At 55.3% G+C, this 57,671-nt stretch carries 46 protein-coding genes and 7 tRNA genes (2 of these 53 only partly in view); 26 read left to right on the top strand and 27 right to left on the bottom strand.

Annotated elements, in window-relative coordinates:
• On the top strand, nt 1-567 hold the end of the coding sequence (gene ubiF, locus ACOTW6_RS04590; protein ID WP_062932196.1) for a 3-demethoxyubiquinol 3-hydroxylase. Its footprint begins 609 nt before the window's first position; only the last 567 of its 1,176 coding nucleotides appear in the window; its start codon lies beyond the left edge, outside the window; it ends in the stop codon at nt 565-567.
• Nucleotides 568-675: 108 nt separating this feature from the next.
• On the opposite strand, the gene ACOTW6_RS04595 is transcribed toward ubiF, so the two are convergent.
• The 12 genes from ACOTW6_RS04595 to nagB all read right to left on the bottom strand — a co-directional run bounded on the left by ACOTW6_RS04595 (nt 676) and on the right by nagB (nt 7,541).
• A tRNA-Gln gene (locus ACOTW6_RS04595) sits at nt 676-750 on the bottom strand.
• Nucleotides 751-784: 34 nt separating this feature from the next.
• Nucleotides 785-859, bottom strand: a tRNA-Gln gene (locus tag ACOTW6_RS04600).
• A 41-nt stretch (nt 860-900) separates the two neighbouring features.
• Nucleotides 901-977: transfer RNA gene (locus tag ACOTW6_RS04605), tRNA-Met, on the bottom strand.
• Between the two features lie 17 nt (nt 978-994).
• A tRNA-Gln gene (locus ACOTW6_RS04610) sits at nt 995-1,069 on the bottom strand.
• 32 nt (nt 1,070-1,101) lie between these two features.
• Nucleotides 1,102-1,176 (bottom strand) — tRNA-Gln (locus ACOTW6_RS04615).
• Nucleotides 1,177-1,199: 23 nt separating this feature from the next.
• A tRNA-Leu gene (locus ACOTW6_RS04620) sits at nt 1,200-1,284 on the bottom strand.
• An 8-nt stretch (nt 1,285-1,292) separates the two neighbouring features.
• Nucleotides 1,293-1,369 (bottom strand) — tRNA-Met (locus ACOTW6_RS04625).
• Nucleotides 1,370-1,594: 225 nt separating this feature from the next.
• Nucleotides 1,595-3,259, bottom strand: a complete 1,665-nt coding sequence (asnB, locus tag ACOTW6_RS04630) for an asparagine synthase B (protein ID WP_015571128.1) — start codon at nt 3,257-3,259, stop codon at nt 1,595-1,597.
• 250 nt (nt 3,260-3,509) lie between these two features.
• A complete protein-coding gene (gene nagD / locus ACOTW6_RS04635; RefSeq protein WP_003858667.1) occupies nt 3,510-4,262 on the bottom strand; it encodes a ribonucleotide monophosphatase NagD in 753 nt (250 codons plus the stop codon).
• 45 nt (nt 4,263-4,307) lie between these two features.
• A complete protein-coding gene (nagC, locus tag ACOTW6_RS04640) occupies nt 4,308-5,528 on the bottom strand; it encodes a DNA-binding transcriptional regulator NagC (RefSeq protein ID WP_121479195.1) in 1,221 nt (406 codons plus the stop codon).
• A gap of 8 nt (nt 5,529-5,536) precedes the next feature.
• Nucleotides 5,537-6,685: an N-acetylglucosamine-6-phosphate deacetylase gene (gene nagA / locus ACOTW6_RS04645; RefSeq protein ID WP_121479194.1), complete on the bottom strand. Its 1,149-nt coding sequence runs from the start codon at nt 6,683-6,685 to the stop codon at nt 5,537-5,539.
• A 55-nt stretch (nt 6,686-6,740) separates the two neighbouring features.
• Nucleotides 6,741-7,541: a glucosamine-6-phosphate deaminase gene (gene nagB, locus ACOTW6_RS04650; protein ID WP_003858663.1), complete on the bottom strand. Its 801-nt coding sequence runs from the start codon at nt 7,539-7,541 to the stop codon at nt 6,741-6,743.
• Between the two features lie 325 nt (nt 7,542-7,866).
• On the opposite strand from nagB, the gene nagE reads away from it, so the two are divergent.
• From nagE to chiQ, 4 genes are all read left to right on the top strand, one after another.
• The gene (gene nagE / locus ACOTW6_RS04655) at nt 7,867-9,816 is read left to right on the top strand and encodes a PTS N-acetyl glucosamine transporter subunit IIABC (RefSeq protein WP_062932194.1); all 1,950 of its coding nucleotides are present in this window, start codon (nt 7,867-7,869) and stop codon (nt 9,814-9,816) included.
• Between the two features lie 169 nt (nt 9,817-9,985).
• A complete protein-coding gene (gene glnS / locus ACOTW6_RS04660) occupies nt 9,986-11,653 on the top strand; it encodes a glutamine--tRNA ligase (protein ID WP_045335806.1) in 1,668 nt (555 codons plus the stop codon).
• 446 nt (nt 11,654-12,099) lie between these two features.
• Nucleotides 12,100-13,497, top strand: coding sequence for a chitoporin ChiP (chiP, locus tag ACOTW6_RS04665; RefSeq protein ID WP_017694280.1), 1,398 nt, complete (start codon nt 12,100-12,102; stop codon nt 13,495-13,497).
• 47 nt (nt 13,498-13,544) lie between these two features.
• Nucleotides 13,545-13,871 (top strand): ChiQ/YbfN family lipoprotein, encoded by a 327-nt coding sequence (gene chiQ, locus ACOTW6_RS04670; RefSeq protein ID WP_062932311.1) that lies wholly within the window; start codon nt 13,545-13,547, stop codon nt 13,869-13,871.
• A gap of 92 nt (nt 13,872-13,963) precedes the next feature.
• Here chiQ and fur read toward each other — a convergent pair whose 3' ends face one another.
• The 4 genes from fur to ybfF form a co-directional block, all read right to left on the bottom strand.
• Entirely contained in the window at nt 13,964-14,410 is a 447-nt protein-coding gene (gene fur, locus ACOTW6_RS04675; RefSeq protein ID WP_003858655.1) for a ferric iron uptake transcriptional regulator, read from the bottom strand.
• A gap of 291 nt (nt 14,411-14,701) precedes the next feature.
• Nucleotides 14,702-15,232, bottom strand: coding sequence for a flavodoxin FldA (fldA, locus tag ACOTW6_RS04680; RefSeq protein WP_003858653.1), 531 nt, complete (start codon nt 15,230-15,232; stop codon nt 14,702-14,704).
• 155 nt (nt 15,233-15,387) lie between these two features.
• Nucleotides 15,388-15,675 (bottom strand): LexA regulated protein, encoded by a 288-nt coding sequence (ybfE, locus tag ACOTW6_RS04685; protein WP_003858652.1) that lies wholly within the window; start codon nt 15,673-15,675, stop codon nt 15,388-15,390.
• A gap of 128 nt (nt 15,676-15,803) precedes the next feature.
• Nucleotides 15,804-16,577 (bottom strand): esterase, encoded by a 774-nt coding sequence (gene ybfF, locus ACOTW6_RS04690; protein WP_032670343.1) that lies wholly within the window; start codon nt 16,575-16,577, stop codon nt 15,804-15,806.
• Nucleotides 16,578-16,760: 183 nt separating this feature from the next.
• Here ybfF and seqA point away from each other — a divergent pair, with 183 nt between their 5' ends.
• Both seqA and pgm read left to right on the top strand, forming a co-directional pair.
• A complete protein-coding gene (gene seqA / locus ACOTW6_RS04695) occupies nt 16,761-17,306 on the top strand; it encodes a replication initiation negative regulator SeqA (protein ID WP_003858650.1) in 546 nt (181 codons plus the stop codon).
• Between the two features lie 24 nt (nt 17,307-17,330).
• Nucleotides 17,331-18,971, top strand: a complete 1,641-nt coding sequence (gene pgm, locus ACOTW6_RS04700) for a phosphoglucomutase (alpha-D-glucose-1,6-bisphosphate-dependent) (RefSeq protein WP_003858649.1) — start codon at nt 17,331-17,333, stop codon at nt 18,969-18,971.
• 143 nt (nt 18,972-19,114) lie between these two features.
• Here pgm and potE read toward each other — a convergent pair whose 3' ends face one another.
• The 9 genes from potE to kdpF form a co-directional block, all read right to left on the bottom strand.
• Nucleotides 19,115-20,428: a putrescine-ornithine antiporter gene (potE, locus tag ACOTW6_RS04705; protein WP_047053010.1), complete on the bottom strand. Its 1,314-nt coding sequence runs from the start codon at nt 20,426-20,428 to the stop codon at nt 19,115-19,117.
• Nucleotides 20,425-22,623, bottom strand: coding sequence for an ornithine decarboxylase SpeF (gene speF / locus ACOTW6_RS04710; RefSeq protein ID WP_213788907.1), 2,199 nt, complete (start codon nt 22,621-22,623; stop codon nt 20,425-20,427). Before speF ends, potE begins: the two co-directional genes overlap by 4 nt.
• Nucleotides 22,624-22,878: 255 nt before the next feature.
• Nucleotides 22,879-22,983 carry a leader peptide SpeFL gene (gene speFL / locus ACOTW6_RS04715; protein ID WP_003858645.1) on the bottom strand — a complete coding sequence of 35 codons (105 nt, stop codon included), beginning with the start codon at nt 22,981-22,983 and terminating at the stop codon, nt 22,879-22,881.
• 278 nt (nt 22,984-23,261) lie between these two features.
• Complete coding sequence (gene kdpE, locus ACOTW6_RS04720) at nt 23,262-23,939, bottom strand: two-component system response regulator KdpE (protein WP_003858643.1); 678 nt, start codon at nt 23,937-23,939, stop codon at nt 23,262-23,264.
• Nucleotides 23,936-26,623 carry a two-component system sensor histidine kinase KdpD gene (gene kdpD, locus ACOTW6_RS04725; protein WP_193136145.1) on the bottom strand — a complete coding sequence of 896 codons (2,688 nt, stop codon included), beginning with the start codon at nt 26,621-26,623 and terminating at the stop codon, nt 23,936-23,938. Before kdpD ends, kdpE begins: the two co-directional genes overlap by 4 nt.
• Entirely contained in the window at nt 26,624-27,199 is a 576-nt protein-coding gene (kdpC, locus tag ACOTW6_RS04730) for a potassium-transporting ATPase subunit KdpC (RefSeq protein ID WP_213788906.1), read from the bottom strand.
• A gap of 12 nt (nt 27,200-27,211) precedes the next feature.
• Nucleotides 27,212-29,260: a potassium-transporting ATPase subunit KdpB gene (gene kdpB, locus ACOTW6_RS04735; protein ID WP_213788905.1), complete on the bottom strand. Its 2,049-nt coding sequence runs from the start codon at nt 29,258-29,260 to the stop codon at nt 27,212-27,214.
• An 18-nt stretch (nt 29,261-29,278) separates the two neighbouring features.
• Nucleotides 29,279-30,958 (bottom strand): potassium-transporting ATPase subunit KdpA, encoded by a 1,680-nt coding sequence (gene kdpA / locus ACOTW6_RS04740; RefSeq protein ID WP_213788904.1) that lies wholly within the window; start codon nt 30,956-30,958, stop codon nt 29,279-29,281.
• Nucleotides 30,958-31,047: a K(+)-transporting ATPase subunit F gene (gene kdpF, locus ACOTW6_RS04745; protein WP_003858638.1), complete on the bottom strand. Its 90-nt coding sequence runs from the start codon at nt 31,045-31,047 to the stop codon at nt 30,958-30,960. The genes kdpA and kdpF overlap by 1 nt, the downstream gene beginning before the upstream one ends.
• A 311-nt stretch (nt 31,048-31,358) precedes the next feature.
• Between kdpF and ACOTW6_RS04750 the strand changes: the two genes are divergently transcribed.
• From ACOTW6_RS04750 to nei, 7 genes are all read left to right on the top strand, one after another.
• Nucleotides 31,359-31,565 carry a YbfA family protein gene (locus ACOTW6_RS04750; RefSeq protein WP_003858637.1) on the top strand — a complete coding sequence of 69 codons (207 nt, stop codon included), beginning with the start codon at nt 31,359-31,361 and terminating at the stop codon, nt 31,563-31,565.
• A 598-nt stretch (nt 31,566-32,163) separates the two neighbouring features.
• A complete protein-coding gene (gene phrB / locus ACOTW6_RS04755; RefSeq protein ID WP_062932187.1) occupies nt 32,164-33,576 on the top strand; it encodes a deoxyribodipyrimidine photo-lyase in 1,413 nt (470 codons plus the stop codon).
• Nucleotides 33,577-33,586: 10 nt separating this feature from the next.
• Nucleotides 33,587-34,330, top strand: coding sequence for a type 2 GTP cyclohydrolase I (locus ACOTW6_RS04760; protein WP_003858635.1), 744 nt, complete (start codon nt 33,587-33,589; stop codon nt 34,328-34,330).
• Nucleotides 34,331-34,344: 14 nt separating this feature from the next.
• Nucleotides 34,345-35,001 carry a 5-oxoprolinase subunit PxpB gene (pxpB, locus tag ACOTW6_RS04765; protein WP_022647457.1) on the top strand — a complete coding sequence of 219 codons (657 nt, stop codon included), beginning with the start codon at nt 34,345-34,347 and terminating at the stop codon, nt 34,999-35,001.
• Nucleotides 34,995-35,927 (top strand): 5-oxoprolinase subunit PxpC, encoded by a 933-nt coding sequence (gene pxpC / locus ACOTW6_RS04770; RefSeq protein ID WP_023315643.1) that lies wholly within the window; start codon nt 34,995-34,997, stop codon nt 35,925-35,927. Before pxpB ends, pxpC begins: the two co-directional genes overlap by 7 nt.
• The gene (pxpA, locus tag ACOTW6_RS04775; protein WP_062932186.1) at nt 35,914-36,654 is read left to right on the top strand and encodes a 5-oxoprolinase subunit PxpA; all 741 of its coding nucleotides are present in this window, start codon (nt 35,914-35,916) and stop codon (nt 36,652-36,654) included. The genes pxpC and pxpA overlap by 14 nt, the downstream gene beginning before the upstream one ends.
• 18 nt (nt 36,655-36,672) lie before the next feature.
• Complete coding sequence (nei, locus tag ACOTW6_RS04780; protein WP_062932185.1) at nt 36,673-37,464, top strand: endonuclease VIII; 792 nt, start codon at nt 36,673-36,675, stop codon at nt 37,462-37,464.
• A 119-nt stretch (nt 37,465-37,583) separates the two neighbouring features.
• Here the strand turns inward: nei and ACOTW6_RS04785 are convergent, their stop codons facing one another.
• The gene (locus tag ACOTW6_RS04785; RefSeq protein ID WP_003858624.1) at nt 37,584-38,867 is read right to left on the bottom strand and encodes a citrate synthase; all 1,284 of its coding nucleotides are present in this window, start codon (nt 38,865-38,867) and stop codon (nt 37,584-37,586) included.
• A gap of 639 nt (nt 38,868-39,506) precedes the next feature.
• On the opposite strand from ACOTW6_RS04785, the gene sdhC reads away from it, so the two are divergent.
• From sdhC to sucD, 8 genes are all read left to right on the top strand, one after another.
• A complete protein-coding gene (sdhC, locus tag ACOTW6_RS04790; protein WP_026080740.1) occupies nt 39,507-39,911 on the top strand; it encodes a succinate dehydrogenase cytochrome b556 subunit in 405 nt (134 codons plus the stop codon).
• The gene (gene sdhD / locus ACOTW6_RS04795; protein WP_003858621.1) at nt 39,905-40,252 is read left to right on the top strand and encodes a succinate dehydrogenase membrane anchor subunit; all 348 of its coding nucleotides are present in this window, start codon (nt 39,905-39,907) and stop codon (nt 40,250-40,252) included. Before sdhC ends, sdhD begins: the two co-directional genes overlap by 7 nt.
• Complete coding sequence (gene sdhA, locus ACOTW6_RS04800) at nt 40,252-42,018, top strand: succinate dehydrogenase flavoprotein subunit (protein WP_040117383.1); 1,767 nt, start codon at nt 40,252-40,254, stop codon at nt 42,016-42,018. Before sdhD ends, sdhA begins: the two co-directional genes overlap by 1 nt.
• A 15-nt stretch (nt 42,019-42,033) precedes the next feature.
• Nucleotides 42,034-42,750 carry a succinate dehydrogenase iron-sulfur subunit SdhB gene (gene sdhB, locus ACOTW6_RS04805; RefSeq protein ID WP_017384969.1) on the top strand — a complete coding sequence of 239 codons (717 nt, stop codon included), beginning with the start codon at nt 42,034-42,036 and terminating at the stop codon, nt 42,748-42,750.
• Nucleotides 42,751-43,109: 359 nt separating this feature from the next.
• A complete protein-coding gene (gene sucA / locus ACOTW6_RS04810; RefSeq protein WP_003858615.1) occupies nt 43,110-45,917 on the top strand; it encodes a 2-oxoglutarate dehydrogenase E1 component in 2,808 nt (935 codons plus the stop codon).
• A gap of 14 nt (nt 45,918-45,931) precedes the next feature.
• Complete coding sequence (odhB, locus tag ACOTW6_RS04815; protein WP_121479192.1) at nt 45,932-47,146, top strand: 2-oxoglutarate dehydrogenase complex dihydrolipoyllysine-residue succinyltransferase; 1,215 nt, start codon at nt 45,932-45,934, stop codon at nt 47,144-47,146.
• 84 nt (nt 47,147-47,230) lie between these two features.
• Entirely contained in the window at nt 47,231-48,397 is a 1,167-nt protein-coding gene (gene sucC / locus ACOTW6_RS04820) for an ADP-forming succinate--CoA ligase subunit beta (protein ID WP_017384968.1), read from the top strand.
• Nucleotides 48,397-49,266 (top strand): succinate--CoA ligase subunit alpha, encoded by an 870-nt coding sequence (gene sucD, locus ACOTW6_RS04825; protein ID WP_006809578.1) that lies wholly within the window; start codon nt 48,397-48,399, stop codon nt 49,264-49,266. The genes sucC and sucD overlap by 1 nt, the downstream gene beginning before the upstream one ends.
• Nucleotides 49,267-49,351: 85 nt before the next feature.
• Here sucD and ACOTW6_RS04830 read toward each other — a convergent pair whose 3' ends face one another.
• Complete coding sequence (locus ACOTW6_RS04830; protein ID WP_017384967.1) at nt 49,352-50,068, bottom strand: GntR family transcriptional regulator; 717 nt, start codon at nt 50,066-50,068, stop codon at nt 49,352-49,354.
• A 171-nt stretch (nt 50,069-50,239) separates the two neighbouring features.
• Here ACOTW6_RS04830 and mngA point away from each other — a divergent pair, with 171 nt between their 5' ends.
• The 4 genes from mngA to cydB form a co-directional block, all read left to right on the top strand.
• Nucleotides 50,240-52,156 (top strand): PTS 2-O-a-mannosyl-D-glycerate transporter subunit IIABC, encoded by a 1,917-nt coding sequence (gene mngA, locus ACOTW6_RS04835; protein WP_062932181.1) that lies wholly within the window; start codon nt 50,240-50,242, stop codon nt 52,154-52,156.
• 23 nt (nt 52,157-52,179) lie between these two features.
• Complete coding sequence (mngB, locus tag ACOTW6_RS04840) at nt 52,180-54,816, top strand: mannosylglycerate hydrolase (RefSeq protein ID WP_213788903.1); 2,637 nt, start codon at nt 52,180-52,182, stop codon at nt 54,814-54,816.
• 679 nt (nt 54,817-55,495) lie between these two features.
• Entirely contained in the window at nt 55,496-57,064 is a 1,569-nt protein-coding gene (gene cydA, locus ACOTW6_RS04845; protein WP_003858601.1) for a cytochrome ubiquinol oxidase subunit I, read from the top strand.
• A gap of 15 nt (nt 57,065-57,079) precedes the next feature.
• Nucleotides 57,080-57,671, top strand: the 5' portion of a protein-coding gene (cydB, locus tag ACOTW6_RS04850) for a cytochrome d ubiquinol oxidase subunit II (RefSeq protein WP_023303309.1). Its footprint extends 548 nt past the window's final position; 592 of the gene's 1,140 nt are visible here — the first part of the coding sequence; the start codon lies at nt 57,080-57,082; the stop codon falls past the right edge of the window.

A 57,671-nucleotide genomic window follows, 5' to 3' on the forward strand; every position in this document is an offset into this window, starting at 1 on the left:
TGGCAGCATTTTACGCCGAACGGCCCGCATGCATTCTTACCGCTGTTTGATAACTGGGCTTCGCTGGTGTGGTACGACAAACCGGCGCGCATTCGACAGTTGCAGGGTCTGTCCATGGATCAGTTGCAGCGCGAAATTCGCCAGCACTTCCCGAGCCGTCTGGGCAACGTGACCCCGGTTGCCGCCGGCGCATTCCCGCTGATGCGACGCCATGCGTTGCAGTATGCCCGTGAAGGACTGGTGCTGGTGGGGGACGCGGCGCACACCATTCATCCGCTGGCGGGGCAGGGGGTGAATCTGGGATACCGTGACGTCGATGCGTTACTGGATGTGCTGGGGAACGCTCGCGCCCATGCGGAAGCCTGGGCCAGCCTTCAGGTACTGAAGCGCTACCAGACGCGCCGCATGGCGGATAACTTCATTATGCAGTCGGGGATGGATCTGTTCTATGCCGGGTTTAGCAATGATGTTGGTCCGGTGCGTATAGTGCGCAATATTGGGTTGATGGCAGCGGAACGTGCCGGTGGTCTGAAGCGTCAGGCACTGAAATATGCCCTCGGACTCTAATCTTTATTCCCTCTCCCCGTGGGAGAGGGTTAGGGTGAGGGCATCAGGCCGCACTATTCTGAGCAACAAAAACAAAAAAGCCCGCAGAGCGGGCTTGTTTGTTTTAAGTGGCTGGGGTGCAGGGATTCGAACCCCGGAATGCTGGTATCAGAAACCAGAGCCTTACCGCTTGGCGACACCCCAATTGCGTTAAACAAACTGCTTAACGACTTTAAAGTGGCTGGGGTACGAGGATTCGAACCTCGGAATGCCGGAATCAGAATCCGGTGCCTTACCGCTTGGCGATACCCCAACAATGTTCAGTTTACCGAATCGTATTCGATAACATAAATATGGTGGCTACGACGGGATTCGAACCTGTGACCCCATCATTATGAGTGATGTGCTCTAACCAACTGAGCTACGTAGCCAGTACTGCAATCTTCGATGGCTGGGGTACCTGGATTCGAACCAGGGAATGCCGGTATCAAAAACCGGTGCCTTACCGCTTGGCGATACCCCAATACCGCGGAGAACCGCATGATCGAAGAAATATGGCTGGGGTACCTGGATTCGAACCAGGGAATGCCGGTATCAAAAACCGGTGCCTTACCGCTTGGCGATACCCCATCCGTGCAACGCTTACCTGGGAATGGTGCGGGAGGCGAGACTTGAACTCGCACACCTTGCGGCGCCAGAACCTAAATCTGGTGCGTCTACCAATTTCGCCACTCCCGCAAAAAAGATGGTGGCTACGACGGGATTCGAACCTGTGACCCCATCATTATGAGTGATGTGCTCTAACCAACTGAGCTACGTAGCCATCTTTTTTTCGCGTTACCTTATCGGCGTTGCGGGGCGCATTATGCGTATAGACCCTTGCAGCGTCAACACCTTTTTCAATGAAAATAGCCGGAATGTGACTGTTTGGTTAGGTTGCGAACAGCGAGGCCGAATATTCGACAATTATTGGTTATTAATCGATTTTATGCGGAGAAAAGAGAGGCAAAAAAATCAGGCCCCGGAGGGCCTGATGATACTCTGAACATTATTTATAAGCAGACTGGTGAACGCCCACCGCACGTCCTGACGGATCGTTCATCGCTTTGAAGGATTCATCCCATTCAATGGCTTTAGCAGAAGAGCAGGCGACCGAAGGACCACCCGGTACGCACTCGGCTGCGCTTGGAACCGGGAACAGCTCCTCAAAGATCTCACGATACAAATACGCTTCTTTCGAGGCTGGCGTGTTGTACGGGAAACGGAAGCTCGCAGTTTCCAGTTGTTGATCAGAAACCTGTTTCGCCGCCACCTCTTTCAGGGTGTCGATCCAGCTGTAACCCACGCCATCCGAGAACTGCTCTTTCTGACGCCACGCCACGCTCGCCGGCAGGTAGGATTCAAAACATTCACGCAGGATATGTTTCTCCATTTTGCCGTTGCCGCACATTTTGTCCTGCGGGTTGATGCGCATCGCCACATCAAGGAATTTCTTATCGAGGAACGGCACGCGGGCTTCCACACCCCAGGCGGACATCGCTTTGTTGGCGCGCGCGCAGTCAAACATGTGCAGCGCCTGTAGCTTACGCACCGTTTCTTCATGCAGCTCTTTGGCGTTTGGCGCTTTGTGGAAATAGAGGTAACCGCCAAACACTTCGTCAGAACCCTCGCCGGAGAGCACCATCTTGATGCCCATTGCTTTGATCTTCCGCGACATCAAATACATCGGCGTGGAGGCGCGAATGGTGGTCACATCATAGGTTTCAATGTGATAGATCACGTCGCGGATCGCATCCAGACCTTCCTGTACGGTGAAGTGAATTTCATGGTGCACCGTGCCGAGATGATTCGCCACTTCCTGGGCGGCTTTCAGGTCAGGTGCCCCTTCCAGACCCACGGCAAAGGAGTGCAGCTGCGGCCACCAGGCTTCAGAGCGCTCCTGATCTTCCACGCGACGTGCGGCGAATTTCTTGGTGATCGCGGAGATCACGGAGGAGTCCAGACCGCCGGAGAGCAGTACGCCGTAGGGGACATCTGACATCAGGTGGCTTTTCACTGACTCTTCCAGGGCCTGACGCAGTTCGGCTTTGTCCGTCACGTTGTCTTTCACCGCCTCATAATCAAACCAGTCGCGCTGGTAGTACGGGCGGATCTCGCCGTCTTTACTCCACAGGTAGCTACCTGCCGGGAACTCTTTGATGGTGCGGCACACCGGTACCAGGGCTTTCATTTCTGAGGCAACGTAGAAGTTGCCGTGCTCATCGTGTCCCATGTACAGCGGGATAATACCGATATGGTCGCGGCCAATCAGGTAAGCGTCTTTTTCGCTGTCGTACAGGGCGAAGGCGAACATCCCTTGCAGGTCGTCGAGGAACTCCGGGCCTTTCTCCTGATACAGCGCCAGGATCACTTCGCAGTCTGAGCCGGTCTGAAACGCGTAGCGATCGCCGTACTCGGCGCGCAGCGCCTGATGGTTGTAAATTTCACCGTTAACAGCCAGCGCGTGCGTTTTTTTCTCGTTATACAGCGGCTGTGCGCCAGCGTTGACATCAACAATGGAGAGACGTTCGTGAGCCAGAATCGCTTTATCGCTGGCGTAAACGCCTGACCAGTCCGGACCGCGATGGCGCATCAGGCGGGACAATTCGAGTGCTTTTTTACGCAGTTCGCCCGCGTCAGTTTTAATATCCAGTACGCCAAAAATAGAACACATAACCTTCTCCGTTAACCCTGTTGCGTTGTGATGTTGCTTGCTTATGAAAATGCCGCAAAAGGGGGAGGGGGCGCAAGCGTTTTACCGATGAAAACGTAAAAAGTGCAATGGCAATTGCCGAATCTTAAAAAAAGAGTATGTCTTAAGCGATTCTGTTGATGATTTCTCAATGAATGGCTGGTTTCGTTAGATGAAGTGATGTTTTCAGTCGGCAGAAATGAAAAACCACGCCCTGGGGCGTGGTTCTGAATCAAATAACGTCGATTTCGTCGACAGAGGGGTAAATCCAGCTTGGCCGGAACGGCATCGTATCAATGTCATCAAGCTGTGAAACGCCAGAAAGCACCAGGATGGTTTCAAGCCCCGCCTGGAAGCCAGCCAGAATATCGGTACGCAGGTTGTCGCCCACAATGACGGTTTCTTCTGAGTGTGCCTGCATCGTATTCAGTGCGGCGCGGATGATCCACGGGCTCGGTTTACCGACAACAAACGGCTTACGACCCGAGATTTTTTCGATACCGGCGCAAAGCGCACCGCAGGCGGGATAAAAACCACGACCGTGCGTGTCCGGGTTGGTGGCGATAAAACGCGCACCGTTGGCGACAAAGTAGGCTGCCTTATGCATCATCTCCCAGTTAAAGGAGCGCGTTTCGCCCACGATGACAAAGTCCGGGTTCACGTCGGTGATGGTGAAGCCCGCTTTATACAGCTCGTGGATCAGCGCACCTTCGCCAACCACATAGGCTTTTTTGCCTTCCTGACGCTTCAGGAAATCCGCGGTCGCCATCGCAGAGGTATAAAACACGCTGTCCGGGACGTTGACGCCTGCGGTAGCAAAGCGGTTTGCCAGATCCTGACCAGTCTGTGAAGGGTAGTTCGTGAGAAGAACCAGTGGCATTCCTTTGTCGATGATGCGGTGAAGAAACTCCGCAGCACCCGGCACGGCAACGTTGTCGTGCATCAACACGCCGTCGATATCACAAATTACATTCTTAATGGTCATGGACAATCCGACATCTAAAAAAGAAGGCGTTACTATAAGGTCCGATCAGGATTCCAGCAAATGTTGCAGCAGGATCCCGTTCAGCATGGCGCGTTTTACCAGGGCGAATGCGCCAATTGCCGAGCGGTGATCGAGCGTAGATCGCACCACCGGCAAATTCTGGCGAAATGCCTTCAGCGCCTGGGTATTGATGCAGCCTTCAATGGCGGGCAGTAACACTTTTTCGGCTTCAACGATCTCGCCGGCAATCACCACTTTTTGCGGATTAAACAGGTTGATGGCAATGGCGATGGTCTTACCCAGGTGGCGTCCTACCTGTTCGATCACTTCGCAGGCCAGCGCATCGCCTTTGTTTGCCGCTTTGCAGATGGCGCCGATCTTACACTCGTCCAGCGTGACGCGGCTCTGGTAACCCTGCTCCAGCAGATGGCGAACGCGATGTTCAATGGCGGCATTGGCGGCAACGGTTTCAAGACAGCCAAAGTTACCGCAGTGGCAACGCTCGCCAAGCGGTTCCACCTGGATATGACCAATCTCGCCTACGTTACCGTTACGACCAATAAAAATGCGGCCATTCGAGATGATGCCCGCACCTGTACCACGGTGAACGCGCACCAGAATAGAGTCTTCGCAGTCCTGGCTCGCACCAAAGTAGTGCTCCGCCAGCGCCAGCGAGCGAATATCGTGACCAACAAAGCAGGTCAGCTTGAAGCGCTTTTCCAGCGCCTCAACCAGCCCCCAGTTCTCTACCTTAATATGTGGCATGTAGCGAATAACGCCGCTTTCCGGGTCAACCAGGCCGGGCAAAATCACCGAGATGGCGATGAGTTCACGGATCTTGCGCTGACAGCTTTCGATAAAATGCGCAATGGTATTCAGCAACGCGTGTTCAAGCGTCTCCTGCGTGCGCTCAGGAAGGGGGTAGTGTTCTTCGGCAATGGCCTTGCTGCTCAGATCGTAGAGCGTAAGCGTGGTGTCATGACGTCCTAAGCGAACGCCAATGGCTTGAAAATTGCGGGTTTCCGTGACGATGGAAATCGCGCGGCGGCCACCGGTGGAGGCCTGCTGATCAACTTCTTTGATCAGGCCGCGCTCAATAAGCTGACGTGTAATTTTTGTCACGCTGGCGGGAGCAAGCTGGCTTTGTTCGGCTATCTGAATGCGTGAGATTGGCCCGTGCTGGTCAATCAGGCGATAAACTGCCGCGCTGTTAAGTTGTTTAACGAGATCGACATTACCGATTTGAGCTTGTCCGCCTGGTGTCATACTTTTACTTACTCAGTGACGACCTCGTTACCATTAACGATGGTCTTAATAATTTTATAATCGTGTGTGAACGCCGTCAGGTTTGCAACCATACCTGGCGCAATACCGCCGAGCTGTTTATCAACGCCAATGGCGCGCGCCGGATAAAGCGTGGCCATGCGCAGCACTTCCTCAAGCGCGATGCCGCAATGTTCAACGAGGTTACGTACCCCTTCGATCATCGTCAGAGAAGAACCGCTCAGCGTGCCGTTCTCATCCACACACAGTCCATTCCGGTAGTATATTGTTTTACCAGCAAAAATGAACTGGTCAATATTCGCCCCTGCCGGAGCGGTAGCATCCGTGACCAGGCAGAGCTTTTCGCCTTTCAGGCGTTTGGCGTTGCGGATGTTGGTGTAATCGACATGCAAACCGTCGGCGATAATGCCGCAGTAGACGTCTGGTTCATCCAGAATTGCGCCAACCAGTCCCGGTTCGCGGCCAGTAATATAGGGCATCGCGTTATAAAGGTGTGTGGCAAACGTAATCCCTGCGCGGAAACCGGCCTTCGCCTCTTTCAGCGTCGCGTTCGAATGGCCCGCAGACACCACAATCCCGGCGGCGGCCAGTTTGCTGATAACGTCCGTGCCGGTCATTTCCGGTGCCAGCGTGACTTTGGTGATCACATCGGCATTGGCGCACATGTAATCCACCAGCTCGGCATCCGGTTTACGCACGTAGTTTGGGTTATGGGTGCCTTTCTTGACCATGTTCAGCCAGGGTCCTTCCAGGTGCAGGCCCAGCGCCTGATTCGGATGTTTTGCCAGGTATTCGCGCATGACGCGGATACCCTGTTTCATCAGGTCATCGCTGCTGGTGATCAGCGTTGGCAGATAGCTGGTGCAGCCCGATTTCTCGTTGGCTTTTTGCATGATTTCCAGCGTTTCAACCGATACCGCCTCTGCGGTATCGTTAAACTGGACACCGCCGCAGCCGTTGAGCTGTACGTCGATGAAACCGGGGGAGATTACTGCTCCATTGAGGGAACGCTGTTCGATCTCCGGCGGCAGTTCCGCCAGCGGGCAAACACGTTCAATCAGGCCATTAGCGATTACAATCGCATGGTCATCCAGAATTTCATGGCCGGTATAAATCCGACCGTGGGTTAAAGCGTACATATCGACCCCCGGTTAAAAAAAGCGACCGCCCCGGATAAAAGAGGCGGTTATTCAATTACAGACCTTTGATGTTCTCAGCTTCCAGCTCGTTGAAGTATTTCAGCGTTTTCACTTTCAGCTCCATAGTGGACGGTTCGTCACACACGACAACCGCTTTTGGATGCAGCTGTAAGCAGCTGATCGTCCACATATGGTTCACGTTGCCTTCAACGGCAGCCTGAAGCGCTTGCGCTTTCACCGCGCCCAGCACCAGAATCATCACCTCTTCGGCATCCAGCAGCGTGCCCACGCCCACGGTCAGCGCGTATTTAGGCACCTGATTGACGTCGCCGTCAAAGAAGCGGGAGTTAGCCACGCGCGTATCATGGGTCAGCGTTTTAATACGGGTACGGGAAGCCAGTGAAGATGCCGGTTCGTTGAACGCGATATGACCATCGTTGCCTACGCCGCCCATAAACAGGTGGATTTTACCGTAGGAACGGATTTTTTCTTCATACTGACGGCATTCTGCGTCAATATCAGGCGCGTTTCCATTCAGCAGGTTAATGTTTTCAGCCGGAATATCAACGTGATCGAAGAAATTACGGTGCATAAAGCTGTGGTAACTTTCCGGATGTTCCTTCGGCAGGCCGACATATTCGTCCATGTTGAAGGTCACAACGTGTTTAAAGCTAACCTGGCCCGCTTTGTGCATTTCAACCAGAGCTTTATACGCGGTCAGGGGCGTGCCGCCGGTTGGAAGACCGAGAACGAAAGGACGATCGGCTGTGGGTTTGAACGCGTTGATGCGGTTAACGATATGACGAGCAGCCCATTTTCCGACTTGTTCAGCTGTTGCCAGGGGAATCAGTCTCATTATTCACCTCTAAAGTTTAAGTAAAAGTGGGCGGATGATTAGTGCAACCTGAACTAAGCGTAACCTGGAACCTTTCAGGCCGGATCAATCCGTCTTGATTTTTTGAATGATAAAATAAGTTTTCGTCGTTAGCCAGTGAAAGGGAGGGTTTAATACGATATTTGGTGACAATAATCACAAAAAATAGGTGTTTAATTTGCGATACGAATTAATTTTTCACACACTCACACTGCCAGTGAATCATCAACTGTATCTATCGTTCGTGACACAATAAAAACATAGTTTATGCGCGAGTCTTAACAAAGGGTCTCGTAGGGGGAATAGGATGAATATTTTAGGTTTTTTCCAGCGCCTCGGTAGGGCTTTGCAGCTCCCTATCGCCGTGCTACCGGTTGCAGCGTTGCTGCTGCGATTCGGGCAACCCGATCTTCTTAACGTGCCGTTTATTGCCCAGGCAGGCGGCGCAATTTTTGACAACCTGGCGCTGATTTTCGCCATCGGTGTGGCGTCAAGCTGGTCAAAAGACAGCGCTGGTGCCGCGGCACTGGCAGGGGCTGTCGGTTACTTCATCCTCACGAAAGCGATGGTAACCATCAACCCTGAAATCAACATGGGTGTGCTGGCAGGTATCATTACCGGCCTGGTCGGTGGCGCCGTGTACAACCGTTGGGCAGGTATCAAACTTCCTGACTTCCTGAGCTTCTTCGGCGGTAAACGTTTTGTGCCGATTGCGACGGGCTTTTTCTGTCTGATCCTCGCCGCCATCTTTGGCTACGTTTGGCCACCGGTGCAGCATGCTATCCATGCGGGTGGCGAGTGGATCGTGTCTGCGGGCGCAATGGGCGCGGGCATCTTCGGTTTCATTAACCGTCTGCTGATCCCAACCGGTCTGCATCAGGTACTGAACACCATCGCCTGGTTCCAGATTGGTGAGTTCACCAACGCGGCTGGCGCGGTATTCCACGGTGATATCAACCGCTTCTACGCAGGCGACGGCACCGCGGGCATGTTCATGTCTGGCTTCTTCCCAATCATGATGTTTGGTCTGCCTGGCGCGGCGCTGGCAATGTACCTGGCTGCGCCGAAAGCGCGTCGCCCAATGGTTGGCGGGATGCTGCTGTCCGTTGCGATCACCGCCTTCCTGACCGGCGTGACCGAGCCACTGGAATTCCTGTTCATGTTCCTGGCTCCGCTGCTGTATCTGATGCACGCGATCCTGACCGGTATCAGCCTGTTCGTCGCAACCCTTCTGGGTATCCATGCTGGCTTCTCCTTCTCCGCAGGCGCCATCGACTATGTGTTGATGTACAACCTGCCGGCGGCAAGCAGCAACGTCTGGATGCTGATGGTGATGGGTCTGATCTTCTTCGTTATCTACTTCGTTCTGTTCAGCGCGGTTATTCGTATGTTTAACCTGAAGACGCCGGGCCGCGAAGATACGAAAGATGATGTTGTGACCAGTGAAGCCAACAGCAATACCGAAGAAGGTTTAACCCAGCTGGCAACCAGCTATATTGCCGCTGTGGGTGGCACCGACAACCTGAAAGCGATCGATGCCTGTATTACCCGTCTGCGTCTGACCGTAGGTGACTCCGCGCGCGTGAGCGATGCAATGTGCAAACGCCTGGGTGCGTCTGGTGTGGTGAAACTGAACAAACAAACCATCCAGGTAATCGTGGGTGCGAAAGCCGAATCTATCGGCGATGAAATGAAAAAAGTGGTTGCCCGTGGGCCGGTCGCTGCCGCCTCAACGGATAACGCGCCAGTGGCTGACGCGCCGGTTGCAAAACCGCAGGCTGTGCCAAACGCGGTGACCATCGCTGCGCTGGTTTCTCCGGTGACAGGTGACGTTGTTGCGCTTGAGCAGGTGCCTGACGAAGCGTTCGCCAGCAAAGCGGTCGGTGACGGCGTGGCGGTGAAACCTACGGACAAAACCGTGGTCTCTCCGGCAGCCGGTACTATCGTGAAAATCTTCAACACCAACCACGCGTTCTGCCTGGAAACGGAAAAAGGCGCGGAGATCGTAGTCCATATGGGTATCGATACCGTTGCGCTGAACGGTCAGGGCTTTACTCGCCTGGTGGAAGAGGGCGCAGAAGTGGCGGCAGGCCAGCCGATTCTGGAAATGGATCTGGACTTCCTGAATGCCAACGCGCGCTCCATGATAAGCCCGGTAGTGTGCAGCAACATCGACGACTTCAGCGGTCTGGTGATCCAGGCGCAGGGGCAGGTAGTTGCAGGCCAGACGCCACTGTATGAGATTAAAGGCAAGTAATCGCTCCTGAGTAGAGTTATGCCTTTAGCGGCGGGGGATATCCTCCGCCGCTTTTTTTTGCAGCAATTGCCCCCATTATTTTCTTCCGGGACGTTTTAAGGGTTGTCACTACGTCCGGCTTATAAGATCATATGCCGTTATACGTTGTTTACGCTTTGAGGAATCCACGATGAGTGAGGCAGAAGCCCGCCCGAGTAACTTTATTCGTCAGATCATCGATGAAGATCTGGCCAGTGGTAAGCACACCACAGTCCACACGCGTTTCCCGCCGGAGCCAAATGGCTACCTGCACATTGGTCACGCCAAATCGATCTGCCTGAACTTTGGTATTGCGCAAGATTACCAGGGGCAGTGCAACCTGCGTTTCGATGACACCAACCCAGTAAAAGAAGACATCGAATACGTTGAGTCGATTAAAAACGACGTGCAATGGCTGGGCTTCAACTGGTCTGGCGATATCTGCTACTCCTCAGACTATTTCGATCAGCTGTATGCCTATGCGGTTGAACTGATCAACAAAGGCCTGGCATACGTCGACGAGCTGTCTGCTGACGAAATCCGTGAATACCGCGGTACGCTGACTCAGCCTGGCAAAAACAGCCCGTTCCGCGATCGTAGCGTGGAAGAGAACCTGGCGCTGTTTGAAAAAATGCGTGCCGGGGGCTTCGAAGAAGGTAAAGCGTGTCTGCGTGCCAAAATCGATATGGCGTCTCCGTTCATCGTGATGCGCGATCCGGTGCTGTACCGCATTAAGTTCGCTGAACACCACCAGACCGGTAACAAGTGGTGCATCTACCCGATGTACGACTTCACCCACTGCATCAGCGATGCGCTGGAAGGCATTACGCACTCTCTGTGCACGCTGGAATTCCAGGACAACCGTCGCCTGTACGACTGGGTGCTGGATAACATCACCATTCCTGTGCATCCGCGTCAGTACGAATTCTCTCGTCTGAACCTGGAATACACCGTGATGTCCAAGCGTAAGCTGAACCTGCTGGTCACCGACAAGCACGTTGAAGGCTGGGACGACCCGCGTATGCCGACCATCTCTGGCCTGCGTCGTCGTGGCTACACCTCGGCGTCCATTCGTGAGTTCTGCAAACGCATCGGCGTTACCAAGCAGGACAACACCATCGAAATGGCGTCTCTGGAATCCTGCATTCGCGAAGACCTGAACGAAAACGCGCCGCGCGCGATGGCAGTGATCGATCCCGTGAAACTGGTTATCGAAAACTATCCGCAGGGCGGAAGCGAACGGGTCTCGATGCCTAACCATCCTAACAAACCGGAAATGGGCACCCGCGACGTGCCGTTCAGCGGTGAAATCTGGATCGATCGTGCCGACTTCCGCGAAGAAGCGAACAAGCAGTACAAGCGTCTGGTGCTGGGCAAAGAAGTGCGTCTGCGTAACGCCTATGTGATCAAAGCCGAGCGCGTAGAGAAAGATGCGGAAGGTAACATCACGACAATCTTCTGTACGTACGACGCAGAGACGCTGAGTAAAGATCCGGCGGATGGCCGTAAAGTGAAAGGTGTAATCCACTGGGTGAGCGCGCAGCATGCGCTGCCGGTTGAGATCCGTCTCTACGATCGTCTGTTCAGCGTACCTAACCCAGGCGCTGCGGAGGACTTCCTGGCGGTTATCAACCCTGAGTCACTAATTATCAAGCAGGGTTATGCCGAGCCGTCTCTGAAAGCCGCTGAAGCCGGTAAAGCGTTCCAGTTCGAACGTGAGGGTTACTTCTGCCTGGACAGCCGTTACAGCACGGCAGAAAAACCGGTATTTAACCGTACCGTCGGTCTGCGTGATACCTGGACTAAGATCGGCGAATAATAACGCTGCCCTGGTCAATGAGAAACAAACGCCGCGTAATGCGGCGTTTTTTTATTTAACGATCATGTCGTTAGGCATCGGGATAATCATTTAAAGCCAACATTCCAGGTCAATGTGGTGCTACTTATTTTATTTAAAAAAGTTTGTTGTTTTCCAAAAAGAGAAACGCTGAAAAATATATTCACAATATCAATGTTACTTACTGAAAATTAGCGCATTCCCCCGCCAGTACTCGCTTCCCGGTAAATGTTACAAAGCACTACGAAATATGTGCTCTTCGTCATAATCCTGACTTTTGCCTGATTAAAAGCATTGATAATTCGCGTCGCGAAAAATAACCTAAAGACGGTAGTTAATTCGAGGGTATTTCTGACTACCCCTGACCACTTGGTCTTTTCTGTTTTTCGCCGTTTAAGGCGTTTTAATTCGTCAAAGAGGAATAATCTATGCGTACGTTCAGTGGCAAACGTAGTGCGCTGGCGCTGGCTATCGCCGGTGTAACAGCAATGTCGGGCCTGGTGGTTGCGCCAGAGGCAAAAGCAGCAGGTTTCATTGAAGATTCTACCCTTACGGGCGGTATTTATTACTGGCAGCGTGAGCGTGACCGTAAAGACGTCACTGAAGATAAATACAAAACCAACCTTTCTCACTCGACCTGGAACGCCAACCTGGATTTCCAGTCGGGATATGCTGCCGATATGTTCGGGATCGATATTGCAGCGTTCACCGCAATTGAAATGGCCGAAAATGGCGACAGCGGCCATCCGAACGAAATTGCGTTCTCCTCCAGCAATAAAGCCTACGATGAAGACTGGTCCGGCGATAAAAGCGGTATCAGCCTGTATAAAGCGGCTGCAAAATTCAAATATGGCCCGGTCTGGGCGCGTGGGGGTTATATCCAGCCAACCGGCCAGACGCTGTTAGCGCCGCACTGGAGCTTTATGCCAGGCACCTATCAGGGGGCGGAAGCCGGTGCTAATTTTGACTACGGCGATGCGGGGGCGTTGAGTTTCTCCTATATGTGGACCAACGAGTACAAAGCGCCGTGGCACATTGAGATGGACAAGTTCTATCAGAACGATAAAAAAACCAAAGTTGATTATCTCCACTCGCTGGGGGCGAAGTACGACTTCAAAAACGATCTGGTGCTGGAAGCTGCTTTTGGTCAGGCTGAAGGCTATATCGATCAGTACTTTGCTAAAGCCAGCTACAAATTTGATATCGCGGGTAGCCCGCTGAGCACCAGCTATCAGTTCTACGGTACGCGCGACAAGGTCAGTGATGGCAGCGTAAATGATATCTATGACGGCACCGCGTGGTTACAGGCGCTGACCTTCGGCTACAAGGTAGGTCAGGTTGATTTACGTCTGGAGGGAACATGGGTCAAGGCAGAAGGGCAGCAGGGCTACTTCCTGCAACGTATGACGCCAACCTACGCCTCTTCCAATGGTCGTCTGGATATCTGGTGGGATAACCGCTCTGACTTCAACGCCGACGGCGAAAAGGCAGTCTTCTTCGGCGCAATGTATGACCTGAAGAACTGGAACCTGCCTGGCTGGGCAGTGGGGGCGTCTTACGCGTACGCCTGGGATGCGAAGCCAGCGGATATGGCTACGCCAGACGCCTACTACGATCCGAACTACCGTCTGAAAGAATCTTCATACAGCCTGGATGCGATTTACACCCTTCAGGAGGGCCGTGCGAAAGGCACGATGTTCAAACTGCACTTCACCCAGTATGACAACCACTCCGATATCCCGAGCTACGCGGGCGGTTACGGCAACATCTTCCAGGATGAACGTGACGTGAAATTCATGGTCATTGCGCCATTCACAATCTTCTGATGAACACGCTGGCGGGGGAGATCCCGCCAGCATGGAGACTGCACATGATGAAAAAAATGGTAATCGTTGCGCTGCTGGCATCGGGGCTGGTGGCGTGTGCGCAGGATCAGGCGCAGAAAGAAGACACGCGTCTGAAGGAGGCGTATAGCGCCTGTATTAATACTGCCGAAGGATCGCCGGAGAAAATTGAAGCCTGTCAAAGCGTGCTGAATGTGCTGAAAAAAGAGAAAGCGCACGAGCAGTTTGCGACGCAGGAAAATGTTCGCGTGATGGATTACCAGGCCTGTATCCAGGCGCGGAAAACCGGTAACGATCAGGAAGTGGCGAAGCGTTGCGATAAGATCTGGGACGAGATTCGCAATAACAATAAATAAGTTGCTTTACGCCCGGTAAGCGCAGCGCCACCGGGCTTTTTTCAGGCAAAAAAAAGCCAACCTTACGGCTGGCTCAGAGTATGAACACTCACTTATTTTGCGTCGTGCGCATGTTCATTTTCGCGGCAATCCCCTTCAGCGCAGTGACCGTACAGGTACAGGCTGTGGTTGGTCAGGCGGATGCCATGACGGGCGGCGATTTCACGCTGGCGTGATTCAATGGAATCATCGCTAAATTCAATGACCTTGCCACAGTCGAGGCAGATCAGGTGATCGTGGTGGTGCTGCTGAGTCAGCTCGAACACGGATTTACCGCCTTCGAAATTATGACGAGTAACAATACCCGCGTCATCAAACTGGTTCAGCACACGATAGACGGTTGCCAGCCCAATCTCTTCACCCATATCGATAAGACGCTTATAAAGGTCTTCCGCACTGACATGGTGATTGTCTGGCCCCTGAAGCACTTCAAGGATTTTTAACCGAGGAAGCGTTACTTTCAGGCCAGCTTTCTTTAATGCGGTATTGTTGTCAGTCATGCGGAATCTGTCCTGTTGCTAAACGATTCACTTCAAAAGAAGAAGTGACAGAAAATGCACTTGGGATAATGCGTCTCATTATAGAACTGCCATGGCTAAATGAAAACTGCAAGTCTCAAGCAAAGTATGCTTATAAAAACGTGGTATCACCAACAAACTTGTTCGATGGCACCCACTTTTTACCAGGGGGATATTGTACAGGTCTGGGCGAAAAAGTTAAAAGTTTGTAGCAATTAATTTAATCGGTTTTACCTGGAAAACGGGCGCAACCGGAGTTGCGCCGCAGGGATATCAGGCGTTAAGGATATCGTCCAGGTTCAGCTCTTCACGAACCTGCTTAACCCATTTTTCTACACGCTCAGCGGTCAGCTCTGGCTGACGGTCTTCATCAATGGCCAGGCCAACGAAGTGATCGTCATCTGCCAGACCTTTGGACGCTTCGAAATGGTAACCCGCCGTTGGCCAGTGACCGACAATCGCCGCACCGCGTGGCTCAATGATGTCGCGAATAGTGCCCAGCGCATCACAGAAATACTCAGCATAGTCTTCCTGATCGCCACAGCCAAACAGGGCAACCAGCTTGCCGTTGAAGTCTACTTCTTCCAGCGTCGGGAAGAAATCGTCCCAGTCACACTGTGCTTCACCGTAGTACCAGGTCGGGATGCCCAGCAGCAGGATGTCATAGCCCTCGAGATCTTCTTTGCTGCTCTTGGCGATGTCATGCACATCAGCAACGTCTTTACCGAGCTGTTTTTGAATGTTTTTTGCGATATTTTCAGTATTGCCGGTATCACTGCCAAAGAAAATGCCGATGATTGCCATGAGTAAAATAACCTCTTGAAACTTAATGGTATGGTGGCGCAAATTGTCCACGGATAAGGGCAATAATAGCAGAACAGGCAACCCTGCGGAAACAGCTATCACGCAGGACTGCACTCTGTGCTACATGAAAAAGGTAATATTGGGGATTTTCTGACTCACGCCTTGCCGCGTAACGTCTCAAGCTGGGCGATCAGCATCTCTTCGATCAGTTCGCTGCGGCTGATGTTGCGCGCATCAGCTAACTCGTTAAGCGCATCGACGGCATCGGCATTCAGCTTCAGTTCGACACGCTTAAGCCCACGATTTTTATCGCGTTTAAGCTGGTTGCGTTTATTGATACGCAGCTGTTCATCGCGCGAAAGCGGATTCGTTTTCGGTCGTCCCGGTCGACGCTCATTCGCGAACAGATCTAGTGTCGTACGGTCCGTTTGTTCTTTGGCCATGATTCTGAGACTTCGGGGGAAACACGCCGCCCTGCTAATGCCCGGGCGATAAGCGCGCCATCATACATCACCCAAATCCACACGCCAACGACTGGAAGCCCGTCGTCTTCCGGTCGCTGGCTTTTTAATCAATTCGCTGTATCAGTAAGATAGCGGCGAATGGCGCGCAGGACGGCATCCGGTTTTTCCGCGTGTACCCAGTGCCCGGCACCGGCAATGACGTGAGCGCGAGCCTGAGGGAATTGCGCCAGCAGCGTGTCACGGTACGCGTCAGTGACGTAAGGGGAGTTGCCGCCGCGAATAAAAAGGGTAGGGTGCGGCCAGGCGGGGACGGTTTCCCAGCCCACAATATGCGAATACTGATCCCACAGTACCGGGACGTTAAAGCGCCATTGTCCGTCAACAAACGATTTCAGCAGGAACTGGACCACGCCTTCTTCATCAAGATGCTCACGCATAACGGCAGCCGCCTGTTGGCGGGTTGCGACACCCGCTTCGGTGACCGCATTGATGGCGGTAAAAATCTCATCATGACGGCGAACGTCGTAATTGACGGGCGCAACGTCGATGACCACCAGCCCGGAAATTCGCTCAGGTGCCAGCGCAGTGAGCGCCATCACCGCTTTGCCGCCCATTGAATGCCCGATAAGCGTCGCTTTCTGGATATTATTCGCATCGAGGGTGTCCCGCAGATCCTGCGCCATGGCTGCGTAGGTCATCTCCTCCGAGCGTCCAGAAAGACCGTGATTGCGCATATCAACCTGGAGGATCGCGTGATCGGTCACTAAATCGCGCGCCAGCACGCCCAGATTATCCAGGCTACCAAACAGGCCGTGAACCAGTACGATGGGAGAATTATTGTTCGGCGATTGTGCAGTTTGCGCTCGGGTATTCAATTTCATGGCAAAGTTCTTTTTTTAGGTTTGTCAGGTTAGGGTATCATGTTGACCATTCTGCCGCCCGGGGGCAAGGATCCAGTTTAATCTGACTTTTGCCGCCAACCTGGTTTGACGCTATCCGCTGTTGGGATTTGACCTTATAATCTCAATGACTTGTATTCAGATAAGATATCGCACTGGATTAAGATGAAAACAATCGAAGTTGATGACGAACTCTATCAGTATATTGCCAGCCAGACGCGGCATATTGGGGAGAGCGCGTCCGACATTTTACGGCGCATGCTTAAAATTTCCGCCGCCTCACAGCCCACTCCTGTCACTAAAGATGTCGTGTCTCAGCCGAGCGTTGTTGCACAAGTAAAACCTGCCGTTATGCCGGCAAAAGACAAAGTGCGCGCGATGCGCGAGTTGCTGCTGTCCGATGAATATGCCGAGCAGAAAAAGGCGGTTAACCGCTTTATGCTGGTGCTGTCTACACTTTACTCACTGGATAACAACGCATTTGCAGAAGCGACAGAGTCGCTGCACGGTCGCACGCGCGTTTACTTCGCAGGCGACGAGCAGACCCTCCTGCAAAATGGCAACCAAACCAAGCCCAAACACGTTCCCGGTACACCATACTGGGTGATCACCAACACCAATACGGGCCGTAAGTGCAGCATGATCGAACATATCATGCAGTCCATGCAGTTCCCGGCGGAATTGATCGAAAAGGTTTGCGGTACAATTTAACCCTTGCATCAGAAGGACCAGGCAATGGCAAATCACAGCCGTGCAGGACAACCTGCACAACAACGCGATTTGATTAACGTCGCTCAACTGACCGCGCAGTACTACGTGCTGAAACCGGTGGTGGGCAACGCAGAACACGCAGTGAAGTTTGGTACATCTGGCCACCGCGGCAGCGCGGCGCGCCACAGCTTTAACGAACCGCACATTCTGGCCATTGCTCAGGCCATCGCGGAAGAGCGCGCCAAAAATGGCGTCACCGGTCCGTGCTATGTAGGGAAAGATACCCACGCCCTGTCTGAACCTGCTTTTATCTCCGTGTTGGAAGTGCTGGCGGCGAACGGCGTAGACGTGATTGTTCAGGAGAACAACGGTTTCACGCCAACGCCAGCGGTGTCTAACGCTATTCTGGTACACAACAAAAAAGGTGGCGCGCAGGCTGACGGCATTGTGATCACCCCGTCCCACAACCCACCGGAAGATGGCGGCATCAAGTACAACCCACCTAACGGTGGCCCGGCGGATACCAACGTCACGAAAGTGGTGGAAGATCGCGCCAACGCGTTACTGGCTAATGGTCTGAACGGCGTGAAGCGTATCTCGCTGGATGAAGCCATGGCCTCCGGCCACGTGAAAGAGCAGGATCTGGTGCAGCCGTTCGTGGAAGGGCTGGCGGATATCGTCGATATGGCCGCTATCCAGAAAGCCGGTCTGAAGCTGGGCGTGGATCCGCTGGGCGGCTCCGGTATTGAATACTGGAAACGCATTGCCGAGCACTACAAGCTGGATCTGACCATCGTCAACGATCACGTCGATCAGACCTTCCGCTTTATGCATCTGGACAAAGATGGCGCGATCCGTATGGACTGCTCCTCCGAATGCGCAATGGCTGGCCTGCTGGCACTGCGCGACAAGTTCGATCTGGCGTTTGCCAACGACCCGGACTACGACCGTCACGGTATCGTCACCCCGGCAGGGCTGATGAACCCGAACCACTACCTGGCTGTTGCAATCAATTATCTCTTCCAGCACCGTCCGCAGTGGGGCAAAGAGGTTGCGGTGGGTAAAACGCTGGTCTCTTCCGCTATGATTGACCGTGTGGTCGACGCGCTGGGTCGCAAGCTGGTGGAAGTGCCGGTGGGCTTCAAGTGGTTTGTTGACGGTCTGCACGACGGCAGCTTCGGCTTTGGCGGTGAGGAGAGCGCGGGGGCATCTTTCCTGCGCTTCGACGGCACCCCATGGTCAACCGATAAAGACGGCATCATCATGTGCCTGCTGGCGGCGGAAATCACTGCGGTCACCGGTAAGAACCCGCAGGAACATTACAACGAGCTGGCGGAACGTTTTGGCGCGCCAAGCTATAACCGTATTCAGGCTGGCGCCACGTCTGCGCAAAAAGCAGCTCTGTCAAAACTCTCTCCGGAGATGGTCAGCGCCAGCACCCTGGCAGGTGACCCGATCACCGCGCGTCTGACGGCGGCGCCGGGTAACGGCGCATCGATCGGCGGCCTGAAAGTGATGACCGAAAACGGCTGGTTCGCCGCGCGTCCATCCGGTACGGAAGATGCGTACAAAATCTATTGCGAAAGCTTCCTCGGCGCTGAGCACCGCCAGCAGATTGAGAAAGAAGCGGTAGAGATTGTCAGCGAAGTGCTGAAAAACGCATAAGTCGTGATCTGGTGCGGGCTGATGCCCTCACCCCGGCCCTCTCCCACCGGGAGAGGGAGAAAACATTAAAAACGGCAACCTCAGGGTTGCCGTTTTGCATTGACCTCGTAGGCCCGGTAAGCGTTAGCGCCACCGGGCTTTTTTTAGCTATGTTTGTTCTTCAATTCAAATCTCGGCGACACCAGGCCGTACAGCGTCCAGCCCATGAATGTCACCATCGCCCCATACAGCATCGCCTCCTGACCGGACGAGTAGAGCGCATAGAAGCTGTAAATCGCCCCAACCAGCGCCACGATATTGGCCGCCCGGGCTTTGCGCGGATCCACCTTCGCCACCTTCTGAATAATCACCAGCGCCGCCATCGACAGAATGTACGGAATGATGTTCGTCACCACCGCCAGGTTGACCAGCACGTTAAACTGGCTGTTCAGTGACGGGCTGATGGTCATCAGCGACAAACCGCTCTGGAAAATCACAATCGCCAGCATACCCTGCACCGGCGCATCCGCTTTGGTGACGCGGGAGAAGATTTTCGGGAAATAACCTTCGTCAGCGGAAGATTTGAATACCTGGGCAATGGTGAACTGCCAGCCCAGCAGCGAGCCGCAGCAGGACATCACCATAAGTCCCATGATCACTTTCCCTACCTCCGGCGTAAACATTTGCGCAAACGCCAGTCCGAACGGCGCCGTGGAGTTAGCCAGATCCATGTTGGGCACAATTCCCGCAATCACGTTGGTCGAGACGATATAGATCACCGCCGCCCCCAGCGTCCCGCCGAGTACCGCGATCGGCACATTTTTCTCCGGGTTTTCCACCACTTCCGCATTCGCACAGGCTGACTCCAGCCCGAGGAAGGCCCACAGCGTCATGGCGATGGACGATCCCACGGCGGTGAAGAACGGCACATGATGCGGATTCCAGGAGTTGGCGTACAGCGTCGGGCTGAACCAGAACCAGCCGATGATGCACAGGCCGACAACCGGGATGATGACGCCCCAGACGGTGATGCTGCTGAGCTGTCCGGTGATGCGCGCGCCGCCAAAGTTAGCGACGGTGCAGATCCACAGCACGCCGATGGTCGCCAGCCCAATCTGCACCGGGGTCAGCGTCGCGCCAAACAGCTCTGTGCCGTAACCGACAGCGGAAATGGCAATCGCCACGTTGGCGATCAGCAGCGACACGCCATAGGTGTAGTTCGCCATAAAGTTGCCGGACTTACCAAACGCATATTCGGCATAGCCACCCATCCCGCCTGACTTGCGGCTGAACATGCCGCACTTGGCAAACGCCCACGCCAGCGCCATCGAACCCACGGCGGTAACAAGCCAGGAGATAATCGAAATCGTCCCCACTTCAGCGAGCTTAGTGGGCAGCATAATGATCCCCGACCCCATCATATTCACCATGGTGAGGATAGTGAGTTGCACCACGCCCATCTTGTTGGCCTTACTCATAATTTTTCTCCTTTCAGCAGCGATGGCTGAGCGGCAGGTTGTTTGATGACGTAGCAGCGCACCTGTTTGCGACCGTCACACTCCTCGACGTAAACCCCCTGTAGCTCCGGCGCAAAGCCCGGCAGCAGATTGATCCCGTCTTCCAGCGCGGCGAAATAGCGCAGCACGGAACCGCCCCAGACTTCCCCCGGAACCACGCACAACACCCCCGGTGGGTAAGGCAGCGCGCCTTCCGCGGCGATACGGCCTTCCGCGTCGCGCAGGGACACCAGCTCGACCTCACCGCGCAGATAGGCATAGTTCGCCTCCTGCGGGTTCATCATGACGCGCGGGAAGTGAGACTTGCGGAACATCTCTTTCTGCAACTGCTTCACGTTATGGCGGGCGTAGAGGTTATGCATCTCCTGACAAATCTGACGCAGGGTATAATCCGCATAACGTTCCGGATGTTGCTTATAAAGAGAGGGCAGAATCTCTTTCAGCGGCACATCGCTCTGGAGCAGTTTTTCGAAGCGCACCAGCTGGGCGACAAGCTGCTGCAATTTGCCCATGTCCTCCGCCGGGGTGAGCAGGAACAGAATGGAATTGAGGTCGCATTTTTCCGGCACGATGCCGTTTTCACGCAGGAAGTTGGCGAGGATGGTGGCGGGAACGCCGAAATCATCGTACTCACCGGTGCGGGCGTTGATGCCCGGCGTAGTCAGCAGCAGCTTGCAGGGATCGATAAAATACTGATGCTCGGCGTACCCCTCAAAGGCGTGCCAGCGTTCGCCCGGAACGAAATGGAAGAAGCGCAGATCGGTAGCAATCTCTGCCGTATCCCAGCTTTCCCATGGACGGCCATCCACCGTCTCCGGCACGAACGGACGAATAAACTGACAGTTCTGAAGGATCAGTTTCCGCGCTTCAATACCCGTCACCACGCAGTCCATCCACATGTTGCGCCCACTTTGCCCCTCGTGCATGCGGGCGTTGATATCCAGGGCGGCAAACAGTGGATAGAACGGGCTGGTGGAGGCGTGCATCATAAAGGCGTTGTTGAGGCGTTTATGCGGGACATAGCGCGGCTGGCCTTTTATGTGGCTGTCCTTCTTATGGATTTGCGAGGTTTGCGAGAAGCCCGCCTGCTGCTTATGCACCGACTGGGTCACCAGAATGCCCGGATCGTTTTCGTTCAGCTCCAGCAGCAGCGGCGAGCAGTCGGCCATCATCGGGATAAACTGCTCGTAACCCACCCAGGCGGAGTCAAACAGAATGTAATCGCACAGGTGACCAATCTTATCCACCACCTGACGGGCGTTATAAATGGTACCGTCGTAGGTGCCCAGCTGGATCACCGCCAGACGGAACGGACGTTCATCCCGCGCACGCCCAGGCGCGACCTCTGACACCAGCTCCCGCAGGTAGCTCTCGTCGAAACAGTGTGCGTCGATACCGCCGATAAACCCGTACGGGTTGCGCGCCGTTTCCAGATACACCGGCGTCGCGCCCGCCTGTAACAGCGCCCCGTGGTGATTAGATTTATGGTTATTGCGATCGAACAGCACCAGATCGCCTGGCGTGAGCAGGGCATTGAGCACCACCTTATTAGAAGAGGAGGTGCCGTTCAGCACGAAGTAGGTTTTATCCGCATTAAAGACTTTTGCCGCATGCTGTTGGGCGATGCATGGCGCGCCTTCGTGGATCAGCAGATCGCCCATTGCCACGTCGGCATTGCACAGATCGGCGCGGAAAAGCGTTTCGCCAAAGAAATCGACAAACTGGTTTCCGGCCGGATGGCGGCGGAAGAACTGGCCTCCCTGATGCCCGGGGCAGTCAAACGCGCTGTTCCCCTGCTGGACGTAATCGACCAGCGCGCGGAAGAACGGCGGGCGGAGCTGGGTTTCGTACTTCTGCGCAGCCGCTTCAAGCTGGCGTCCGTAGTACGCATTGCTGGTGTCGGAGTACTCAAAAACGCCGTGTATACGCGACAGAAATTCAGCCGGAACCCTTTCTTCTTTATGCGTGGCAATAAACACCGGAATACCGAATCCCGTAGCTTCTATTTCTTCTATGGCGCCATTGAAAATATCGCTGACGGCCAGAACCACGGCTGCCACATCAATATAATCCGATGCGGTGATATCCACGATGTCGCGCGAAGTGGTAAAGCATTCAGGGCAGGTACGGCTGACGGCAATTTTTAACGTTTTCATCTTTATCTCTTTATTTCAGGCAATATGGGGCCCTCGACTTCTTGCGGTAAAGAAATCGATTTTTTCCGGAAAAAAAAGCAAAGCGTGTCCGCTGATACGAAATCAGTTAATTGCTTTTTTGCTGAGTAGAATTCAGTCCGCCCGGTTGCGGAGAATCTGAATTACAAGGGGTGAGCGCATGTGTTCACAGGCAAGTGACTGTAAAATAAAGTGTTTCAGGATAACCTGTAAGCAGATGCGCCAGAAGTCGAAGGACTACCGGGCGTTAAAGAGATGAAAGTCAAAACAGTTACGGTGGGCAAACATCATGATATGTGTTGTCCGCCTTATATGGGGCATTAAACGATTATTGTTTTCCATGTTCAGTTTCCTTTCAGTAATTGAAAGCATGGTCATTTTATCCAGGAAAAAGGGATTAACTGTGAAACAGATCACCAATAACCGATCATTTCAGAAATAATTAGTCGTTTTGAGTGAATAACGCAGATCAAAATGCTGTTTTGTTGGTTCGGTGTTAAATTGATGTTTTATTTGTGTTTAAGGCGGGCGAATATAGCCACGAAAATACTCTCATCGTTATTTTCATGACTATATTCAGGCTGGTATGTTTTTTATTTAAAATTAAAGTGAATACTTATTCAGATCATAAACCGATATCCGATACCGGTTTCTGTTAATAAATGACGAGGACGCGCAGGATCGGCTTCAAGTTTCTGGCGAAGGTGTCCCATATAAATGCGTAAATAGTGACTATGCTCGACAGCATTCGGTCCCCAGACCTGGCTTAACAGCTGTCGCTGCGTTAACACTTTGCCATGGTTATTGAGCAGCACGGCCAGCAGACGAAATTCGATAGGCGTAAGGTGGATCTCTTCTTCCCCTCGCACGATGCGGCGGGCAGCAAGATCGACGCGGATATCGCCAAAGGCGTACACCGGATCAGAAGGGGACGTGGCACTGTGTCGACGCAGCGCCACACGAAGCCGGGCCTGTAACTCGCCAATGCCAAACGGTTTGATCAGATAATCATCCGCTCCGGCATCCAGCGCGGCGATTTTATCCGTCTCTTCGGTGCGGGCAGAGAGCACCAGAATGGGCATCTGGCTCCACTGACGCACTTCACGAATAAAATCGATGCCGTCGCCATCCGGAAGTCCCAGATCCAGGATCACCAGATCTGGCTTGCGGGTGGCGGCTTCAATTAATCCCCGTTGAAGCGTACCGGCTTCATGCACGCGCAAGCCGTCGCCTTCCAGCGCGGTACGCAGAAATCGGCTGATAGCGAGCTCATCTTCAACAATCAGAACGTTAATCACACATCCTCTGGTAATTCATCAAGTTCTGGTGGGGTTTCAAGAGGAAGTGTAACACAAAAGCGTGCCCCACCTTCCGGGCGGTTCTCTGCGGAAATGGTGCCACCATGCACGTCGACAATCGCCTGGCAGATCGCCAGACCCAGCCCAACGCCCGGAATGGCGGATTCCTTATTACCGCGCGCAAATTTTTCGAATATGGCGCGCTCCTGACCGGCCGGAATACCCGGCCCGGTATCCCAGACGTCGAGCCGCAGCACACGTTTATCCACCCTGGCAGCAATCCCCAGCCGGGCCTTTGCCCCGGCGTATTTGGCGGCATTTTCCAGCAGATTAATCAGCACGCGCTCAAACAGCGGGCCATCCACATGGATTAACGTCAGGGGTTCCGGCATGTCCAGCTCGATATGGCGCCCGCCGAGACCCGGCTCCAGCATCTTCAGCGCGCTGCCGACAACCTCCTCAAGGGTGAGCCACTCTTTTTTCAGGTTAAACCCGCCGGACTGAATGCGCGCCATGTCCAGCAGGTTGTTCACCAGACGCGTGGTATTCAGCACGTGCTGGCGAATTTCGCTGGCCTGCATCGCGTGCTTTGATCCTTCCGCCGCCAGATCCAGCGTCAGAATTTCAGACTGGCCGAACAGCACGGTAAGCGGGGTGCGCAAATCGTGAGACAGCGCTGCCAGCAGCGAATTGCGAATACTTTCGCGCTCGCTTGCCAGCCGCGCCTGCTCTTCGCTGGCGGTGAGCGCCAGCCGTTCAAGGGCGCTGGCGACCAGCAGGGTGAAGGTTTCCAGCAGGCGCTGCTGCTCGGGGATCATCAACTGACGCAGGTTAGACGGCTCGACGATGACCAGCCCGTGATTTTTATCCGCGCTGCGTAGCGGCAGGATCTGGTAAGGCACGCCGGGCAGCGTGTCGGTGCCGGCGCCGGCAGGTAACCCCTTATCGAAACTCCAGCGGGCAATCGCTTCATCCCAGGGCGTCATCCCCGAAGGGGAGGTCAGCGGGCGAAGGCGCCCCTGTTCGTCGGGGAGCAAAATCAGGTTGCTGGCATGAAAGGTCGAACGGATAAACTGCTCGCTGGTCTGCACGATATCCCGCTGCGTGCGGCCAACCGCCAGCGATTTTGACATTTCATACAGATGGCGCGTGCGCTGTTCGCGATAGCGGGCAATGCGTGCCTGGTAGCGCACGCCTGCCGTCAGATTCCCGATCACCAGCCCGACGGTAAGCATTACGGCAAAGGTCAGAATGTACTGCACGTCCGAGACAGCAAGCGTCCCGCGCGGAGCGATAAAGAAGAGATCGAAGCTGATGACGTTGATCACCGTCGCCAGCACCGACGGCCAGCGGCCATAAAAGAGCGCGACCACAACGACGCCCAGCAGATAAATCATGACCAGATTGGCGGCGTCGAAGGCGATGAGCCACTGGCTGGCAATCACCGTAATCAGGGCGCAGAGGACCACGGCCACCAGGCAGCCCCGGATCTGAATGCGCCATTTATCGCCAAAGGTGCGAGCGTCCGGCGTACGGTTGGGCAGGGGGGCGGGCTTGTCATCCAGCGCGACGATGACTAAATCAAGATCCGGCGCGCGGCGGGCCAGCCTGTCGGCAAAAGATTCGCGGCTAAACCAGCGGCGATGCTGGCGACGTCCAATCACAATCTTGCCCAGGTTATGCTCGCGCGCGTAGCGCAGAATGGCTTTATCTTCCTGCGGATCGGACAGAGTTGCGGTTTCGGCGCCCAGCTCCTGCGCCAGCCGCAGTGCGCTCAAAATGGCGCGACGCTGATTTTCCGGCAGGCCATGCAGCTGCGGCGTTTCGACGTAGACCGCATGCCAGACGCTGCCAAACTTCGCTGCAAGCCGGGCGGCGGTGCGAACCAGTTTTTCGTTGCCACTGCCGTGACCAATGCATAACAGAATGGCGTCCCGCGTGTGCCAGACGCGCTCTTGTCCCTGAAGGTCCCGCCAGGCGCGCATCTGGTCATCAACGCGATCGGCGGTGCGGCGCAGGGCCAGCTCGCGCAGGGCAATCAGGTTTCCTTTGCGGAAAAAATGTTCGATGGCGCGTTCAGCCTGGCCGGCAATATACACTTTGCCTTCGTGCAGGCGCTGACGCAGATCGTCCGGCGGCAGGTCAACCAGTACGACTTCATCGGCAGAATCAAAAAACGGATCGGGGACGGTTTCCCGCACCTGGATACCGGTTACGCCGCTCACTACGTCGTTCAGGCTTTCCAGATGCTGAACATTCACCGTGGTGAAGACGTCAATGCCTGCCTCAAGCAGCTCCTCAACATCCTGCCAGCGCTTCGGATGGCGGGAGCCTGGCGCATTGCTGTGCGCCAGTTCGTCCATCAGGATCAGGGCAGGGCGGCGGGCGAGGGCGGCATCAAGATCAAACTCAGTGACCAGCCGCCCGCGATGGCTGATACGCTGGGGCGGCTGCGTCGCCAGCCCCGTCAGTAGCGCAGCCGTCTCTTTGCGACCGTGGGTTTCCACCACGCCGATGAGAATATCAAGCCCCTGCGCCCGAAGCCGCTGGGCTTCCGTCAGCATGGCGAAGGTTTTCCCGACGCCCGCGCAGGCGCCGAAGAAAATTTTCAGCTTGCCGCGATGGGCTTCAGCCGTCTGTTCAAGCAGCCTGTCCGGATCCGGGCGCATGGGCTCGTCGGTCATTTAGTTCTTCCTTAGCGCATCCAGCGCCAGATTCAGCTCAACAATGTTCACTACCGGCATGCCGATGAAGCTGACCAGCGGCTTTTGCGTATGTTCTGCGACCAGCTGGCTCACCTGATCGACGGTCAGCTGACGGGCGGCGGCCACGCGTGGGATCTGCCAGACCACCGCGTCCGGCGTCAGGCTGTAATCCAGCCCGCTCGCGGAAGCGGTGACCAGCTCAACCGGCACCTCACGGCTGGCCTGCGGATTCGCGGCGCGCAGGGCGGCAACGCGTTCAGCAACGGCTTTGTCCAGGTCAGGATTACTGCCAGCCAGATTGCTGCCGCCGGAGGCCATTGGATTATACGGGCTTTCCGCAGTGGCGGAAGGGCGTCCCTGGAAGTAGCGCGGGTCCGTAAAGTTCTGCCCAATCAGCCGCGAGCCGCGGTTTTCACCGTTCTGGATAATCAGCGAGCCGTTGGCCTGGTCCTCAAACCACCACCGGCCCAGCGCGGTAGTCATCAGCGGGTAAAGCCCGCCGGTAATCAGAGACAGCAGAATAAACAACAGTATAGCGGGACGTAACATCGTCATTGGATCCACCTTTTAAACCAGCCCGAACAGCGTTAACAACATGTCGATAACTTTGATCCCAATAAAGGGCACCACCAGCCCACCCAGACCGTAAATCCACAGGTTACGGCGCAGCATGGCGGCGGCCGTCAGCGGCTTATAGCTCACCCCTTTCAGCGCCAGCGGAATAAGAAAGACAATAATCAGCGCGTTGAAGATCACCGCGCTCAGAATGGCCGAGGCCGGAGAGTGCAGGTGCATCACGTTCAGGGCATTCAGCTGCGGGTAGGTTGCCGCAAACGCCGCCGGGATGATGGCGAAATACTTCGCCACGTCGTTGGCGATACTGAACGTGGTCAGCGAGCCGCGCGTCATCAGCATCTGCTTCCCGATATGCACCACCTCGATCAGTTTGGTCGGGTTCGAGTCGAGATCCACCATGTTGCCCGCCTCTTTTGCCGCCTGGGTACCGGAGTTCATCGCCACCGCCACGTCGGCCTGCGCCAGCGCCGGGGCGTCGTTGGTGCCGTCGCCGGTCATCGCCACCAGACGGCCTTCCGCCTGATACTGGCGAATGAGCGCCAGCTTCGCTTCCGGCGTCGCTTCAGAAAGGAAATCATCCACGCCCGCTTCGGCGGCAATGGCCGCCGCAGTCAGACGGTTATCCCCGGTGATCATCACCGTTTTGATCCCCATCTTACGCATCTGGGCGAAACGCTCTTTAATACCGCCTTTAACGATATCCTTCAGGGCGATAACCCCCAGAACGCTTGCACCTTCCGCCACCACCAGCGGGGTTGCCCCCTGACGCGCCACGCTTTCCACCAGATGGTCGACTTCCGGGGGGAAGTGTCCATTATTGGCTTCAATATGACGGCGAATGGCATCAACGGACCCTTTACGGATCATCCGGTCCTGAATGTTAATTCCGCTCATGCGGGTTTGCGCCTTAAAGGGAACGAACGTGGCGTGCAGGCTCTGAACGTCGCGCTGGCGCAGGTTAAAGCGCTGCTTGGCGAGGATCACGATACTGCGGCCTTCCGGCGTTTCATCGGCCAGCGAGGAAAGCTGCGCCGCGTCAGCCAGCGTTTTTTCATCCACGCCGGGAGCAGGTAGAAAGTCAGAGGCCTGACGATTGCCCAGGGTAATGGTCCCGGTTTTATCCAGCAGCAGTACGTCTACGTCACCCGCCGCTTCAACGGCGCGTCCGCTGGTGGCGATGACGTTCGCGCCCAGCATCCGGCTCATCCCCGCCACGCCAATCGCGGAAAGCAGGCCGCCGATAGTGGTGGGGATCAGACAGACCAGCAGGGCGATCAGTACGGTGATGCTGACCGCTGTACCGCCGTAGGCAGAGAAGGGCCACAGTGTCGCCGTTGCCAGCAGGAAGACAATGGTGAGCGCCACCAGCAGAATGGTCAGGGCGATCTCGTTCGGCGTTTTACGACGCTGTGCGCCTTCCACCATGGCGATCATCCGGTCGAGAAAGGTTTCGCCCGGGTTAACGCTGCACTGGATCACCAGCCAGTCGGAAAGAATGCGCGTTCCGCCGGTAACTGAGGCGAAATCTCCGCCCGACTCACGGATCACCGGTGCGGATTCCCCGGTAATGGCGCTTTCGTCTACCGACGCGCCGCCCTCGATCACCTCCCCGTCGCAGGGGATGATGTCGCCAGCTTCCACCAGCACCACGTCACCTTTACGCAGCTCATCCGCCGGAACGTGGTCCATCTGCGCGCCGTATTTAGGTTCGCGTAATTTGCGCGCAAAGGCGGTTTTTTTTACCCCTTTCAGGCTGTTGGCCTGCGCCTTGCTGCGGCCTTCCGCCAGCGCTTCGGCAAAGTTGGCGAACAGCACGGTAAACCACAGCCACAGGCTGATGGCGGCGGTAAAGGTTGCATTCCCTGAAAGGTGTCCCGTTCCCATGGCAATCGCCAGTGCGGTGGTGAGTAAACTTCCAGTCCAGACAATAAACATCACCGGGTTGTGCCACTGCACGCGCGGGCTCAGTTTTTTTACCGCATCCATGAGGGCCTGACGAACTAACGTCGGTTCGAGCAGGGCCAGTTGTTTACGACTCATGACAAATTCTCCGCAAAATCAGCGTAAAGAGAGATATTCCGCAACCGGGCCTAACGCGAGGGCGGGGATAAAGGTCAGGGCGCCCACCAGCAGAACGGTGCCAATCAGCAGGCCGACGAACAGCGCGCCGTGAGTCGGTAACGTACCGGTGGTGGTCGGCTGGATCTTCTTATTCACCAGTGTTCCCGCGATCGCCATGACGGGAATAATCACGCCGAAACGACCGACGAACATGCAGAACGCCAGCAGACAGTTCCAGAACGGCGAGTTGGCGCTTAACCCTGCAAAGGCGCTGCCGTTGTTGTTGGCGGCAGACGAAACGGCGTAAAGCACTTCGCTAAAGCCGTGAATGCCCGGGTTAAAGATGCCGCTGCGCCCGGCGTCGGTCATCAGCGCCAGCGCGGTACCGAGCAGCACAAGGGCGGGGGTGACCAGAATTGCCAGCGCGGTTAATTTCATTTCACGGACGTCGATTTTTTTGCCGAGATACTCCGGCGTGCGGCCGATCATTAGCCCGGCGATAAACACGGCGAGCAGAACGAACAACAGCATGCCGTACAGCCCTGAGCCGACCCCACCGAAGACCACTTCGCCAATCTGCATCAGCCACATCGGGATCATGCCGCCGAGCGCGGTGAAAGAGTCATGCATGGCGTTCACCGCCCCGCAGGAGGCCGCCGTGGTGACCACCGCATAGAGGCTGCTGGCAAGAATGCCGAAGCGGCTCTCTTTGCCTTCCAGGTTGATATTGCTGTTAGCCCCCAGCTGCATGAAGTGGCTGTTGCCGTTCCATTCGGCCCACATCACCAGTGCAACGCAGACCACGAAGATCAACGACATCGCCCACAGCAGCGTACGTCCCTGGCGGCGATCGTTAACCACATCGCCAAAGGCGAAGCAGAGCGCGGCGGGGATCAGGAAGATCGCCAGCATCTGTACAAAATTGGTTAATGCCGTTGGGTTTTCAAACGGATGCGATGAGTTGGCGTTGAAGAAGCCGCCGCCGTTGGTGCCCAGCATCTTGATCGCTTCCTGCGACGCCACCGGCCCCATTGGCAGGAGTTCCCTGGCCCCTTCAAGCGAGGTGTAAGGGGTATAAGGCAGCAGGTTTTGCAGAGTGCCTTGCTGAATAAAGAACAGGGCAATAATCAGCGCAACAGGCACCAGGATCCAAAGGGTGATGCGCGTAACATCAACCCAGGCGTTGCCGAGGGTGCTGACATTCTGACGGGCAAACGCGCGCGTCAGGGCGAAGATCACCGCGATACCGCTGGCCGCAGAAAGAAAGTTTTGCACGGTTAACCCGGCCATCTGGCTGAAGTAGCTGAGCGTGGTTTCACCGGCGTAAGACTGCCAGTTGGTGTTGGTGACAAAGCTGACCGCCGTGTTCAGCGCCAGATGCCAGGATAAACCCGGTAACTGCTGCGGGTTCAACGGCAGACTGCCCTGGAGCATGAGCAGCGTAAAGAGGGCAATAAGCCCCAGGATATTCAGAAGCAGTATCGCCATCAGGTACTGGCGCCAGTTCATTTCCCGGTCGCTGATACCTGAAATGCACCAGAGCACGTTTTCAATATTTCGCGTGCCCGGCAATGGCACGTTGTTTATCAGACGCGCCAGCGCTGTTCCCAGCGGCCTGGCGAGCACAAACAGCACCAGTAAAAAGCTGGCAATAAGCAAAAACGCCTGAGCAGCCATCAGAATGCCTCCGCATTAATCAGGGCATAAATCAGATAACCCAATAACAGGAACACCAGCACGATGCCGGCAATCAGACCTGCACTCACAATCCACCTCCGGGTGACTTTTGTTGTTGTGCTAACGGTAAGATTTACGGCGCAAAGATTTCGCAAAAATCAGAAGGGCAGGTGTAAAAAAAGTATAAAAAAGGGAAAAGACCACAATTTAACTATTGGTAAGTAAACTGTTAACTTTTTTGTAACTTAATTACAGGCGGGAATGTAAATATTCACGAAATGGATGAAAATAAGTGGTCGGATGAGTAGTAAAATTACAAACAAAGCGGTATTATTTTAACCAGGTCACAGATTTCACATTTTCCGGAGACGGTTTCCGGCCAACTACAGGGGAGAAAAATATGGATCTTTATAAAGAGTTTCCGGCTCATATCATTTTCATGCGTCGCACTTTCGCCGTAGTGGCTGGCGTGCTGGCCCTGCCGGTGATGCTGTTCTGGAAAGATCGCGCACGTTTCTACAGTTACCTGCACCGCGTCTGGGCGAAAACCAGCGAGAAGCCGGTGTGGATGGATCAGGCCGAAAAAGCAACCTGCGATTTCTACTGATACGGTGTGACATCGTAGCCATAAAAAAACCGCCTACAGCAAAGTGGCGGTTTTTTTGTCCCTCGGGATTCGCGGTCCGTTGGGTAATCTTGCAGCCCCTACCCGGGATTTTTATCATACCCTTCTTTAAAAAGTTCGCAATCCGCTTCACCTTTATAAATTCCTAATTTTACTGAAATAACTTACTTTTGGCGTTGGTGTTAATTATGATGCCACGTCCCTTTCCGCCATCTCGCAAATGGGCATCGGTCCTGGGAAAGGTGTATCCATAGCCGTAAAGCAGCCCGCCTACCCGGGCTTGTGTCCACCGATTTATCACCGGTGGTGATAGGTGGAGCGGTTAGCAGCAGGGACCGCATAGTGAAACGCTATTTATGCATTGCGTTCATTGTCGCCAGCGTACTCGTTGTAAAGTGTGATAAACCGGATGTGTTTATTGCCTTTACCCCGATAGCGCAGGACAAGTAGCGTTAAGGCCGCCTCGGGCGGCCTTTTTTATTTCATCCCGTCTACACTTCATGGCAAAGTAGTTCAATGCATGCCTTTTTCCTTTTACGGCATGCCCTTACGGACATAATGGACAATTGCCTGGAGTTTTATGCCCACCCATCTGGTTTGGTTTCGCGCGGATTTACGCATTCACGACAACTTCGCTCTCGCGGCGGCCTGCCGCGCTAAAGACGCGAATGTGCTGGCCCTGTTTATCGCCACGCCTGAACAGTGGCGGCAGCATGACATGGCGCCCCGGCAAGCGGCATTACTCAGCGCGTATCTGAATGACCTGCAATATTCACTGGCTGAAAAAGGCATTCCGCTGATCTATAAAGAGGCCCATGATTTTGCCGCGCAGCGCCAGACGGTGCAGGCGATCTGCCAGCAGCACGCAGTAACGCATCTTTATTACAACTATCAGTATGAATTCAACGAGCAACAGCGGGATCGTCAGCTGGAGAAAACCCTTGCGGGCGTGGTCTGTGAAGGCTTTGATGACAGCGTGATGCTCGCCCCTGGCAGCGTAATGACCGGCAGTCACGAGATGTATAAAGTTTTCACGCCGTTTAAAAATGCCTTTATCAAACGCCTGAAAGAGGGGCTGCCTGAGTGCGTTACCGCCCCGGCCGTGAGAGGGGAAACGATAACGGATCTGCCTGAGATCAGGCTGAATTATCCTCAGCAGTCGTTCGATGAAACACTATTCCCCGCCAGCGAGAAAGCGGCCATCGCCCGGTTGCGTCAGTTCTGCGCGCAGGGGGCGGCGGAGTACGAGGCGCGTCGGGATTTTCCAGCGATTGAGGGCACCAGTCGCTTGTCGGCCTGTTTAGCGCTGGGCGCGCTCTCTCCGCGCCAGTGTTTACATCGCCTGCTGGCGGAACAGCCTCAGGCCTTAGACGGGGGGGCGGGCGCAGTGTGGCTGAACGAACTGATCTGGCGTGAGTTTTATCGCCATCTGATGACGTATCATCCTGATTTGTGTAAACATCGGCCCTTTATTCACTGGACCGAACAGGTACAGTGGCAGTCGAATGAGAAGCTGCTTAAGGCATGGCAGCATGGGCTCACCGGCTTCCCGATTGTTGATGCGGCTATGCGGCAGCTCAATGAAACCGGGTGGATGCATAACCGTCTGCGTATGATTACCGCCAGCTTCCTGGTGAAGGATCTGCTTATCGACTGGCGAACCGGAGAGCGTTATTTTATCTCTCAGCTAATCGATGGCGATCTGGCGGCGAATAACGGCGGCTGGCAGTGGGCGGCCTCCACCGGAACGGATGCGGCTCCCTATTTTCGGATCTTCAATCCGACCACGCAGGGGCAACGATTTGATGCCGACGGCGAGTTTATCCGTCGCTGGCTGCCTGAGCTTAAGGATGTCCCCGCCAAAGCCATTCATGAACCCTGGGTATGGGCGGATAAACAGCGTGTTACCCTGAATTATCCCCGTCCCATTGTCGACCATAAACAGGCGCGCGTCGCCACGCTGGCGGCGTACGAAGCCGCCCGAAAAGTTTGAGAGAATGATGATGAAAAACAGTGAACTGGAACGCCTGATTAACGAAAAACTCAATACGGCGTCGTTTAGCGACTACGGCCCGAATGGCTTGCAGGTGGAGGGGCGCGAGACGGTGCAAAAAATCATCACCGGCGTAACGGCAAGCCAGGCGCTGCTGGATGAGGCGGTGCGTCAGGAAGCCGATGCGGTGATTGTCCACCACGGTTATTTCTGGAAAAACGAATCACCGATTATTCGCGGCATGAAGCGCAACCGACTCAAAACGCTGCTGGCGAATGATATCAACCTGTACGGTTATCACCTGCCGCTCGATGCGCATCCTGAGCTGGGGAATAACGTTCAGCTTGCGCAGCTGCTGGGGATTACCGTGATGGGTGAAATTGAACCCCTGGTGCCGTGGGGCGAACTGTCGATGCCAGTTCCGGGTCTGGAGCTGGCATCGTGGATCGAAGCGCGCCTGGGGCGTCGTCCGCTGTGGTGCGGCGACACCGGGCCGGATACCGTGAAGCGCGTGGCATGGTGCACCGGCGGCGGCCAGGGCTTTATTGACAGCGCGGCGCGTTTTGGTGTCGACGCCTTCATTACCGGTGAAGTCTCCGAGCAGACCATTCACTCAGCCCGTGAACAAGGCCTGCATTTTTACGCGGCGGGCCACCACGCCACCGAGCGTGGCGGCATCCGCGCCCTCAGCGAGTGGCTGACGGAAAATACCGATCTGGATGTGACGTTTATTGATATCCCTAATCCGGCCTGATGAGAGGTAGTTAAGTGCAGCGAGCGCGTTGTTATCTTCTGGGTGAAACCGCGGTAGTTCTGGAGCTTGAGCCTCCGGTGACGCTTGCCACGCAAAAGCGTATCTGGCGTCTGGCTCAGCGACTGCCCGAGCTACCCGGCGTGGTTGAAGCTATTCCGGGTATGAATAATATCACCGTGGTGCTGCGTGATCCGCACACGGGGGCGCTGGATGCCATTGAGCGTCTGCAACGCTGGTGGGAGGAGAGCGAGGCGCTGGAGCCGGAATCGCGGACGATTGAGATCCCGGTTGTCTATGGCGGCAAGGGAGGTCCCGACCTTGGCGTGGTGGCCGAACACTGTGGATTAACGGAGAAGCAGGTTGTGGAGCTGCATAGCTCAGTCGACTATGTTGTCTGGTTTTTGGGATTTCAGCCGGGTTTCCCCTATCTGGGCGGGTTATCGCCCCAGCTGCATACGCCGCGCCGGGCTGAGCCGCGCCTGAGCGTACCGGCGGGCAGCGTGGCGATTGGTGGCGAGCAAACGGGAATTTATCCGCTCGCCTCACCGGGAGGCTGGCAGCTGATTGGGCACACGTCCACGCCGTTATTTGAACCAGGCCAGGACGCGCCCATACTCCTGCGTCCGGGGGATACCCTGCGCTTTATCCCGCAAAAGGAGGGGATATGTTAACGCTTATTCGCGCAGGGCTTTACACCTCGGTACAGGATGCCGGGCGTTTTGGGCTGCGTCAGTCAGGCGTGAGCTACTGCGGCGCGCTCGATCGCCCTTCGCTGGAGATTGCCAACCTGCTGGTAGGTAACGCAGGCAGCACGGCGGCGTTAGAAATTACGCTGGGCCAGTGCGTGATTGAGTTTGGTCAGGAAACCTGGTTTGCCTTAACTGGTGCGGGCTGTGACGCGACGCTGGACGGCAAAGCGGTGTGGACCGGCTGGCGCCTGCGGGCGAAGGCCGGGCAGCGTCTGACCCTCAAGCGTCCTCTGCACGGCGTGCGCAGCTATCTTGCGGTGGCGGGGGGGATCGACGTGCCGGAGGTGCTGGGCTCATCCAGCACCGACCAGAAAGCGGGAATGGGCGGCCATGAAGGGCGGCTGCTGCGCGACGGCGATCGTCTGCGAATAAAGACCTCAACGCGCCATTTCACCACCACGCAGGGCGTGAAACAGCTGCTGTGGGGGAACGTGATCCGCGCCTTACCGGGGCCGGAATATCAGGAGTTTGATGAAGCCGCGAAAGAGTCTTTCTGGCGCTCGCCGTGGAAGATCAGCCCGCAGAGTAACCGCATGGGTTACCGGCTTCAGGGCCAGCCGCTGACCCGCACGACTGACCGGGAGCTGCTTTCCCATGGTCTGTTGCCGGGGGTGATTCAGGTGCCGGGCAACGGGCAGCCCATCGTACTGATGAACGATGCGCAAACCACGGGGGGATATCCGCGTATTGCCTGCATTATCGAAGCGGATCGCTACCATCTGGCGCAAATTCCTCTCGGTCAGCCCATTCATTTTGTGCAGTGTTCGCTGGAGGAGGCGCTGAAAGCCCGGCAGGATCAGCAGCGTTATCTCGAACAGCTGGCGTGGAGGCTCGATGGTAAAGATTGATTTAAACGCCGATCTGGGGGAGGGCAGCAGCGCCGATGCAGCGCTGATGACGCTGGTCTCCTCGGTGAACATCGCCTGCGGGTTTCATGCCGGCGATGCGCAGACCATGCTGGCGAGCGTGCGCAATGCCATGAAAAACGGCGTGGCGATTGGCGCTCACCCCAGCTTTCCCGACCGGGAAAACTTTGGCCGCACGGCGATGGATCTGCCCCCTGAGACGGTTTACGCGCAAATGCTCTACCAGATCGGCGCGCTGGAGGCGATAGTGCGCGCTGAGAATGGCGTGTTGCGCCACGTCAAGCCGCACGGCATGCTCTATAACCAGGCGGCGAAAGATCCTGCGCTGGCGGATGCCATTGCCCGCGCGGTGCGGGACTGTAATCCGCAACTGATTCTGGTAGGCCTGGCGGGAAGCGAGCTTATTCGTGCCGGAGAACGGCTGGGGCTGACTACGCGGCAGGAAGTGTTTGCCGATCGGGGATACCTGCCGGACGGTAGTCTGGTTCCACGTACGCAGGCCGGTGCGCTGATTACCGATGAAGGTAAAGCGCTGGCGCAGACGCTGGAGATGGTGCGCTTCGGGCGAGTAACCTCAACGGAGGGGACAACGGCAAACGTTCAGGCTGATACGGTGTGCTTACACGGTGACGGCGAGCATGCTCTCCAGTTTGCGCGACGCCTGCGGATGGCGTTCTCGGAAGAGGGCATTGTTGTCAGCGCAGAATAATTATGAAAGGACAATAACATGCCAGAAGGTCCGGAGATCCGCCGCGCGGCGGATAGCCTGGAGGCGGCGATAAAGGGCAAACCTCTGACACACGTCTGGTTTGCCTTTCCTCAACTCAAGTCGTTTGAATCGCAGCTGGTGGGACAGACGGTAACCCACATTGAAACGCGCGGCAAAGCGTTACTCACCCACTTTTCCCATAACCTGACGTTATATAGCCATAATCAGCTTTACGGCGTCTGGCGGGTGGTGGAGGCGGACGAGCAGCCGCAAACGACCCGCGTGCTGCGCGTGCGGCTACAAACGGAGGATAAGGCGATCCTGCTCTACAGCGCCTCTGATATCGAAATGTTAACGCCGGAGCAACTGCTGACGCATCCGTTCTTACAGCGGGTCGGGCCGGACGTGCTCGACATGCGTCTGACGGCAAGCGATGTGAAAGCCCGGTTGTTATCCCCCACATTCCGCAACCGGCAGTTTTCCGGGCTGTTGCTCGATCAAGCATTTCTGGCGGGGCTGGGAAACTACCTGCGGGTGGAGATCCTCTGGGAAGTGGGGCTGGCGCCGCAGCACAAAGCGTCGCAGCTGAGCGATGAACAGCTGGAGGCGCTGTCGCACGCGTTACTGGATATTCCACGGCTGTCGTACAACACGCGCGGCCTGGTGGATGAGAACAAGCATCACGGGGCATTGTTCCACTTCAGGGTGTTTCATCGGGCGGGTAAAAAGTGCGAGCGGTGCGGCGGGGTGATTGAGAAGGCGACGATCTCTTCCAGACCGTTTTACTGGTGCCCGAACTGTCAGAAATAATAAAGCCGGGTGGCGGAGGTAAAAGCAAAACGGCAACGAAAGTTGCCGTTTTTAATGGTTTCACCCTCTCCCTGTGGGAGAGGGCCGGGGTGAGGGCATCAGGCCGCACCCAACGTCTGTTAGCGCTTCAGATCAGACTTAAAATCACGCTGCTCGTAGCCGGTATACAGCTGACGAGGACGGGCGATTTTCATGCCTTCGCTGTGCATTTCGTTCCAGTGCGCAATCCAGCCCACGGTACGCGCCATGGCGAAGATTACGGTGAACATGGAAGACGGAATACCCATCGCTTTCAGAATAATGCCAGAGTAGAAATCGACGTTCGGGTAGAGTTTCTTCTCGATGAAGTACGGGTCGTTCAGCGCGATGTGTTCCAGCTCCATCGCCACTTCCAGCAGATCATCTTTGGTGCCCAGCTCTTTCAGCACTTCATGGCAGGTCTCACGCATGACGGTCGCGCGCGGGTCGTAGTTTTTGTAAACACGATGACCGAAGCCCATCAGACGGAAGGAATCATTCTTGTCTTTTGCGCGGCGCACGAACTCTGGAATGTGCTCAACGGAGCTGATCTCTTCCAGCATCTTCAGTGCTGCTTCGTTCGCGCCGCCGTGCGCCGGTCCCCACAGGGAGGCGATGCCCGCCGCGATACAGGCGAACGGGTTCGCGCCTGAAGAGCCCGCGGTACGGACGGTAGAGGTCGAGGCGTTCTGTTCGTGGTCAGCGTGCAGGATCAGAATACGGTCCATCGCGCGTTCCAGCACCGGGTTCACTTCGTACTCTTCGCACGGCGTGGAGAACATCATGCGCAGGAAGTTACCCGCGTAGGAGAGGTCGTTGCGTGGGTACACAAACGGCTGACCGATAGAGTATTTGTAACACATTGCCGCCATGGTAGGCATTTTGGACAGCAGACGGAACGCCGCGATATCACGGTGACGTGGGTTATTCACGTCCAGAGAATCGTGGTAGAACGCCGCCAGCGCACCGGTAATACCGCACATGACCGCCATCGGATGAGAGTCACGACGGAACGCATGGAACAGACGGGTAATCTGCTCATGGATCATGGTGTGACGGGTCACGGTGGTTTTAAATTCATCGTACTGGGCCTGCGTCGGTTTTTCGCCGTTCAGCAGGATGTAGCACACTTCCAGATAGTTGGATTCGGTGGCTAACTGATCGATGGGGAAGCCGCGATGGAGCAGGATACCTTCATCACCGTCAATGTAGGTGATTTTGGATTCGCAAGATGCGGTGGAGGTGAATCCAGGGTCAAAGGTGAATACCCCTTTGGAACCCAGCGTACGGATATCAATAACATCCTGACCGAGCGTGCCTTTTAGCACATCCAGTTCAATAGCATCATCACCATTTAGGGTGAGTTTTGCCTTTGTATCAGCCATTTACGGTCTCCTTAGCGCCTTATGCTTAAGACTGCGCTTTACCGGATTTGCTTTCAGCTGTTAATCATCGTTACCAGATTGTTATTTGGCTTACCGCTCAGCTCACGAGGAGAAACCAGGGTACAGAGCTATGGCGCCTTGCAGGTAAACGAATGAAATATCAGTGAAACAACAGCAAATCAGCGTTTTTGCAGTCCGAATTATTCAAACCTGTATATCACTAATAACTGTCCTGATAACTTCGGTCAATACCATCACACTGTTACATAACTATTTGTCAGGTGAAAGAGAGACCTCATAACTTTTGCGCATTATATGCCTTTTCTGATGACGTTTGTAACAATATTGTTTAACATTTGTCAAATCAGATGATTAAAAATTAAAAAGATGTTGTTATCGTGACCCCGATCACTGTTCCAGAGAAAACCCAACAAACTGTATGTAGGTTAATTGTAATGATTTTGTGAACGGCCTATACTGCCGCCAGGTCTCCGGAACACCCTGCAATCCCGAGCCACCCAGCGTTGTAACGTGTCGTTTTAGCATTTGGAAGCAATGTTTTGCATGACGCGCAGTTATAGAAAAGGAACGCTGTCTGACCCGCATCGCAGTCCGGAGGAAGGAAACAATAAGAACAGCATGTGGGCGTTATTCATGATAAGAAATGTGAAAAAACAAAGACCTGTCAATCTGGATCTCAAAACGATCCGATTCCCTGTAACAGCAATAGCGTCCATTCTGCACCGTGTTTCTGGTGTGATTACGTTTGTGGCGGTCGGTATCTTGCTGTGGTTACTGGGAACAAGCCTCTCATCCCCTGAAGGATTCCTCCAGGCCTCAGCCATTATGAACAGCTTCTTCGTGAAATTTATCATGTGGGGTATTCTGACCGCGCTGGCCTATCACGTGGTTGGCGGCGTTCGCCATATGCTGATGGACTTTGGCTACCTGGAAGAGACGTTCGAGGCCGGTAAACGTACCGCTAACATTTCATTTGTGATCACTGTCGTGCTTTCACTTCTCGCAGGAGTTCTCGTATGGTAAGCAACGCCTCCGCATTAGGACGCAACGGCGTACATGACTTCATCCTGGTCCGTGCTACCGCCATCGTTCTCACCCTTTACATCATCTATATGATCGGTTTCTTCGCGACCAGCGGGACGCTGACGTGGGAAATCTGGAGTGGTTTCTTCGGATCGGCCTTCACCAAAGTGTTCACCCTGCTGGCCCTGTTCTCCATCCTTATTCATGCCTGGATTGGCATGTGGCAGGTGTTGACCGATTACGTTAAACCGCTGGCGATTCGCCTTCCGCTGCAACTGATTATTGTTGTTGCTCTGCTGGTTTACGTCATTTATGGATTTGTTGTGGTGTGGGGTGTGTAATGAAACTGCCAGTCAGAGAATTTGATGCTGTTGTGATTGGTGCGGGTGGCGCAGGTATGCGCGCCGCACTGCAAATTTCCCAGAGCGGCCAGACCTGTGCGCTGCTCTCTAAAGTATTCCCGACCCGTTCCCACACTGTGTCTGCGCAGGGCGGTATCACCGTTGCGCTGGGTAATTCCCATGAAGATAACTGGGAATGGCACATGTACGATACGGTAAAAGGTTCCGATTACATCGGTGACCAGGATGCCATCGAATATATGTGTAAAACCGGCCCGGAAGCGATTCTGGAGCTGGACCACATGGGTCTGCCGTTCTCCCGTCTGGAAAATGGCACCATCTATCAGCGTCCGTTTGGCGGCCAGTCGAAAAACTTCGGCGGCGAGCAGGCGGCACGTACCGCAGCGGCGGCTGACCGTACCGGCCACGCGCTGCTGCACACGCTCTATCAGCAGAACCTGAAAAACCACACCACCATCTTCTCTGAGTGGTATGCGCTGGATCTGGTGAAAAACGCCGATGGCGCCGTGGTGGGTTGTACCGCCCTGTGCATCGAAACCGGTGAGGTGGTCTACTTCAAAGCCCGCGCAACCGTGCTGGCGACCGGCGGCGCAGGCCGTATCTATCAGTCTACTACCAATGCCCATATCAACACCGGTGACGGCGTTGGGATGGCGATCCGCGCTGGCGTGCCGGTGCAGGACATGGAGATGTGGCAGTTCCACCCAACCGGTATCGCCGGTGCGGGCGTACTGGTGACAGAAGGCTGCCGTGGTGAAGGCGGCTATCTGCTGAACAAACATGGCGAGCGCTTCATGGAGCGTTATGCGCCAAACGCGAAAGACCTGGCGGGCCGTGACGTGGTGGCGCGTTCCATCATGATCGAAATCCGTGAAGGCCGCGGCTGTGACGGCCCTTGGGGTCCACACGCGAAGCTGAAACTCGACCATCTGGGTAAAGAAGTGCTGGAATCCCGTCTGCCGGGCATTCTGGAGCTGTCCCGCACCTTCGCGCACGTCGACCCGGTGAAAGAGCCGATTCCGGTTATCCCAACCTGTCACTACATGATGGGTGGTATTCCGACCAAAGTGACCGGTCAGGCGCTGACCGTGAACGAGCAGGGCGAAGACGTGGTCATCCCTGGCCTGTTCGCGGTAGGCGAAATTGCCTGCGTATCCGTGCACGGCGCAAACCGTCTGGGCGGCAACTCCCTGCTGGACCTGGTGGTATTTGGTCGTGCGGTGGGTCTGCATCTCCAGGAGTCTATTGCCGAGCAGGGCGCGCTGCGTGATGCGACCGACGACGAAATCGATGCCTCTCTTGCGCGCCTCAACCGCTGGAACGGCAACCGTAACGGCGAAGATCCGGTGGAGATCCGTAAGGCGTTGCAGGAGTGTATGCAGCACAACTTCTCGGTATTCCGTGAAGGTGACGCGATGGCCAAAGGGCTTGAGCAGCTGAAAGCGATCCGCGAGCGTCTGAAAAATGCTCGTCTGGACGATACCTCCAGCGAGTTCAACACCCAGCGCGTGGAGTGCCTGGAGCTGGATAACCTGATGGAAACCGCGTTCGCCACTGCGATGTCGGCAAACTTCCGTACCGAAAGCCGTGGCGCCCATAGCCGCTTCGACTTCCCGGATCGTGATGACGAAAACTGGCTGTGCCATTCCCTGTATCTGCCAGAGTCGGAAACCATGACGCGTCGTAGCGTTAACATGGAACCGAAACTGCGTCCGGCGTTCCCGCCGAAGATTCGTACTTACTAATGCGGAGACAGGATAATGAAACTCGAATTCTCAGTTTATCGTTATAACCCGGATGTAGACGATGCTCCGCGTATGCAGGATTACACCCTCGAAGCGGAAGAAGGTCGTGACATGATGCTGCTGGATGCCTTAATCCAGCTGAAAGAGAAAGATCCTACGCTGTCGTTCCGCCGCTCCTGCCGTGAAGGGGTGTGTGGCTCTGACGGTGTAAACATGAACGGCAAAAACGGTCTGGCCTGTATCACGCCAATTTCAGCGCTACAGCGTCCTGGCCAGAAAATTGTGATCCGTCCTCTGCCTGGCCTGCCGGTCGTGCGTGATTTGGTGGTGGACATGGGGCAATTCTATGCACAATATGAGAAGATTAAGCCTTACTTATTGAATAATGGGCAAAATCCACCCGCTCGCGAGCACTTACAGTCTCCTGAGCAGCGTGAAAAACTCGATGGGTTGTACGAGTGTATTCTCTGTGCATGCTGTTCAACGTCATGCCCGTCATTCTGGTGGAACCCGGATAAATTTATCGGCCCTGCGGGTCTGCTGGCTGCCTATCGCTTCCTGATCGACAGCCGCGATACCGAAACCGAGAATCGTCTGGAAGGGCTAAGTGACGCTTTCAGCGTATTCCGCTGCCATAGCATCATGAACTGCGTCAGTGTGTGTCCTAAGGGGCTGAACCCGACGCGTGCCATCGGCCATATTAAGTCGATGTTGTTGCAGCGCAGTGCGTAAGTAACAACGCCGGATGGCGCTGCGCTTATCCGGCCTACGTAACAGTAGGCCCGGTAAGCGTAGCGTCACCGGGCAAATTGCAGAAACCTTTAAAAACTGCCAGATAAGTAAATAATCGAGACGTTCAGCGCGAGACAAGGCGCGGTTGAACGAATCCCCTGGAGCATAGTTGACTATGTGACTGGGGTGAGTGAAAGCCGCAACGCAGTCGCAGCCGGAACGACGAAGATTATTTAGACAGTTTCTAAAGGTTCCTTCGCGGGCCACAAAGAGCTCGCAGGTGAACCCCGGCACGTACACGTGGTGTGCGTGGTAGTTTCTACGGCGAAAGTAAGCATAAAAATGCTTAAGGGATCACGATGCAGAACGGCGCAATGAAAGCCTGGCTGGACTCTTCTTACCTCTCTGGTTCAAACCAGAGCTGGATAGAACAGCTCTATGAAGACTTCTTAACCGATCCTGACTCAGTGGACGCAAACTGGCGTTCCATGTTCCAGCAGTTGCCTGGTACAGGGGTCAAACCGGATCAATTCCATTCAAAAACACGTGATTATTTCCGTCGTCTGGCGAAGGATGCCTCACGTTACTCTTCTGCGATTTCCGACCCTGACACCAATGCGAAGCAGGTTAAAGTCCTGCAACTTATCAACGCTTATCGCTTCCGTGGTCACCAGCATGCGAATCTCGATCCGCTGGGACTGTGGCAGCAGGAACGTGTAGCGGATCTTGATCCGGCTTATCACGATCTGACCGAGGCCGATTTCCAGGAAAGCTTTAACGTAGGTTCCTTTGCCATCGGCAAAGACACGATGAAGCTGGGCGATCTGATTGACGCGCTCAAGCAAACCTACTGCGGCTCCATCGGCGCGGAATATATGCACATTACCTCCACCGAAGAGAAACGCTGGATCCAGCAGCGTATCGAATCCGTGGCAGGTCACGCGAATTTCTCAGCAGAAGAGAAAAAACGTTTCCTCAGCGAACTGACCGCAGCGGAAGGCCTTGAGCGCTATCTGGGCGCGAAATTCCCTGGCGCAAAACGCTTCTCACTGGAGGGCGGCGATGCGTTAGTCCCGATGCTGAAAGAGCTGATTCGTCATGCCGGTAAGAGCGGCACGCGCGAAGTGGTGCTGGGCATGGCGCACCGTGGTCGCCTGAACGTGCTGGTTAACGTGCTAGGTAAAAAGCCGCAGGATCTGTTCGACGAATTTGCGGGTAAACATAAAGAGCACCTCGGCACCGGTGACGTGAAGTACCACATGGGCTTCTCGTCAGATATCGAAACCGAGGGCGGTCAGGTTCACCTGGCGCTGGCGTTTAACCCGTCGCACCTGGAAATCGTCAGCCCGGTGGTTATCGGTTCCGTGCGTGCGCGTCTGGATCGTCTGGACGAGCCGAGCAGCAATAAAGTGCTGCCAATCACCATTCACGGTGATGCGGCGGTCACAGGGCAGGGCGTGGTTCAGGAAACCCTGAACATGTCGAAAGCGCGTGGTTATGAAGTGGGCGGTACCGTTCGCATCGTAATCAACAACCAGGTGGGCTTCACCACCTCTAACCCGCTGGATGCGCGTTCCACCCCGTACTGCACCGACATCGGTAAAATGGTTCAGGCGCCAATTTTCCACGTTAACGCGGATGACCCGGAAGCCGTTGCTTTCGTTACCCGTCTGGCGCTGGACTTCCGTAACACCTTCAAGCGCGACGTGTTCATTGACCTCTTCTGCTACCGCCGTCACGGCCACAACGAAGCGGATGAGCCAAGTGCAACCCAGCCGCTGATGTACCAGAAAATCAAAAAACACCCGACGCCGCGTAAAATCTATGCTGACAAGCTGGAAAGCGAAAAAGTGGCGACGCTGGAAGATGCGACCGAAATGGTCAATCTTTATCGCGACGCGCTGGACGCGGGTGAATGCGTAGTGAAAGAGCTGCGTCCAATGAACATGCACTCCTTCACCTGGTCGCCGTACCTCAACCACGAGTGGGACGAGAGCTACCCGAACAAGGTTGAGATGAAGCGTTTGCAGGAGCTGGCTAAACGCATCAGCACCGTGCCGGAAGCGATCGAGATGCAGTCCCGCGTGGCCAAGATCTATGGCGATCGCCAGGCAATGGCGGCGGGTGAGAAGCTGTTCGACTGGGGCGGCGCGGAAACGCTGGCCTATGCGACGCTGGTTGACGAAGGTATTCCGGTTCGTCTGTCCGGTGAAGATGCGGGTCGTGGCACCTTCTTCCACCGTCATGCGGTTGTGCACAACCAGTCTAACGGTTCAACGTACACTCCGCTTCAGCACGTGCATAACGGTCAGGGCCAGTTCAAGGTCTGGGACTCCGTGCTGTCAGAAGAAGCGGTTCTGGCCTTCGAATACGGCTACGCCACCGCAGAACCCCGCACTCTGACCATCTGGGAAGCGCAGTTCGGTGACTTCGCCAACGGTGCGCAGGTCGTCATCGACCAGTTCATCTCCTCCGGTGAGCAGAAGTGGGGCCGTATGTGTGGTCTGGTGATGCTGCTGCCGCACGGCTACGAAGGACAGGGGCCGGAGCACTCCTCCGCGCGTCTGGAGCGTTATCTGCAACTCTGCGCCGAGCAGAATATGCAGGTTTGTGTGCCGTCCACTCCGGCTCAGGTTTACCACATGCTGCGTCGTCAGGCGCTGCGCGGTATGCGCCGTCCGCTGGTAGTCATGTCGCCAAAATCCCTGCTGCGCCATCCACTGGCGGTCTCCAGCCTGGAAGAGCTGGCAAACGGCACCTTCCTGCCGGCCATCGGTGAAATTGACGAGCTGGATCCGCAGGCCGTTAAGCGTGTCGTAATGTGTTCTGGTAAGGTTTATTACGACCTGCTGGAACAGCGCCGTAAGAACGATCAGAAAGATGTCGCCATCGTGCGTATCGAGCAGCTTTATCCGTTCCCGCATCAGGCGATGCAGGAAGTGCTGAAACAGTACGCTCACGTTCATGATTTTGTCTGGTGCCAGGAAGAGCCGCTCAACCAGGGCGCATGGTATTGCAGCCAGCATCATTTCCGTGAAGTGATTCCATTTGGGTCTGCCCTGCGTTATGCAGGTCGCCCGGCCTCCGCCTCTCCGGCGGTAGGGTATATGTCCGTTCACCAGAAGCAGCAACAAGATCTGGTCAATGACGCGCTGAACGTCGATTAATTAAAGGATACATAATGAGTAGCGTAGATATTCTTGTTCCCGACCTGCCTGAGTCCGTAGCAGATGCAACCGTCGCCACCTGGCACAAAAAACCAGGCGACGCGGTAACCCGTGACGAAGTGCTGGTAGAAATCGAAACTGACAAAGTGGTACTGGAAGTACCGGCTTCAGCGGATGGCATTCTGGATGCAGTCCTGGAAGATGAAGGTACGACCGTCACTTCTCGCCAGATCCTGGGTCGCCTGCGTGAAGGCAATAGCGCGGGCAAAGAGTCCAGCGCCAAATCTGAAGAGAAAGCGTCTACTCCGGCCCAGCGCCAGCAGGCGTCTCTGTCCGATCAGACCAACGACGCGCTCAGCCCGGCGATCCGTCGCCTGCTGGCTGAGCACAGCCTCGATCCGGCAGCCATCAAAGGCACCGGCGTGGGTGGCCGTCTGACGCGCGAAGACATCGACAAGCATCTGGCAAAAGCGCCTTCTGAGGCGAAAGCCCCTGCGGCAGCACCAGCGGCACAGCCAGCTCTGGGCGCACGTAGCGAAAAACGCGTGCCGATGACCCGCCTGCGTAAGCGCGTGGCCGAGCGTCTGCTGGAAGCGAAAAACTCCACCGCGATGCTGACCACCTTTAACGAAGTCAACATGAAGCCAATCATGGATCTGCGCAAGCAGTACGGTGACGCGTTTGAAAAACGTCACGGTATCCGTCTGGGCTTCATGTCCTTCTACGTGAAAGCGGTAGTTGAAGCGCTGAAACGCTACCCGGAAGTGAACGCGTCTATCGATGGCGATGACGTGGTTTACCACAACTACTTCGACGTCAGCATGGCGGTTTCTACCCCACGCGGCCTGGTCACCCCGGTTCTGCGTGACGTAGACACCCTGGGTATGGCTGACATTGAGAAGAAAATCAAAGAGCTGGCCGTGAAAGGCCGCGACGGCAAGCTGACCGTTGAGGATCTGACCGGCGGTAACTTCACCATTACCAACGGCGGCGTGTTCGGCTCGCTGATGTCTACCCCGATCATCAACCCGCCGCAGAGCGCGATCCTGGGTATGCACGCCATTAAAGATCGTCCAATGGCGGTAGACGGTAAAGTGGAGATCCTGCCGATGATGTACCTGGCGCTCTCTTACGATCACCGCCTGATCGACGGCCGCGAGTCCGTAGGCTTCCTGGTTGCCATTAAAGAGCTGCTGGAAGATCCAACGCGTCTGCTGCTGGACGTCTAGTTTTTGCAGTCTTGCCCGGCGGCGCGTTGCTTGCCGGGCCTACAAAGCACTACCTAACGATTACCTGAAGGATGGATAGAACACATGAACTTACATGAATATCAGGCCAAACAGCTGTTTGCCCGGTATGGCTTACCGGCTCCGGTGGGTTATGCCTGTACTACCCCGCGTGAAGCAGAAGAAGCCGCGTCTAAAATCGGTTCCGGCCCGTGGGTAGTTAAATGTCAGGTTCACGCTGGTGGCCGTGGTAAAGCGGGCGGTGTGAAGGTTGTTAAGAGCAAAGAAGAGATCCGTGCGTTTGCTGAACATTGGCTCGGCAAGCGTCTGGTAACCTACCAGACAGATGCGAACGGCCAGCCGGTTAACCAGATCCTGGTTGAAGCGGCAACCGACATCGCGAAAGAACTGTACCTCGGCGCAGTCGTAGACCGTAGCTCCCGTCGCGTGGTGTTCATGGCGTCTACCGAAGGCGGCGTGGAAATCGAAAAAGTGGCGGAAGAGACCCCGCACCTGATCCACAAAGTGGCTATCGATCCGCTGGCGGGCCCAATGCCTTACCAGGGTCGTGAGCTGGCGTTCAAACTGGGTCTGGAAGGCAAGCTGGTTCAGCAGTTCACCAAGATCTTCATGGGTCTGGCGACCATCTTCCTGGAGCGCGATCTGGCGCTGATCGAGATCAACCCGCTGGTGATCACCACTCAGGGCGACCTGATCTGCCTCGACGGCAAGCTGGGCGCTGACGGCAACGCGCTGTTCCGCCAGTCCGATCTGCGCGAAATGCGCGACCAGTCTCAGGAAGATCCGCGTGAAGCGCAGGCTGCACAGTGGGAACTGAACTATGTGGCGCTGGATGGCAACATCGGCTGCATGGTTAACGGTGCGGGCCTGGCAATGGGCACCATGGACATCGTTAAGCTGCACGGCGGTGAGCCAGCGAACTTCCTCGACGTGGGCGGTGGCGCAACTAAAGAGCGCGTAACCGAAGCGTTCAAAATCATTCTCTCTGACAGCAACGTGAAAGCGGTTCTGGTGAACATCTTCGGCGGTATCGTACGTTGCGACCTGATCGCCGACGGTATCATCGGCGCGGTAGAAGAAGTGGGCGTTAACGTTCCGGTTGTTGTACGTCTGGAAGGGAACAACGCTGAACTCGGCGCGAAAAAACTGGCTGACAGCGGCCTGAATATTATTGCAGCGAAAAGTCTGACGGATGCAGCTCAGCAGGTTGTTGCCGCAGTGGAGGGGAAATAATGTCCGTTTTAATTAATAAAGATACCAAGGTTATCTGCCAGGGCTTCACCGGTAGCCAGGGGACTTTCCACTCCGAACAGGCGATTGCCTACGGTACGCAGATGGTTGGCGGCGTAACGCCAGGTAAAGGCGGCACCACGCATCTGGGCCTGCCGGTGTTCAACACCGTGCGTGAAGCGGTAGAAGCGACGGGCGCAACCGCGACCGTGATCTACGTACCGGCGCCGTTCTGCAAAGACTCTATTCTGGAAGCGATCGACGCAGGCATTAAGCTGATCATCACCATCACCGAAGGTATCCCGACGCTGGATATGCTGACCGTGAAGGTGAAGCTGGACGAAGCGGGCGTGCGCATGATCGGTCCGAACTGCCCAGGCGTTATCACCCCGGGCGAATGCAAAATCGGCATCATGCCGGGCCACATTCACAAGCCGGGTAAAGTGGGCATCGTTTCCCGCTCCGGTACCCTGACCTATGAAGCGGTTAAGCAGACCACCGACTACGGTTTCGGTCAGTCCACCTGCGTGGGCATCGGCGGTGATCCGATCCCGGGCTCTAACTTCATCGACATCCTGAAGCTGTTCCAGGAAGATCCACAGACCGAAGCGATCGTGATGATCGGTGAGATCGGTGGTAGCGCGGAAGAAGAAGCGGCTGCTTACATCAAAGATCATGTGACCAAACCAGTGGTGGGTTACATCGCGGGTGTGACCGCGCCGAAAGGCAAACGTATGGGTCACGCGGGCGCGATTATCGCTGGCGGTAAAGGTACGGCTGATGAGAAATTCGCAGCACTGGAAGCCGCAGGCGTGAAAACCGTTCGCAGCCTGGCGGATATCGGTGAAGCACTGAAATCCATCATTAAGTAAGTCCTCTCTGCTCCCCGAATGGGGCGCGTTGAAGTATAAAAAAATGTCCGTTTCGACATGGTTGGCCGCTGTAAAGCGGCCTTTTTTATTGTCTGCGTTTAGCCACCAGAGTGAATTTATAGTCGTCGGTGTTAAACACGTTGCGACTGTATTCAAATACCCGGCCGTCTTTCAGAAAGCCGCGGGAGACTTTTTCCAGAATCGGTTTTGCCGGATCGAGCGCCAGGGCGGCAATCGCCTCGTCCGATGGCATGACTGGCACCAGCTCCTGCTCGCTGCGATCGATAACCATCTTTTTGATCTGCTCAATGTAATGGTATTTCGACTGTTCCATCACTTCCCAGGTGAGGTCGGGGAACATCGCCAGCGGCATCCATGTCTCTTCCAGATTCACCGGCTTTTCCCTGATGAAGCGTACGCGCTTGACGTGCCAGACCTTATCATCCGGATTGAGCGCCAGTTTTGCCGCGAGCCGCTCATCGGCTTTCACCACTTCGAAGACGCTGACGTCGCTGTGCGTATCGACGTTGCGATCCGCCAGCTTTTCGTAAAAGCCGGTGAGCTGATAAATATCGTAATTCACCCGCTCCTCTTTTACATACGAGCCGCTGCCCTGAATACTTTCGATGATCTGCTCGTCGGCGAGCAGCTTCAAAGCCTGCCGCACGGTGACCCGGCTGACGCTAAACGCCTCCTGAAGGCTGGATTCCGTCGGCAGCGCATCGCCAGGTTTTAACTCACCGGCATTAATTTTCTCGCGGAACGCATCGGCGATCTGCCGGTACATCGGTTTATTGCCCATTGTGTCGCGCCTTTTTAATACCTTTTCAGGGAATTATGCCTTCAGCGGTAAATTTGTAAATAATACAAATAAGATACAAATATCGATGTTAGTGAAAATGATCACATAAATGTATTATCTGGTCTGCCACAATCCTCCCCAGACAATAACTTTGGATAGGTGAGGATCTTTATGAACCTGACGACTCTGACCGACCCCCGTGCTGTCTGCGTGCAGGCGCAGTTTACCAGCCGTGATGAGGCAATCCGTCAGCTTGCGACGCGGCTGGTGGCGTTGGGCAAAATAGCCGACGCCGATACGTTTCTGGCAGACGTCTTCCATCGGGAATCGCTTGGCCCGACGGCGCTGGGCGAGGGGCTGGCCGTACCCCATGGTAAATCAGCGGCGGTAAAGGAAGCGGCTTTTGCCGTGGCCACACTGCGCGAGACGCTGGCCTGGGAAGGCGTGGACGGGCCGGAGGAGGTCGAGCTGATTTTTCTGCTCGCCATTCCTCCCGCTCAAGCGGGGTCAACGCATATTCAGGTCCTGACGGAACTGACATCTCGCCTGGCGGATGACGAGCTCAGGGCGCGCGTGATGACGGCGACCAGCGCGGAAGCGGTGCTTGCGGCGCTGGAGACGGCGCCTGACGCACAAGAAACCGCCGTTGCGGAGAATGCCCCGACGATCGTCTGCGTGACCGCCTGTCCGGCCGGGATCGCCCATACCTACATGGCAGCGGAGTATCTCGAAAAAGCGGGACGTAAGCTCGGCGTCAATGTGGTGGTCGAAAAGCAGGGGGCAAATGGTATTGAGGGGCGCATCACCGCGCAGCAGTTGCAGGAGGCAAAAGCGTGTATCTTCGCGGCGGAAGTGGCGATCAAAGAGCGTGAGCGTTTTCAGGGGATCCCCGCCATTTCCGTGCCTGTCGCGGAACCCTTGCGCCATGCGGAAGCGCTCATTGAGCGTGCGCTGGCGCTACAGCCTGTATCCGATGCGCGTCCTGCGCACGTCGACTCGGACGCGAAAAAGTGCGTTAAAACCGAACTCAAGCAGGCGCTGCTCAGCGGTATCTCTTTTGCGGTGCCGCTGATTGTCGCTGGCGGCACGGTGCTGGCCGTGTCGGTACTGCTGGCGCAAATCCTGGGCTTGCAGCATCTGTTCGATCAGGAAAACTCGTGGCTGTGGATGTACCGCAAACTGGGCGGCGGGATGCTCGGTATTCTGATGGTGCCTGTTCTGGCGGCCTATACCGCTTACTCGCTGGCGGATAAACCTGCACTTACGCCCGGCTTTGCGGCGGGTCTTGCCGCCAATATGATCGGCTCTGGTTTTCTCGGGGCCATCGTCGGCGGGCTGATTGCGGGCTACCTGATGCGCTGGGTGAAAAACCACATCCGGCTGAGTAGCCGCTACAACGGCTTTCTGACCTTTTATCTCTATCCGGTGATTGGTGTGCTGGGCGCAGGCAGCCTGATACTGTTTGTGATCGGCGAACCGGTGGCCTGGATCAATAACGCCCTGACCGCCTGGCTTAACGGTCTGTCCGGCGCGAACGCGCTGCTGCTGGGGGCGATCCTGGGCTTTATGTGCTCGTTCGATCTGGGCGGTCCGGTCAACAAAGCCTCTTACGCGTTCTGTCTGGGAGCGATGGCCAATGGCGTATACGGGCCTTATGCGATTTTTGCCTCCGTCAAAATGGTATCGGCCTTTACCGTGACGGCATCAACGATGCTGGCTCCGAACCTGTTCAAACAGTTCGAAATTGAAACCGGCAAGTCCACATGGCTGCTGGGGCTGGCGGGCATCACCGAAGGGGCAATTCCGATGGCTATCGAAGATCCGCTGCGGGTCATCGGCTCATTTGTTCTGGGGTCAATGGCGACCGGAGCGATTGTCGGGGCGATGGGGATTGGGCTATCCACCCCAGGCGCGGGCATTTTCTCGCTCTTCTTACTGCATGATGCCGGGATGGGCGGCGTGATGGCCGCTGTTGGCTGGTTTGGCGCCGCGCTGATTGGCGCCGCAATCTCTACGCTCATTTTACTGCTCTGGCGACGCCAGGCCGTGAAGAGCGGCACCTACGTGACTGAAGACATACCATCGTAAACACGCACTGACAGGAAACGAAGATGAAAGCTGTATCTCGCGTTCATATCACGCCACATATGCACTGGGACCGGGAGTGGTACTTCACCACCGAAGCGTCACGTATTCTTCTGGTCAATAATATGGAAGAGATCCTCACCCGTCTTGAGCAGGACGCAGAGTATAAATACTACGTTCTCGACGGCCAGACGGCGGTGCTGGAAGATTATTTTGCCGTGAAACCGGAAAGCAGGCCACGCGTGAAGGCGCTGGTGGCGGCCGGGAAGCTGATTATCGGGCCGTGGTATACCCAGACGGATACCACCCTTGTCTCCGGCGAGTCGATTGTCCGAAATCTGATGCACGGCATTCGCGACTGTCTGGCCTTTGGCGAGCCGATGAAAATTGGCTATCTGCCGGACTCCTTCGGCATGTCTTCCCAACTGCCGCACTTTTACAACGGTTTTGGCATCACGCGCACCATGTTCTGGCGCGGGTGTTCCGAGCGGCACGGTACCGATAAAACCGAATTTCTCTGGCAAAGCCAGGACGGCAGCGAAGTGACGGCACAGGTGCTGCCGCTGGGCTACGCGATTGGTAAGTACTTACCGGAGGATGAGGCCGGGCTGCGCAAACGGCTCGACACGTACTTCGAGGTGCTGGAAAAAGCCTCCGTGACGAAAGAAATTTTACTGCCTAACGGTCATGATCAGATGCCGCTCCAGCAGAACATCTTTGCGGTGATGGATAAGCTGCGCGAAATCTATCCGCAGCGTCAGTTTGTGATGAGCCGCTTCGAGGAGGTGTTTGACCACATTGACGCGCACCGCGATGAACTGGCGACGCTGAAAGGGGAGTTTATTGACGGTAAATATATGCGGGTGCACCGGACGATAGGCTCCACGCGGATGGACATTAAAATCGCCCACGCCCGGATAGAGAATAAAATCGTCAACGTCCTTGAGCCGCTGGCCACGCTTGCCTGGACGCTGGGCTTTGAGTATCACCACGGCTTGCTGGAAAAAATGTGGAAAGAGATCCTCAAGAATCACGCCCACGACAGTATCGGCTGCTGCTGTAGTGACAAAGTGCATCGTGAGGTGATGTCACGATTCGAGCTGGCGGAAGACATGGCCGATAACCTGACATGCTTCTATATGCGCAAGATTGTCGACAACATGCCGCAGAGCGAGGAAGACAAACTGGTGATGTTTAACCTCACGCCCTGGCCGCGTGAGGAAGTGATTAACACCACGATACGTCTGCGCGCCAGCCAGTTCCGCCTGCTGGACGATAGGGGGAATGAAATCCCTTACTGCCTGCGCAGCGCGCGTGAAATCGACCCCGGCTTGATTGACCGGCAGATTGTGCATTACGGCAACTACGATCCCTTTATGGAGTTTGACATCCAGCTCAACCAGATCCTGCCATCAATGGGTTACCGCACGCTCTATATCGAGCCGCACGTGGCTGGCAAGCTGCTGGCGGCAGAAAAATCGTCGGAGGCGTTACTGGAAAATGCTTTCTGGGAAATAACGTTAAACGACGACGGCACCCTGTGTCTGCTCGATAAAGCGTCCGGGCTTATCTATGACCGCGCGCTGGAAATAGAAGAGAGCTCGGATGATGGCGATGAGTACGACTACTCGCCTTCACGGGAAGAGTGGAGACTCACTTCCGCGCAGGGCGAGCATGAGGTTGAGGTGATCCACGAGGCCTGGCAGAGCAGGGCGGTGATCCGCCATCGCATGGCGGTGCCGGCGGATCTCGCCGAACGTTCTGCGCGTCAGCAGACGGGAACGCTTGAGGCAGAGCTCACGGTCACGCTCAGCCATAACAGCCGACGTATCGACGTTGAGGCGCGTCTCGGAAATCACGCGGATGACCACCGTGTGCGGGTGCTGATCCCGACGCCATTTACCACAGACACGGTGTTAGCCGATACCCAGTTCGGTTCGCTGACGCGACCTGTACAGGATGAAGCGATGGCGAACTGGCAGGAGGAGGGCTGGAAGGAAGCGCCGCTGCCGGTGTGGAATCTGCTCAACTACGCGGTGCTCCAGGAACGGCGTAACGGAATGGCGCTGTTTACCGAAGGGTTGCGCGAATTTGAAGTGACTGGCGAGCGTCAAAAAACGTTTGCCCTGACGTTGCTTCGCGGCGTGGGGGTGCTTGGGAAGGAAGATTTACTGCTGCGCCCCGGCAGACCGTCCGGGATCAAAATGCCGGTGCCGGATTCGCAGATGCGGGGCCAGTTAACCTGTCGCTTTAGCCTGTTGAGTTTTAATGGTACACCCGTCAGTGCTGGCGTTGCGCAGCAGGCGAAGTCGTGGTTAACGCCAGTGCACTGTTATAACAAAATCCCGTGGGATGCGATGAAGCTTAACCGCGCCTCTTTCTCCACCCCCTGTAGCTATAGCCTGCTAACGCTGGCGCCTAACGGATGCGTACTCAGTGCGCTGAAAAAAGCGGAGGATCGTGACGAGATGATTCTTCGTCTGTACAACCCTTCGGAGACCCGCTCCTGTGACGTGGCTTTGTCTGTGAACCGTGAGGTCCAGGCCTGTTGCGAAACGGACATGAATGAGGTGTGCAAGGCGCAAGGGGAGGAGGGTTCAGCCATTACGGGACCTTTCCGGCCAGGCCAGTCACGCACCTTCAGCATAAAAATTGAAAGGTAATCCTCCGAACAAAATAAAGGCCGCATTCCTGCGGCCTTTATTTCATCAAATAGTCACGAAAGGGTGTTAATTTTAAGATTATTAAAGGTGAATGAAATGTAATCTTTTCGGCGGGTAGCAAAGCGAAAGAAAAATACTGTGAAGCAGATAACATTATATGTTTATCTTCCGGCAAAAAGCTTTTTTTCACGCGCGTTAATAAAAATCACAACTGTTTATATTATCTTCTGGCTTTTATAACCAATAACGCCTTTAAATATACATATTATTAACAAGGTTTTTACTATCCATGCCACAAAGAAACATCATTAACAGCTCTGGCTGTTTTTGATTTAAATCAATGTTTAATCCTTGGAAAAAGGCTCCAAAAGGCGTTAAATTGTTCCCGATCAAAATGGCCGAAAAGTGGTAATTTTGCTATAAATTGATCGCCGTCGAAAAACGTAAATCTGTTCGAATAAAAACCTGTTTATTGTAAGGGTTTTGCAGCGTATTATATTTACGGGATCAATTTGGTTTTTTCTTAACGTATTTGTAACCTTTCATCATTGCTTTTTCCTCATGTAGAGAATAAGCAACGAAGAAGGGAAGCAGATTACTTTGTATTGGGGCATGCGTGTGGATCCTTATCTAACGGGGTTCACTCTCGGAGTCTTCATGCGATGAGCAAGGAGTCATAATGTTAGACGTAGTCGAACTGTCGCGCTTACAGTTTGCCTTGACCGCGATGTACCACTTCCTGTTTGTGCCGCTGACGCTCGGTATGGCGTTCCTGCTGGCCATCATGGAAACGGTTTACGTCCTCTCCGGCAAACAGATTTATAAAGATATGACCAAGTTCTGGGGCAAGTTGTTTGGTATCAACTTTGCGCTGGGCGTGGCAACCGGTCTGACCATGGAGTTCCAGTTCGGGACAAACTGGTCTTACTATTCCCATTATGTGGGGGATATTTTCGGTGCGCCGCTGGCCATTGAAGGTCTGATGGCCTTCTTCCTCGAATCCACCTTTGTAGGTCTGTTCTTCTTCGGTTGGGACCGTCTGGGTAAAGTCCAGCATATGGCGGTAACCTGGCTGGTGGCATTAGGCTCCAACTTGTCCGCACTGTGGATCCTGGTGGCGAACGGCTGGATGCAAAACCCAATCGCATCTGATTTCAACTTCGAAACCATGCGTATGGAGATGGTCAGCTTCGCTGAGCTGGTCCTGAACCCGGTTGCTCAGGTTAAATTCGTTCACACCGTGGCGTCTGGCTATGTGTGCGGCGCGATGTTCGTGCTGGGCATTAGCTCCTACTATATGCTGCGCGGCCGCGACTTCGCCTTTGCCAAGCGTTCTTTCGCTATCGCAGCAAGCTTCGGTATGGCCGCGATTCTTTCCGTTATTGTTCTGGGTGATGAATCCGGTTACGAAATGGGCGACGTGCAGAAAACCAAACTCGCCGCAATTGAAGCTGAATGGGAAACCCAGCCGGCACCGGCAGCGTTTACCCTGTTCGGTGTGCCTGACCAGGAAGCGCAGGAAAACCGCTTCGCCATTCAAATTCCTTACGCTCTGGGTATTATCGCCACGCGCTCCGTCGACAAACAGGTGACTGGCCTGAAAGATCTGATGGTGCAGCATGAAGAGCGTATCCGTAACGGGATGAAAGCCTACTCGCTGCTGGAACAGCTGCGCGCCGGCTCTACCGACCAGGCCGTTCGCGATCAATTTAACGACGTGAAGAAAGACCTCGGTTACGGTCTGCTGCTGAAACGCTATACCCCGAACGTCTCCGACGCGACGGAAGCGCAGATTCAGATGGCAACCAAAGACTCTATTCCACGCGTTGCGCCGCTGTACTTCGCGTTCCGCATCATGGTGGGTTGCGGCATTATCATGCTGCTGATCATCGCGGCCTCGTTCTGGTCAGTCATTCGTAACCGTATCGGTGAGAAAAAATGGCTGCTGCGCACCGCGCTGTACGGTATCCCACTGCCGTGGATTGCTATCGAGTCCGGCTGGTTTGTTGCGGAATATGGCCGTCAGCCGTGGGCGATCGGTGAGGTGCTGCCAACAGCGGTAGCGAACTCCTCCCTGACCGCAGGCGACCTGATCTTCTCCATGCTGCTCATTTGCGGTCTGTACACCCTGTTCCTGGTGGCTGAACTGTTCCTGATGTTCAAGTTCGCGCGCCTTGGCCCAAGCAGCCTGAAAACCGGTCGCTACCACTACGAGCAGTCTGTTGCGACTACTCAGCCGGCACGCTAAGACAGGAGTCATCAAATGATCGATTATGAAGTATTGCGTTTTATCTGGTGGCTGCTGATCGGTGTTCTGCTGATTGGTTTCGCGGTCACCGATGGTTTCGACATGGGCGTGGGCATGCTCACCCGTTTCCTCGGTCGTAATGACACCGAGCGTCGAATCATGATCAACTCCATCGCCCCGCACTGGGACGGTAACCAGGTGTGGCTGATCACCGCAGGCGGCGCGCTGTTCGCTGCCTGGCCGATGGTCTACGCGGCTGCGTTCTCCGGCTTCTATGTGGCGATGATTCTGGTGCTGGCTTCTTTATTCTTCCGTCCGGTGGGTTTCGACTACCGTTCCAAGATTGAAGACACCCGCTGGCGTAACATGTGGGACTGGGGCATCTTCATCGGTAGCTTCGTTCCACCGCTGGTCATTGGTGTGGCGTTCGGTAACCTGTTGCAGGGCGTACCGTTCCACGTCGACGAATATATGCGTCTGTTCTACACCGGTAACTTCTTCCAGCTGCTGAATCCGTTTGGTCTGCTGGCGGGCGTGGTGAGCGTGGCGATGATCATCACCCAGGGGGCAACCTATCTCCAGATGCGTACCGTAGGTGAACTGCATC

Origin of the sequence: Enterobacter cloacae complex sp. IR5403, from assembly GCF_049238705.1 — a bacterium.
Lineage (GTDB): Bacteria > Pseudomonadota > Gammaproteobacteria > Enterobacterales > Enterobacteriaceae > Enterobacter > Enterobacter hormaechei_C.

Excerpts from the sequence above, each read along its gene's own strand:
- asnB (WP_015571128.1), bottom strand. The coding sequence starts at position 3,259 with ATGTGTTCTATTTTTGGCGTACTGGATATTAAAACTGACGCGGGCGAA.
- nagD (WP_003858667.1), bottom strand. The coding sequence starts at position 4,262 with ATGACCATTAAGAATGTAATTTGTGATATCGACGGCGTGTTGATGCAC.
- nagC (WP_121479195.1), bottom strand. The coding sequence starts at position 5,528 with ATGACACCAGGCGGACAAGCTCAAATCGGTAATGTCGATCTCGTTAAA.
- nagA (WP_121479194.1), bottom strand. The coding sequence starts at position 6,685 with ATGTACGCTTTAACCCACGGTCGGATTTATACCGGCCATGAAATTCTG.
- nagB (WP_003858663.1), bottom strand. The coding sequence starts at position 7,541 with ATGAGACTGATTCCCCTGGCAACAGCTGAACAAGTCGGAAAATGGGCT.
- nagE (WP_062932194.1), top strand. The coding sequence starts at position 7,867 with ATGAATATTTTAGGTTTTTTCCAGCGCCTCGGTAGGGCTTTGCAGCTC.
- glnS (WP_045335806.1), top strand. The coding sequence starts at position 9,986 with ATGAGTGAGGCAGAAGCCCGCCCGAGTAACTTTATTCGTCAGATCATC.
- chiP (WP_017694280.1), top strand. The coding sequence starts at position 12,100 with ATGCGTACGTTCAGTGGCAAACGTAGTGCGCTGGCGCTGGCTATCGCC.
- chiQ (WP_062932311.1), top strand. The coding sequence starts at position 13,545 with ATGAAAAAAATGGTAATCGTTGCGCTGCTGGCATCGGGGCTGGTGGCG.
- fur (WP_003858655.1), bottom strand. The coding sequence starts at position 14,410 with ATGACTGACAACAATACCGCATTAAAGAAAGCTGGCCTGAAAGTAACG.
- fldA (WP_003858653.1), bottom strand. The coding sequence starts at position 15,232 with ATGGCAATCATCGGCATTTTCTTTGGCAGTGATACCGGCAATACTGAA.
- ybfE (WP_003858652.1), bottom strand. The coding sequence starts at position 15,675 with ATGGCCAAAGAACAAACGGACCGTACGACACTAGATCTGTTCGCGAAT.
- ybfF (WP_032670343.1), bottom strand. The coding sequence starts at position 16,577 with ATGAAATTGAATACCCGAGCGCAAACTGCACAATCGCCGAACAATAAT.
- seqA (WP_003858650.1), top strand. The coding sequence starts at position 16,761 with ATGAAAACAATCGAAGTTGATGACGAACTCTATCAGTATATTGCCAGC.
- pgm (WP_003858649.1), top strand. The coding sequence starts at position 17,331 with ATGGCAAATCACAGCCGTGCAGGACAACCTGCACAACAACGCGATTTG.
- potE (WP_047053010.1), bottom strand. The coding sequence starts at position 20,428 with ATGAGTAAGGCCAACAAGATGGGCGTGGTGCAACTCACTATCCTCACC.
- speF (WP_213788907.1), bottom strand. The coding sequence starts at position 22,623 with ATGAAAACGTTAAAAATTGCCGTCAGCCGTACCTGCCCTGAATGCTTT.
- speFL (WP_003858645.1), bottom strand. The coding sequence starts at position 22,983 with ATGGAAAACAATAATCGTTTAATGCCCCATATAAGGCGGACAACACAT.
- kdpD (WP_193136145.1), bottom strand. The coding sequence starts at position 26,623 with ATGACCGACGAGCCCATGCGCCCGGATCCGGACAGGCTGCTTGAACAG.
- kdpC (WP_213788906.1), bottom strand. The coding sequence starts at position 27,199 with ATGACGATGTTACGTCCCGCTATACTGTTGTTTATTCTGCTGTCTCTG.
- kdpB (WP_213788905.1), bottom strand. The coding sequence starts at position 29,260 with ATGAGTCGTAAACAACTGGCCCTGCTCGAACCGACGTTAGTTCGTCAG.
- kdpA (WP_213788904.1), bottom strand. The coding sequence starts at position 30,958 with ATGGCTGCTCAGGCGTTTTTGCTTATTGCCAGCTTTTTACTGGTGCTG.
- ACOTW6_RS04750 (WP_003858637.1), top strand. The coding sequence starts at position 31,359 with ATGGATCTTTATAAAGAGTTTCCGGCTCATATCATTTTCATGCGTCGC.
- phrB (WP_062932187.1), top strand. The coding sequence starts at position 32,164 with ATGCCCACCCATCTGGTTTGGTTTCGCGCGGATTTACGCATTCACGAC.
- ACOTW6_RS04760 (WP_003858635.1), top strand. The coding sequence starts at position 33,587 with ATGAAAAACAGTGAACTGGAACGCCTGATTAACGAAAAACTCAATACG.
- pxpC (WP_023315643.1), top strand. The coding sequence starts at position 34,995 with ATGTTAACGCTTATTCGCGCAGGGCTTTACACCTCGGTACAGGATGCC.
- pxpA (WP_062932186.1), top strand. The coding sequence starts at position 35,914 with ATGGTAAAGATTGATTTAAACGCCGATCTGGGGGAGGGCAGCAGCGCC.
- nei (WP_062932185.1), top strand. The coding sequence starts at position 36,673 with ATGCCAGAAGGTCCGGAGATCCGCCGCGCGGCGGATAGCCTGGAGGCG.
- ACOTW6_RS04785 (WP_003858624.1), bottom strand. The coding sequence starts at position 38,867 with ATGGCTGATACAAAGGCAAAACTCACCCTAAATGGTGATGATGCTATT.
- sdhC (WP_026080740.1), top strand. The coding sequence starts at position 39,507 with ATGTGGGCGTTATTCATGATAAGAAATGTGAAAAAACAAAGACCTGTC.
- sdhD (WP_003858621.1), top strand. The coding sequence starts at position 39,905 with ATGGTAAGCAACGCCTCCGCATTAGGACGCAACGGCGTACATGACTTC.
- sdhA (WP_040117383.1), top strand. The coding sequence starts at position 40,252 with ATGAAACTGCCAGTCAGAGAATTTGATGCTGTTGTGATTGGTGCGGGT.
- sdhB (WP_017384969.1), top strand. The coding sequence starts at position 42,034 with ATGAAACTCGAATTCTCAGTTTATCGTTATAACCCGGATGTAGACGAT.
- sucA (WP_003858615.1), top strand. The coding sequence starts at position 43,110 with ATGCAGAACGGCGCAATGAAAGCCTGGCTGGACTCTTCTTACCTCTCT.
- odhB (WP_121479192.1), top strand. The coding sequence starts at position 45,932 with ATGAGTAGCGTAGATATTCTTGTTCCCGACCTGCCTGAGTCCGTAGCA.
- sucC (WP_017384968.1), top strand. The coding sequence starts at position 47,231 with ATGAACTTACATGAATATCAGGCCAAACAGCTGTTTGCCCGGTATGGC.
- sucD (WP_006809578.1), top strand. The coding sequence starts at position 48,397 with ATGTCCGTTTTAATTAATAAAGATACCAAGGTTATCTGCCAGGGCTTC.
- ACOTW6_RS04830 (WP_017384967.1), bottom strand. The coding sequence starts at position 50,068 with ATGGGCAATAAACCGATGTACCGGCAGATCGCCGATGCGTTCCGCGAG.
- mngA (WP_062932181.1), top strand. The coding sequence starts at position 50,240 with ATGAACCTGACGACTCTGACCGACCCCCGTGCTGTCTGCGTGCAGGCG.
- mngB (WP_213788903.1), top strand. The coding sequence starts at position 52,180 with ATGAAAGCTGTATCTCGCGTTCATATCACGCCACATATGCACTGGGAC.
- cydA (WP_003858601.1), top strand. The coding sequence starts at position 55,496 with ATGTTAGACGTAGTCGAACTGTCGCGCTTACAGTTTGCCTTGACCGCG.